We start from the raw sequence: 55,044 nt of genomic DNA on the forward strand, positions 1-55,044 counted from the left end.
TCAACATCAAATCGACCGACATCACCCCCGGCGACGACTTCGGCATGATGCGGGAGGTGATGACCCGTCGTTTCTCGCGCCTGCTGAAGGAAGAAGGCCTGCCGGACCGCTCGGCTCAGGCCAATCCCGAAGCCAGTCCGGAGGATGCCGCCGATCAGGCCTTCCCCGCCTGGCCGGATGTGATCCTGATCGATGGCGGCCAGGGGCAGATGACGGCGGTCAAGGCAATCCTGGACGAACTCGGCATCCGCGACGTGGTGACCGCCATCGGCGTTGCCAAGGGCGTCGACCGCGATGCTGGCCGCGAGCGGTTCTTTGCCGATGGCCGCAGCGATTTCTCGCTGCCGCCGCGCGACCCGGTCCTCTATTTCATCCAGCGTATGCGCGACGAGGCGCACCGCTTCGCCATCGGCTCGCACCGGGCACGCCGCAAGAAGGAGATGGTGAAGAACCCGCTCGACGAGATTTCCGGAATCGGTCCCAGCCGCAAGCGGGCGCTCCTGCAGCATTTCGGCACGGCCAAGGCGGTGTCGCGCGCCGGCATCAATGACCTGATGGCGGTGGAGGGCATTTCGGAAGCCGTCGCCAAACAGATCTACAATCATTTTCACGAAAGCCGGGCGAATTGATCGCCCGGGCTTTACGAATTCCGCCAGAATTGCAGTTGACGCTTGCGCTTCGAAGCATCAACTAAGGGCGCAGCAAGCAGGTAGCAGGTTCCTCATGGCATCGCGCGCATACAACATTCCAAACCTCCTCACCTATGCGCGCATCGTGGCCGTGCCGGTCGTCGTGGCGTGCTTCTTCGTGGAAGGTCGGCTGCAGAGTTCCGACGTGGCGCGATGGACGGCGCTCGGCATCTTCGTCGTCGCATCGATCACCGATTACCTCGACGGCTATCTCGCCCGTATCTGGAACCAGACGTCGAATATCGGCCGGATGCTGGATCCGATCGCCGACAAGCTGCTGGTGGCTTCAGTGCTGCTGCTGATGGCGGCCGACGGCACCATTGCCGGCTGGTCGCTCTGGGCGGCCATCACCATTCTCTGCCGGGAAATCCTCGTCTCCGGCCTGCGCGAATATCTGGCGGCGCTGAAGGTGGCGGTGCCGGTGACGCGGATTGCCAAATGGAAGACGACGATCCAGATGGTCTCCATTGCCTTCCTGCTGGCAGGCCCTGCCGGCGACAAGTTCGGCCTCTACACGACCGCGCTCGGCATCACGCTTCTCTGGCTCGCCGCCATTCTGACGATCTATACCGGCTACGACTACTTCAAGGCCGGGCTCAAGCATGTGGTGGAAGAAGAATGAAGGTGAAGCTCGTCTATTTCGCCTGGGTGCGCGAGCGCATCGACAAGCCGGAAGAGGAGATCGAGCTTCCGGACGCAGTCGTGACGGCCGGCGACCTCCTGCGGCATCTGAAGACGCTCGGCGACGGTTACGAGGCGGCCCTGCAATATCCGGAGGTGATCCGCGTGGCGGTGAACCAGGAACATGTCGACCACGACGAGCCGATTGCCGGCGCCCGCGAAATCGGCATTTTCCCGCCGATGACGGGGGGATAGCCGTGGCAGCCTCCCCCACCATCCGTGTCCAGAACGAGGATTTCCACCTCCAGACGGAGATCGACCGGCTGGTGGCCGGACGGACGGATATCGGGGCGGTCGTCACCTTCAGCGGCCTCTGCCGAGACGACGGCGGCAGCCTGAACGCGCTCGAGCTCGAACATTATCCCGGCATGGCGGAAGCGGAAATGCGGCGCATCGCGGAACTCGCGATTGCTCGCTTCTCCCTGCAAGGCCTGACCGCCATTCACCGGTTCGGCAAGATCGCGCCGGGCGAAAACATCGTGCTCGTCATTGCCGCCTCGCGGCACCGGCAGGCGGCTTTCGACGGCGCAAATTTCGTCATGGATTTTCTGAAAACCGCCGCCCCCTTCTGGAAGAAGGAACATCTGGCAGACGGCTCGACCGGCGGCTGGGTCTCGGCCAAGGATGCCGACGATAAGGCTCGGGACAAGTGGCGTTGACCGCTTGATGGCCTCTCTTTTCACCAGCCGATGTCTTCTTCAACCACCAGGTGAGCATGACCGCGATGGCCTCATCGCGCTCGCGACCGACCTCACGGTAAGAGGTTTCCTTGGCGGCCCCCGCGAGGACACGGCCGCGATGGCCAGCGCCGACGCGCTGGTCGCCGGTAGCCCCCACTCCCTCGCATGGGCGGTTCGGCTTCGGGACCAGAGTGAGGCGGGCTGCATCGGACTTGTCGTCATCGGCCCTCATCATGACGACAGACTTCCCGAACTGTCCTATCAATTTCTGCCGGCCTATTGGGGGCGCGGGCTGGCACTGGAATGCACCGAGGCGGTGCTCCGCCATGCCTTCGACAGCCTGTCACTGCCTCGCCTCGTCAGCGAGACACAGGCGGCAAACCGGGCATCCCGGCGGCTTCTCGAGCGACTCGGCATGCGCAAGGCGCGAACCGTCGAGCGTTTTGGGGCGGCACAGATCATCTATGAAATCGCCAATCCGCTTAGCCCGGTCAGGCCATAAGTCGTTCCCGCCGGCCGATCACCAGCAACGCCACCAGCGCACCGAGCATCACCGCATCGCGCCACCAGGCAACGGGAGCGTAGCCGCTCTACAGTGTCTCGCCGAGGCCGAACAGGGCCGCTCATACCGCGCTTATCGGCAGAATGAGGGTAAACTGTTCAGAGGCTTCATTAGCATGAGGTTGACGATGCCCACCCGACGCCGTGCCAGACGACAATGCGGCGCGGGACAGGTGGCGCGGCGGTTGACCGCGGCGCACCCGCATGTCCCGCCTGTTACCAGTTGAGGCGCTGGATATCGCCGTTGAAGGGGTCGTCGTTCTGATTGGGCTGGAAAGCAAGCTGTCTTGGCAGGAACGGCCGGATGGTGCGGATATCGCCCATGTCATAGACAATATTCGGCATCGCAATGGAGCGTTTGCGCACAATGATGCTGATATTGTAGCCGTACTGCAGGATGCTTGCCTCGGAGCAATCAAAGCCGGCAAGCACCATGTGATAGAGCAGCATGCCGCCGTTCCACAGCGAAACATGGCCGCCGACGATCGGATGCTTCAGTGGGGGAACGGTGATGGCAACCACGCCGCCTTCGCGCGTGACAGCGTGAACCTTCTTCAAAAAGAGGTTCGGATTGGGCTGGTGCTCAAGCACGTGCGAAGCCCAGACGCAGTCGAAGGCCGTGTCGAAGGCCATGGTGTTGAAATCGCCGATGACAGTCTGGATGGCGGGGTTGCGCCACTGGTAATAGGGCGACTTGCCGTAATCGAGCGCCGTGACCGTCTTGCCATATTTCAGCAGGACGCCGGCCTGCTGCCCCTGGCCCGATCCGATATCCAGAACCGTCTTGAAGTCAAAATCCTTGATCAGCTTGTAAAGGGCTCGATTGGCAAAGAAGCCATGAAAGTCGGCCGGCAGAGGCTCGGGCAGCACGTCCTCGGGAAAGACGCCATCGACAAGCGCAAGACGGGCCTTCAGGGTCTGGTTTTCCGCATGCAGCGCCATCAGCGTATTCTGCATCATCTGCTTCAGGGCCGCGAGTTCAGACTGGGCCGGGGCAGCCGGGGCTGGCGCTGCGGCGGCACCGGCATCCGGCATGGCAAAGCCGGAGATATCGAAGCCGCGGAAGCTGTTCTGCATTGGCGAACCCGTCATATGATCTTTCCACATCGCTGATCGCTTCAGGTGTCGATTATGCTGATAGAGGGGTTTTCTTGCGTGGGGCTGGAGACAGGCCTTCATGCATCACGTCGCTGACGGACATGTCACACAAGCACCCGTTCCCGCCGGCTGACCACCAGCAACGCCACCAGCGCGCCGAGCATCACCGCATCGCGCCAGGCAAGCGGGCCGTAGCCGCTCCACAGTGTCTCGCCGAGGCCGAACAGGGCCGCGCCCGCCGCCGCCCGCAGCGGATGGCTGTGGCCACCGGCAGCGGCGATCAGCAGCACCTTCAGGCCGAAGACGAGACCGGCGCCGAAATCCATGGTGCCGTAATGGGCCGTGGCAAGAATGCCGGCAAGGGCGGCAAACAGCGCCGCCAGGCCGTAAGCACCAGCGCAGATGCGTCCGACATGGACACCAAGCAGTTCCGCCGCCAGCGGATCGTCGCAGACGGCGCGCCAGTTGCGCCCGAAGCGGCTGACCGCCAGAAACCATCCGCCACCCACCACCAGCAGCACCAGCACCAGGCTGTTCAGCCCCTGCAACAGCGTCAGGCTGGCAGTGCCGCCCTCGTACCGCCAGACGGGAAGCGGCAGATTGAGAAAGGGCGGCAGCCAGAGTTCGCGCGTGCCGGAAGCAAGCCGCGCCGCCTCCATCAGCACAAGCAGCAGGCCAAGCGAGGCGACCGTCAGAGCATTGGGCGCAACATGCGACAGCGGCGCCACCACGTGCCGGCCAATCGCAACGCCGCCGCCGGCGACCAGCAGCACGGCAAAGGCCGCCCCCAGCAGGAGTGCCGCCGGAAAAGTGAGGAACAACCGGTTCCAGCCGAAATGCGCCGCGAGCAGAAACACATGGCCGGAAAAAGCAAACAGGGCGCCATAGGTGATGTCCGCCCGCCGAGTGACGGCAAAGGCAATGGCATAGCCGAAGGCGAGCGCCGCATAGAGGCTGGCGATCGGCAACGCATTGAGCAGCTGTTGCACGGCATAGAGCATGGCACCTCCCCGTCCGACTGGGCGCAATAATTATAACTGGTAAAGCGAGCTTTACCAGTTATATTGAGACATGAACTTTTCCTGGACCCCTCATCGTTTTGCCGGCGGCGCGCTGGCGCTGGATGTTGCCAACAGCGTGATCCTGCGCTTCGACCCGGCGCGCAGCATCGACCGCTTCGCAGATCCGAGCCAGATCGACGCCTTTGTGCGGGCTGCAGCGCAATTTTCCGCCGAACGCGTCCTGTTCGGCCCGCTGGCGCCGGTCACCCCGCAGGCTTGCGCCGCCTTTCTGCGGTTTCGCGAGGCAATTGACCGGCATTTCCGTGCCGAGGCGGAGGGCAAGGCCGCGCCGCACCATCTGGCCGATCTGCTGGAACAGGCGGCCCTTCTGCTGCGCCTTGTCCCGGATGCCGGCGGGCTGGAGGTGCAGACCGTCCACTCGGCACTGCGGCTGATCGCCTTGCCGGAGCCGGAGCGGCTGAAGATCTGCGGCCATTGCGGCTGGCTGTTTCTCGACCGCAGCAAGAACAAGAGCCGCTTCTGGTGTGACATGGCCGTGTGCGGCAATCGCGCCAAGGCGGCCCGTCATTACCGACGCAAGAAAGGGGAACCGGAATGAAAACGAACATCACCGTCGCGGCGCTGTGCCTGCTCACCCTCACCGCCTGCCAGCGCAAGGCGGAAAAACTGGCAGAGTTTTCCGGCCATATCTTCGTCTTCAACTATCGTCTGTCCAAGGCGAATTACGTGGTGACGCTGAGGCCGACCGCGCCGCTGCCGGAGGGCGGCGTGGCGATTGCCCGGTTTGAAAACCCGCGCGGCGGCGAAGCGCTGGTCACGCAAGCAAAACTTTATCCGAAAATGGAAAAGATCGTGCTGGAAAGCCCCAACCTGCAATGCGTGCGCGAGGGCCGCTCCTATGCGGTGAAGATCGACCTGGCGGATGCCAAGGGCACGGTGCTGCAGCAACTCGACACCAAGGTGCTGGCTACCATCGACCAGAGCATCCTGCCGGCCAATTCGATTGTCGCCGGCCCCGCCTATGACATGAACCCGAAGGTGTTCAAGGCCGGGGGCGTGATCGATCTTTCGCCCGTGCAGGATTGCCCGGCCTGAGCCGCCTTCACGGCGCACGGCACCGGTGCTACCAATGGCGGCAATCGCCAGATGAGGGTGCAGCATGTTCCGTGGTCTTTCCGCCTTTCCGCCCACACCCACCGATGCCGAGGGAACCGTCCAGGCCGAGGCACTGTCGCGCCTGATCGACCGCCTCGCCACCGCGGCCGTCGATTCCATCGGCCTGCTCGGCAGCACCGGCGGTTATGCCTTTCTGTCGCGCGAAGAACGCCGGCGGGCGGTGGAGATTGCGCGGGAAGCCGTGGACGGTCGCACACCGCTGATCGTCGGGGTCGGCGCACTGCGCACGGATGCCGCCGTAGCGCTCGCCCGCGATGCCAAGCAGGCAGGAGCGGACGGCCTGCTTCTGGCGCCGGTCTCCTATACGCCGCTCAACGACGAGGAGGTCTATCGGCATTTTCTCGCGGTGGCGGGAGCGACGGATCTGCCGCTCGTCATCTATAACAATCCGGGCACAACGAAGTTCACCTTCAGCCCCGACCTGATCAGCCGACTGTCGGACCTTCCGACCGTGGCGGCGGTGAAGATGCCACTTCCCGCCGGGGGTGATTTTGCCGGCGAGATCGCCGACCTGCGCCAGCGTACGCCGCCAGGTTTCTCCATCGGTTATAGCGGTGACTGGGGCGCGGCACACGCGCTGCTCGCCGGAGCCGATGCCTTCTACAGCGTGGTGGCCGGGCTTTTGCCCAAACCGGCTCTGGCGCTGACGCGTGCGGCCCGCGCCGGCAATGCCGACGAAGCCGCGCGTCTCGACGCCGCTTTCGAACCGCTCTGGACGCTGTTCAAGCAGTTCGGCAGTTTCCGCGTGATGTATGCAATTGCCGCGGAACTCGACCTCTTCCACGCCGCCCCGCCGCGTCCGGTTCTGCCGATCCCGGACGAGGCGCTGCCGCGGGTGGCCGCGGCGATCGAGGCGCTTGAGGGTTAACGTCCGGTCGCGCGGCGAAGCCCCCTCTGGCTGCCGCCATCTCCCCCACAAGGGGGGGAGACCGGACGTGGCAGCGTTGTGCTTCCATCCATCGGCGGTGTGACACGGCAAGTCCCTCCCCCCCTTGTGGGGAGGGGTCTTATGTCAACAGACGAACACTGCCCCTTGTGGGGGCGATGGCCGGCAGGACAGCGGGGGCTGGCCGGGCTCGTACTGAGCCGTGGCTCATTCCCTCCACCGGCCCGGCGCCGTCAAAACCCTTCCAGCACCAGCTTGCCGCGCGCTTTGCCGCTTTCCAGCACCGCATGCGCGGCCTTGAGGTTTTGCGCGTTGATCGGGCGCATCACCTCGGTCAGGGTGGTGCGGATCTTTCCGGTCTCGACAAGCGCGGCGATCTCGTCGAGGAGCTTGCCCTGCTCGTCGATATCGGCCGTCTGGAACATCGAGCGGGTGAACATGAACTCCCAATGCACGGACACGGACTTGCGCTTGAAGGGATTGATGTCGAGCACCGCCGGGTCATCGATCAGACCGAAACGACCCTGCGGGGCGATCAGATCGGCGATATCGGCCAGATGCAGACTGGTCTCGGTGGTGGAAAAGACGAAAGCGGGCTGGCCGATGCCAAGTTCCGCCACCTGCGGCGCCAGCGGCTTGCTGTGATCGACCACATGATGGGCGCCAAGCGCGCGCACCCAATCCTGCGTCTGCGGCCGCGAGGCGGTGGCAATCACCGTCAGGTCGGTCAGCGCGCGCAGCAACTGGATCGCGATCGAGCCGACACCGCCTGCACCGCCGATGATCAGCACGGCGGGTGCTGCGCCCGCAACGGGCTTTGACACCTGCAGGCGGTCGAAGAGCATTTCCCAGGCGGTGATCGCCGTCAGCGGCAGGGCTGCGGCCTCCGGATGCGTGAGCGCGGCCGGCTTGCGCCCGACGATGCGTTCGTCCACCAGATGATACTCACTGTTGGCGCCCGGCCGGTTCAGGGCGCCGGCATAAAAGACCGTATCGCCGACCGAAAAATTCCGAACGTCGGCGCCGACCGCAACCACCTCGCCGGACACATCCCAGCCCAGCACTTTCCAGTCTCCCGGTTCGGCGGAGGCATTGGCGCGCACCTTGGTATCAACCGGGTTCACGGAAATCGCCTCCACCTTCACCAGAAGATCGCGTCCTGCGGCCACCGGCTTGTCCAGGTCGACATCCACCAGTGCATCGGTCCGGTCCAGAGATCCGGCTGTTTGATAGGCCACGGCTTTCATTGATCAACTCCATGCGGTTTGTTGTACTGAGCCGTATATGTGCCTATTATCGCATTTGTGGAATACGCACAAAAAACGGTCATAGTGTCAAAAAGGATACTGTCATGGGCAAGGCACGCCATTCCCGCTTCGATTGCAGCCCGGGCTGTTCGGTGGAGGCGGCGATCGGTCTGATCGATGGCAAATGGAAGTCGGTGATCCTGTTTCACCTGATGGAGCGCACGATGCGCTTCAACGAGATCCGCCGGCAGATTCCCAACGTCACGCAGCGCATGCTGACGAACCAGTTGCGGGAGCTGGAAGAGGATGGGCTGATCAATCGAGAAGTCTATGCGCAGGTGCCGCCAAAGGTGGAATACAGCCTGTCGGATCTGGGGCGCAGCATGCAACCGGTGCTGATGGCGCTGAAGGCCTGGGGCGACACCCATATCGGCCTCTACGGCAAGCCGGTTATGGTCTCGGAAGAAAGCTCCGAGGCCGCGTGATCTTATGGTTTCACGGCCATCCAGATGACGTGACGCGCGCCGCTGCGCTTGGTGCTGGCGCGGACGGAAAGCGCCTCGGCGCTGAAACCGCACTCCCTGAGCCGCCGGGTAAAACGGTCGTCCGGTCCCGATGACCAGACCCCCAGCACGCCTTTCGGGCGAAGGGCTGCGAAAGCCGCCCGCAGGCCTGCATGATCATACAGGCTGTCATTGCTGGTGCGGGTCAGCCCGTCCGGACCGTTGTCGACATCGAGAAGAATGGCGTCGAAGCGCGTCTTCGATGCTTTGATCAGCGCGCCGACATCGCCGACATGCACTGTCACACGCGGATCATCCAGAGAGCCCTTGAACACGTCGGCCATCGGTCCCCTCGCCCAGGCCACCACTTCGGGCACCAGTTCCGCCACGATGATCTCTGCCTCGACCGGCAGCACCGCAAGCGCCGCGCGCAAGGTAAAGCCCATGCCGAGACCGCCGATCAGCACGACGGGCCTCTGTTGATGGGTCAGGCGTTCCGCCGCGAGCTTTGCGAGCGCCTCTTCCGAGCCGCTCAGCCGGCTGTTCATCAGCTCGTTGGCGCCGAGCATGATGGAAAACTCCTGGCCGCGCTGCTTCAGGCGCAGTTCGGCGCTATCACCGGGCACCTTGGCACTGTCGAGCTGGATCCACGGCAGCATCGAAAACCCTCCGTCACGGAAAAAACGAAAGCCGCCCGCAGGCTGGTCCCGCGGGCGGCTGAAATGATCTGTTCTGCCAGAGGCAGAGGCGGCCCTGAGATCAGCCGACGATTTCGGTTTCAGCGAACCAGTAGGCGATTTCCTGGGCAGCGGTTTCCGGAGCATCCGAACCGTGAACCGAGTTTTCGCCGATGGAGACGGCGAACATCTTGCGGATGGTGCCTTCGTCGGCATTGGCCGGGTTGGTGGCGCCCATGATCTCGCGGTTCTTCAGGATGGCGTTTTCGCCTTCGAGAACCTGAACGACGGTCGGGCCGGAGGTCATGCCTTCAACCAGTTCGCCGAAGAACGGACGGTCCTTGTGCACGGCGTAGAAGCCTTCGGCTTCGCGCTTGCTCATCCAGACGCGCTTGGAGGCGATGATGCGCAGGCCATTGTCTTCGAAGACCTTGGTGATGGCACCGGTCAGGTTGCGCTTCGTTGCATCGGGCTTGATCATGGAGAAGGTGCGTTCGATCGCCATAGCGGAAAGTCCTTGTTCTTCAGGGATAAGTGGGCGGTGTTTAGCCGCCCCGAATCACGAAGACAAGGGGGAAAGGCGAATTTCACGCAGCCTTCATAATCGCAATTCGTCAGCCGAAGGTTCGCCCCTTTGCGCCGTGAAGGTCGAGGCAGCGCTCGAACCAGTCCATCACGGGGTCATCGGCAGGCAGCGGCAGAGGACCCGTGGTCAGTCGCAGCCATTGCAGCGCGCCAAAGACGATGTAATCGGCAAACAGCGGTGAAGCGCCACCCAGGAAGGCCTGATACTTCAGCGTATGGCGGATCGGCTGCAGGCGCTCCGTCAGATTGACGATTTCCGCCTCCCGCATCTCGGCAAAGTCCTCAAGCTTGCGACCGAGGAAAGCCTCTCGCGTCTTGCGGAAATACATCTGGTCGGGTTCGGCCAGCATGTCGTGAATATCCTTGACCGCAAGCCTGCTCAGAACCGGATGCACGAGCGTCTGCGACACACCTTCAACGAACCGGGACAATGCCTTGCCGCCTTCGCCGCCAAACAGGGTCGGGCGATCCGGATAGGCCTCTTCCAGGTAAAGCGCGATGTCGAAACTGTCGCGCACCAGATGGTCGCCATCCTTCAGGATCGGCACCGTCTTGGAGAAGCCGTTTTCCAGCTTCGGGATCTCCGTGAACGCCGTCGGACGCTCTTCGAAATCCAGCCCTTTGTGCGCAAGCGCCATCACCGTTTTCCAGGCATGGGGCGAAAAGGGGCGGCGCTCGTCGCGTCCACACAGCGTGTAGAGAGTGCGTGTCATGGTGTCCGGCTCCGTGGCAGGGGAATACGTGTAAGCCACAATGCCGACAATTCGCACCTGTGATCAAATCAGGAAATTTCATCGATCGCATCACACGCAGTGCAGTGTTTTGCGTCTAGTCTGGCCTCCCGTATGTCAGGAGACCCCGCATGCTTCGCCACTTCCAGATGTTTGCCGATTACAATCGCTGGGCCAACGAGCGCGTTTATGACGCCTGCGCCACGCTGAGCGGCGAAGATTTCCGCGCCAACATGGGCGCCTTCTTCGGCTCGGCGCAAGGCACGCTGAACCATCTGCTGGCCGCCGACCGCATCTGGCTGAAACGCTTCACCGGAGCAGGAGACGCGCCGACCGCACTCGATGCGGTCCTGTTCGAGGATTTTGCCGCACTGCGCGCCGCCCGCGAGGCCGAAGACCGGCGCATCATCGGCTGGGTGGACAGCCTGACCGAAGACGATCTTGCCGCCACGATCTCCTATTCGCCGCTGACGATGCCGACGAAGATCGAGCAGCCGCTGGGACCGATCCTGTCGCACGTCTTCAACCACCAGACCCATCACCGCGGCCAGGTGCACACGATCCTGACCAGTCTCGGCAAGCCGTCGCTGGTGCTCGACCTCATCTATTTCCTGCGCGGCGAAGGGGAACGCTGGCAATAGCGCTCCTCCGGCGGCACGCTCTCTTGCATCGCTGAAAAACTTCAGCCAAAACCCGCCGCATGATCACGATTACCGACCTTTCCGCGCGCATCGCGGGCCGCCTTCTTCTCGACCATGCGAGCGTCAGCCTGCCAACCGGCACGAAGGCTGGCCTGGTGGGGCGCAATGGCGCGGGCAAATCGACGCTGTTTCGCGTCATCACCGGCGACATGGCTTCCGAAAGCGGCTCGGTGTCGTTGCCGAAGAACGCCCGGATCGGTCAAGTGGCGCAGGAAGCGCCCGGCACCGAGGATGCGCTGATCGAGATCGTGCTGGCCGCCGACAAGGAGCGCACGGCGCTTCTTGCCGAGGCCGAGACGGCGAGCGACCCCAACCGTATCGCCGAAATCCAGATGCGGCTTGTCGACATCGACGCCCATTCGGCGGAAGCCCGCGCGGCCAGCATTCTCGCCGGTCTCGGTTTCGATGCCGAGGCGCAGCGCCGCCCCGCCTCGTCGTTTTCCGGCGGCTGGCGCATGCGCGTCGCGCTTGCGGCCGTGCTCTTCTCCGAGCCGGACCTGCTGCTGCTCGACGAGCCGACCAACTATCTCGACCTCGAAGGCACGCTGTGGCTGGAAGACTATATCCGGCGTTATCCGCATACCGTCGTCATCATCAGCCACGACCGTGATCTTCTGAACAATGCCGTCAATGCCATCGTGCATCTCGACCAGAAGAAGCTCACTTTTTATCGCGGCGGTTACGACAGTTTCGAGCGGCAGAAGGCGGAAGCCGACGAATTGCAGATGAAGGCGAAGGCGAAGAACGACGCCGCGCGCAAACACCTGCAGAGCTTCATCGACCGCTTCCGCGCCAAGGCCACCAAGGCCCGCCAGGCGCAGAGCCGCATCAAGGCGCTGGAGCGCATGGGGACGGTTGCCGCCGTGATTGAGGATCACGTGGCGCCGATCACCTTTCCCGAACCGGACAAGCAGCCCTCCTCCCCGATCGTCGCGATCGACAAGGGCGCGGTCGGTTACGAACCGGGCAAACCGATCCTGAAGAACATCTCGCTCCGGATCGACAATGACGACCGCATCGCGCTGCTCGGATCGAACGGCAACGGTAAATCCACCTTCGCCAAGTTCATCTCCGGGCGCCTTGAAGCCCAGAGCGGCAATCTGAAGGTGGCGCCGAATCTCAAGATCGGTTTTTTTGCCCAGCACCAGCTGGATGATCTCATCCCCACGCAATCGGCGGTCGACCATGTGCGCCGCCTGATGCCAGAGCAGCCGGAAGCCAAGGTGCGCGCCCGCGTCGCGCAGATGGGGCTTGCGACGGAAAAGATGGATACGCCCGCCAAGGATCTGTCCGGTGGCGAAAAGGCGCGCCTGCTGATGGGCCTTGCCGCCTTCCACGCGCCGAACCTTTTGATCCTCGACGAGCCGACGAACCACCTCGACATCGACAGCCGCCGTGCCCTCATCGAAGCGCTGAACGACTATAACGGCGCCGTCATCCTGATCAGCCATGACCGCCACCTGATCGAGGCGACCGTCGACCGGTTGTGGCTCGTCAACAACGGCACCGTCGCACCCTTTGACGGGGACCTGGAAGAGTATCGCTCGATCATCGTCGCCTCGTCGAAAAAGAAAGACGACAGGCCGCAGGGCGGAGCGGAGGAACAGGCGTCGAAATCCGACCAGCGCAAGGCCAATGCGGAAAAGCGCGCCTCGCTCGCCCCGCTCAAGAAGAAGATCACCGATCTCGAAACCATGACCGCCAAGCTGGAGAAACTGATCCAGGCTCTCGACGCGGAACTGGCCGATCCCGCGCTTTACGAAAAATCTCCCGCCAAGGCCGCAGAAAAGGCCAAGCAACGCAGCGACGCGGCGCAGAAGCTTTCCGAATGCGAAGAACAGTGGCTGGAACTGTCCACCCAGTATGAAGAGGCGATGGCGGGCTGACCCGCGCTCGTTTCTGCACGCCTCCCAGCCGTAAGATGCCGCGCGGCACCGCCAGTTCTGGCGGCAGCGTCGGTGTGCCCTGTCGAGCACCCCTCAATTCTTGGGGTCAAAACCATAAAACTTCGTTTCTTCTCCGGCAAATCCGCTTTAATTAGCACAATCTTAAGTGAAGCTTGGCCATCATCGCCTGCATTCTCCGTTTCATACACGGCAAGCGGGTCACGACCGGCATCCTGCGGGATGGGACTTGGCAGGCTTGCCCTCAAGCTCGACATGCGCATCCCGCACTGTCTGCGGCGTGGCGTCCTGCGCCGCGAGGGATGACGCATGTCGGCGATCACGGATGCGACCCATGATGGCCGTGTCCTCCGGTTTCCGGCATCTGCCGCCATGACGTCGGCAGGCCTCCGCTCTGGATCGATGCAATGCTTCGCGCACTGTCCCTGAAGACATCCCTGACATCCGCCTTTGCCCTGCTTCTCCTGCTGCTTCTGCTGCAGGGAGGTGTCGCGCTCTTTTCCATGCGCGGCATCTTCACCAATGTCGACGGGCTTGCCAACGATGCCGTGCCGGCCGTCGACATCACAAATCGCCTCAACATCTCGATCGCTAATCTGCGCGGCTTGCAGACGCGCCACATCCTGACCACCGAGCCGAAGGCGCTGGAAGAGGCGGAAACGGTGCTGGCGCGCGAGGTGGATAAGCTCAGGAACCGCATGGCAACCTACGAGCCGATGATCTCGCTTGCCGAGGAGAGGACGGCCTTCGACGGCTTCAAGCAGGCGGCTGCCGAATATCTGCGGCTGCACGAACAACTGCTCGCCCTGTCCCGCGCCGGCCAGAAGCAGCAGGCCTCGGCGCTGCTGACCGGCGAGATGGTGAAGAGCTACGAGCGCATGGACGACCATGCCGATGCCTTCCGCGATGCCAATGTCAAGGCGGCAGAGGAGATGTATGCCCAAAGCGCCAGCCGGTTCACCGCTTCGCTGGTCAAGAACGCCATCCTGCTCGCCATCGGCGCCCTGGCGGGCATCGGCGCGATGATCTTCGTCTCCCGCGACGTGTCGCGCCCCATCGACCGGATGACGGCGATCATGCGCCGGCTGGCAGCCAGCGACTTTTCCGCAGGCATTCCCTATCTCGACCGTCGCAACGAGATCGGCCAGATGGCCAGGGCGGTCGAGGTGTTCAAGGACAATGGCATCCGCATGCAGGCGCTGGGCGCCGAGGAGCAGCATTTCAACGAGAAATGCCATGAGCTGCGCACGGCGGTCGGTCAGGTCGTCTCGGCAGCCGTCGAGGGTGATTTCAGCATTCGCATGAACCGGGATTTCGGCTTTGCCGATCTCAATGCCTTTGCCGCCTCGATGAACGAGCTGGTCGAATCGATCGATGCCGGACTGGCAGAAACGCGCCGCGTCATGGGACGGCTGGCCGAAGGCGATCTGACCGACGGCATGCGCGGCACCTTTACCGGCGCCTTTGCGGAGTTGCAGCGCAATGTGAACGGCACGATGGACACGCTGCGCTCCATCGTGACCGAGGTGCGCCAGTCGATCGACCAGATCAATTCCGGTTCCGGCGAACTGCGCTATGCCTCCGACGATCTGGCCCGGCGGACCGAACAGCAGGCAGCCGCCCTGGAGGAGACCTCTTCGGCACTGGAGGAGATCACCGTTTCCGTGCGCCAGGCGACCGAGCGCGCCGGGGAAGCCACCCGCAAGGTGGATCAGGCCCGACGCAGCACCGAGGCGTCCAGCGTCGTCGTTGGCGATGCGATCGCCGCCATGGAGCGCATCGAACAGGCCTCCGGACAGATCGGCCAGATCATCAACGTCATCGACGAGATCGCCTTCCAGACCAATCTTCTGGCGCTGAATGCCGGCGTCGAAGCCGCCCGTGCCGGCGAGGCCGGCAAGGGCTTTGCGGTTGTCGCCCAGGAGGTGCGGGAACTCGCCCAGCGTTCCGCCGGCGCCGCCAAGGACATCAAGGCGCTGATCACCCGCTCCGGCGAGGAGGTGGCCTCCGGCGTCAGGCTCGTCACCGCCACGGGTGACGCCCTGGCCCAGATCCGCGGCCATGTCGACAGCATCAATGGCGAAGTGCACGAGATCGCCGCCACCTCGAAGCAGCAATCCAGCCGCCTGCAGGAGATCAACGCCACCGTGGGACAGATGGATCAGGTCACGCAGCGCAATGCCGCCATGGTGGAGGAGACCACCGCCAGCACCAACCGGCTGGCAGACGACGCCCATCAGCTCGCGCGCCTGATCGGCCGCTTCACGCTCGCGGACGACATGCGCCCCGCCACCCTGCGCCAGGCCAGCCGCACCGCCGTTCCGACGGTGTCACGCCCGCGGGCAGCGGCGGGTTGAGACCCGACGCAGAGGCCTTGGACGCACACACGGCAGGCGCCGCAACCGGCCGCCCGCCCGATACGCGAAGGGGCCGGCTTCCCGCGCGGGAAAGCCGGCCCCTTGACATGTCATCTCCGCAGGCCCCGCGGATCAGGCCTTGAAGGCGCCGTGCACGGCAGTCTCGGACAGCGGCAGGCGCGGGCTTGCCACTTCGCGGGCCTGCAGCGCTTCCGGCAGCAGCGAGGCATCGCCCTGCTTGCCGATTGCGACGGCCGCGTGCAGCACGTGGTCTTCCGGCAGGTTCACGGCCTTTGCCATGGCCTGCCTGTCGAAGCCCGCCATGGCATGCGAGGCCCAGCCCGCCATGTGCGCCTGCAGCGCCAGATAGCCCCAGGCGGTGCCGGCATCGAAAGTGTGGCTGCCATTGTCGCTCGCCTCGGTCTTGCCGGGCGCGGTGAAGCGGGTGGCAGACGCGATGATGACGAGCGCGGAGGCCTTTTCCGCCCAGCTCTGGTTGAAGGGCATCAGCGCACCGAGGATCGGCTGCCAGCCGGCATCGCCGCGCAGCGCATAGATGAAGCGCCAGGGCTGCGCATTGAAAGCGGACGGCGCCCAGCGGGCGGCTTCCAGAAGACCCAGAAGTTCCTGCTCCGAGATCGTGGCATCGGTGAAGGCACGGGGCGACCAACGGGCGGTGAACACCTCCGCGATGGGATGGTCAGCCTGGCGGGTATTGGCGGTCATGGCATCGAGGCTCCTTGCTTGCGGGACAGCATGAGCTAGCAAGCCCTGCTGCAGCGCACAAGGGGCAGCCTTCGGGCGCAGGCGGCGGGCCTGCGGCCGCCTGCGCCACTCACGCCTTCTTGATCCAGCGCCCCTCTTCCGACTGCTGCCAGTAGGTCAGCCGGTGCCCCTCGCCCTTCAGCCGCTTCCAGTGGGCGCGCGCCCCTTCCAGTTGTACGGCATCGTGACCGTCGAACATGAAGACCACGCGCTCATAGGCCGACAGGTCTCCCGGCTCGGCGCCGTCCACGAGGAAACGCACGCTGGCACCGTTCGGATTATGGTCATGAACCGTCAGCAGCACAGGCTGCTCCGCCGCAAGCGCGCCGGTATCGGGCCCGTGCGGCAGGAAGCTGTCTTCCCGGAAGGTCCACAGATGCTGGTCCAGCCTGTCGCGGCGTGCCTCTTCCACCGTCTGGAGCACGACGCGCCAGCCGCGCTCGACACTCTTCTCGAGAAGCGCCGGCAGCGCATCCTCGAGCTTCGATTCGGTCAGATGGTAGAAGAGCACCTCGGTCATTGTGCCGCTCACGCCTCGTAGCGGTCGCGCACCAGCTGGTCGAGCAGGCGCACGCCGTAGCCCGAGCCCCAGGACTGGTTGATCTCGTTCAGGGGCGAGGCCATGGCCGTACCGGCGACGTCGAGATGCGCCCAGGGCGTTTCGCCGACGAAACGCTTGAGGAACTGCGCCGCCGTGATCGAACCCGCATAGCGGCCGCCGCTGTTCTTCATGTCGGCGAACTTCGAATCGATGATCTTGTCGTAGTCCTTGCCGAGCGGCATGCGCCACAGCTTTTCGCCGCTCTGTTCGCCCGCGGCAAGCAGACCGGCCGCCAGTTCGTCGTCATTGGAGAAGAGACCGGCCTGCAGATTGCCGAGTGCCACCAGGATCGCACCGGTCAGCGTTGCGAGGTTGATCATGAAGCGCGGCTTGAAGCGTTCCTTGGCATACCACAGCGCATCGGCCAGAACGAGGCGGCCTTCCGCGTCGGTATTGATGATCTCGATCGTCTGGCCGGACATGGACGTGACGATATCGCCCGGGCGCTGCGCATTGCCGTCCGGCATGTTTTCCACAAGCCCGATGATGCCGACGGCATTCACTTTCGCCTTGCGGGCGGCCAGCGTGTGCATGAGGCCGGTGACGGCAGCCGCACCGCCCATGTCGCCCTTCATGTCCTCCATGTTGGCGGCCGGCTTGATCGAAATGCCACCGGTATCGAAGACGACGCCCTTGCCGATGAAGGCAAGCGGCGCCTCATCCGCCTTGCCGCCCTTCCACTGCATGATCGCCATGCGCGGCGGCCGGGCAGACCCCTGCGCCACACCGAGCAGCGCCCCCATGCCGAGCGTGCGCATCTCGGTTTCCGTCAGGATTTCCACCTCGACGCCGAGGGCCTCCAGCGCCCTGGCTCGGTCGGCGAATTCGACCGGGCCGAGCACGTTCGGCGGCAGGTTGACCAGCTCTCGCGCGAGGTTGACGCCACCGGCCACGGCTTCTGCAAAGCCGAAACCGGCCGAAGCGGACGCGTGATGCGCGGTCACGATGGTGATCTCGACGGTCTTGGCTGGCTTGTCCTCGTCATCCGCCTTCTTGGTCTTGAAGCTGTCGAAGCTGTAGGCGCGCAGCAGCAGGCCGGTTGCGAAATCCACGGCCCTGGCGGCATCCACCTCGAGGCCCGGCGCATCAAGGAAGACCGTCACCTTCTCGGCGCGCTTGATCATGCTCGAGGCCTTGCCGCCGGCGCGCAGCCAGTCATAGGCGGTGATCTCTGCCGGCTTGCCAAGACCAAGTACCACCAGACGGTCAAACGGCGACTGGTGCGGCGCCAGCACGTCCAGAACGCTCATCGACTTGCCGGAAAAGCCGGCGATCTCCGCGGCGCGCGGCACGACCTGCCCCGGATCGGCCTGATCGGCAGCGGCGATGGCGTGATCGCCGGACACCTTAAGGGCCACGGCAAGGCCGCTGCCGGAAGCGGCGGCTGGTGCGAAACGAATTGTATACTGAACGGACATTTCTTCTCCGGACGCAGAGGATGATGTAAGACTTCGAGGCCAATCTGGGGGGATCAGCCACAAAGGGCAAGGGAGCGGCCACCGGTTTGCCGGCGCAGCGTCTTAATGTTGTCATGCGCCATGCGTAACCGCTACCGTGCCCAGAAGGATCAAGGGGAAGGAATAAACGCTTTGGCAGATGCGTTCCAGTCACCGAACATGTTTTCCGGGGCAAGGCTCCGCCAGGCTTTCCAGCAGCCGCAGGCCTGGTTCATCACGCTCTTTTGCATCTGGTGGCTTCTTCTCGGTCTGTTCTACCTGTTTCCCGGCATCGACATCGCGGTGGCGCGCAGCTTCTTCCACCCGGCAAGCTGCGGTGCGGACACGGTGGCCGGCCGCATTTGCGGCAGCTTTGCCTATTCGAGCGAGGCGGCGCTGATTGCGCTACGCAAGTTCTTCTTCTACCTGCCCGTGGTCGTGGCGATCTTCCTTCTGGTGCTGCTCCTCGACAATTTCCAGCACCATGGCGCCACCTATGACCCGCAGAAGACGAAGCGCTATTCGATCGCGCTCATCTCCTTCCTGCTCGGTCCCTATGTGCTGGTGAACCTGGTCATCAAGACGATTTCCGGCCGCTCGCGCCCCTACAGCACGGACCTGTTCGGCGGCACGGAGATTTTCACCCCGGCCGGGGCGCTGCATGGCAGCTGTCTCAACAACTGCTCGTTCATCTCGGGCGAGGCCTCCAGCGCCGGCTGGCTCGTCTGTCTCGTGGTGCTGTTGCCGCCGCGCCTGCGCCCGATTCTCGGGCCACCCCTGTTTCTCTTCTGTCTGGTGCCGGCAAGCCTCAGGCTGTCCTTCGGGGGCCATTATCTGTCGGACGTCATCCTGGGCTTCCTGTCGTCCTGGGTCGTCTATGCGGGCGTGGCCGCCTATTTCGAAATGACACAGACACAAAAAAAACACCGGTAGCAAACAGTTTTGTGACAGAGCGGCTGTCGCCACGGCGTCGCGAATTGCATAAAACCCGCAAACCAGCCGCCCTCGCGGGCCACCACAGACCGGACCAGAATGAAGCTTCTCGAACTCTACATCTTTCGGCGAGCGTTCCAGATGTTCTTCATCACCCTCATTCCGGTGCTGACGATCATCTGGACCATCCAGGTCCTTGGCCGTATCAACCTCGTCACCGATACCGGACAGTCGATGGGCTCGTTCGCCCTGCTGGCAACCTTCATCCTGCCAACGATCATCCCGGTCGTGCTGCCCTTTGCCATCGTCATCGGCGTCACCCAGACGCTGAACGCGATGAACAACGATTCGGAACTGGCGGTGATCGATGCGGCCGGCGCGCCCCGCTCCATCCTCTACCGGCCGGTGATGGTGCTCGCCATCGGCATGGCGGCCTTCTCCTTCCTCATCACCAATTTCGTCGAGCCCGCCTCGCGCACCAAGGCGCGTGACATGGTGGCGGAAGCCTATGCCGACCTTTTGTCGTCCGTCATCGAGGAGAAGACCTTCCGCAGCATCGAGGACAATCTCTATGTGCAGATCTCGGAGCGCCATTCCGGCCGTATCCTCAAGGGCCTGTTCCTCGTGGATTATCGCGATCCCAACATGGATCTCATCTACTACGCACGCGAGGGTTCCATCGACGAGAACGGCACGACGCTGACCATGCGCGACGGCGAGGTGCACCGCAAGGCCAAGGATGGCCGCATTTCCGTGGTCAAGTTCCTCTCCTATGCCTTCGACCTGTCATCGATGAACGAGACGACCGGTGACAAGACGGTGTTTTCCAGCGACCGCAGCCTCGCCTTCCTGCTGAAGCCGGACCCGACGGACAAGGTGTTCCTGCATGCGCCCGGCGCCTTCCGTTCCGAACTGCACCGACGGCTGTCGGACTGGATGCTGCCGGTGGTCTTCGCGCTGATCTCGCTGGTGGTGGCCGGCAATGCCCGCTCCAGCCGCCGCGCCCGGCTGCACCCGATGGTGCTGGCGCTGATCCTTGCCTTCGCGCTGCGCTGGCTGAGCTTCTACATCGTCAACCTGACGAAGACGAGCGCCGCCGCCGTGCCCTTCGTCTATCTCGTGCCTGGGGCCTTCGGCGTCGTCTGCATCGTGATGCTGATGACCAACCGCCAGCTGCGCATGCCGCCGGTGATCGCCAACCTGACGGGCCACTGGATGAACAGGGCCGAGCGCGGCCTGCGCCAGATGGCATCCGACGCCAAGGAAGGCGGCCAGTCATGATCGCGCGCACCCTCAGCTGGTATTTCTTCAAGCGCTACATCATCACGGCGGTCTGGTTCGTGCTCGGCGTGTGCGGCATCATTTTCCTTGCCGATTTCAGCGAGACGAGCCGGCGCATGTCGGGCTTCGTCGGCTATACGGTACCCGGCGGCCTGCTGATGAGTGCCATGCGCCTGCCCCTGATCTTCCAGCAGACGATCCCGACGCTGACGCTCTTCATCGGCATGACCACGCTGATCACCCTCAACCGCCGCTCCGAACTGGTGGTGACGCGCGCGGCCGGGCTTTCGGTCTGGCAGTTCATCCTGCCCTTCGTGGCAGGCGCCTTCCTGATCGGCGTTGCGACGGTCACCGTCGTCAATCCGCTTGCCGCATGGGGCCAGAACCTGTCCTCCACCATGGAATCGGAATGGCGCAAGGCGAGCAATGCCAGCCGCCCGTCCAACTTCCTGCCGTGGATCCGCCAGATCAGCAAGACGGACGACACGATCATCGGCGCCAAGGGCTTCGAGAACGGCGGAACGCAGCTGATCGACGTCGTGCTTTTCCACTTCGACGCCAAGGGCCGCATCACGCTGCGGCAGGATGCGCGCACCGCCACCTTGGAGGATGGTTACTGGCAGCTTAACAACGTGCTGGAAACGCGAACCGACGCGCCGCCGGTGCGCCTGCCGGAGGTGAAGGTTGCGACCAACCTGCGCAAGGCCTATCTGCAGGAATCGCTTTCCAAGCCGGAAGACGTTGCTTTCTTTGACATTTTACGAAAAATTGAAATTGTTCGATCCTTCGGCATCTCCACCAAGCCGTTCGAGACGCAATTTCATTCGCTCCTGTCCTTGCCGCTGCTTCTGGTGGCAATGACCCTGATCGCTGCAACGGTTTCCCTCCGCTTCAGCCGAATGGCACAATCGCGTTCGGTGATTCTGGGTGGAATCGTCTGTGGCTTCGTGCTTTATGTGGTAACCGTGCTTGTAAAAGCATTCGGGAGCAGCGGCGTTGTGCCGCCTTTCGTGGCCGTCTGGATTCCGGTGGTGGTCGCGATGGCGATTGGTGCAACGATCCTGCTTCATCAGGAGGATGGCTAGTGGCGGTACATGACCGCGGGAATATCAGACGGCTTTTTGCGGCCCTGCTGACCAGCACGGCTGCATGTGTACTGGCCGTAAACCCGTCACCCGTGCAGGCACAGGCGTCGCGCCTGGTGCCGGAAGCGGCCGATGGAGCAAAGATGCTCCTGCGTGCCAATGAACTCGTCTACAATCAGGACAGCCAGCGCGTGACGGCCACGGGCGGCGTGCAGATCTATTACAACCGCCACCGCATGGTTGCCCAGCGCGTGGAATATGACCAGAAGACCGGGCGCGTGATGGCGACCGGCAACATCGAGCTGGTGGAGCCGGACGGCAACCGGATCTATGCCGAATCGCTCGATATCACCGATGACTTCGGCGAGGGTTTCGTGAACTCGCTGCGCGTCGAGACCACCGACAATACGCGCATGGCCGCCGAAAGCGCCGAGCAGCTGCCCGACGAGAAGATGATCCTCAACAACGGGGTCTACACCGCCTGCCTTCCCTGTGCGCAGCGGCCGGACAAGGCCCCGCTCTGGCAGGTGAAGGCGCAGCGCGTCATCCGCGACGGCAAGAGCCACACGATACGCCTGGAACACGCCCGTTTCGAGCTGTTCGGCATGCCGATCGGCTACGTGCCCTTCGTCACCGTTCCGGACGAGACGGTGGAGCGCAAGTCGGGCTTCCTGTTCCCGAGCATGAGCCTGACCGACAAGCTGGGCTTCGGCACCACGGTGCCCTATTACCATGTCTTCTCGCCGAGCATGGATGCGACGCTGAGCCCGACCTACTACACCAAGCAGGGCCTGCTGCTTCAGGGCGAGGTGCGCAACCGCTTCGAAACGGGCGATCACACGCTGCGATTCGCTTATATCGACCAGCAGAAGGCCAGCGCCTTCGATCCCGGAACCAGCGATGCGCGCGCCGGCAACCGCGCGATGATCTACTCAAAGGGCGAGTTCAAGATCAATCCGCGCTGGACTTTTGGCTGGAATGCCATGATCCAGTCGGACAACAATTTCTCGAAGACCTACAAGCTGGAAGGTCTCAACACGTCCAACGTAACCAACGACGTGTATCTGACCGGGATCGGCACGCGGAACTATTTCGACCTGCACAATTATTATTTCGACGTGCAGGACACGGATTATTCCAGCCTGGCCGAGAAGCGTCAGGCAATCGTCTATCCGGTCATCGACTATACCTATTATGCGCCGGAACCGGTTGCCGGCGGCGAACTGTCGTTCAACGCAAACCTGACCAACATTTCGCGCCGCAAGGACGATTTCTACACGGAAGGCTCATCGACACGCTTCCGCGGGCTGGAAGGCAGCTACAGCCGCTTCACCGCCGAGGCGGAATGGAAGCGGACCTTCACGACCGATGAAGGCCTGCTGATCACGCCGATCCTCGCGGCGCGCGGCGACGGCCTGCGCAGCACGGCCTCCAGCGCACCGAGCTATAACGGCGTGACCTATGACGGAGATTTTTCCGGCGACAGCGCCAATGCCCGCTACATGCTGACGGCCGGCTTCGAGGCGCGCTATCCGGTTCTGATCACCACGGGCACGGGCACGCATGTGATCGAGCCGATGGCCCAGGTCTTTGCCCGCCCCAACGAGCAGCTGGCCGGCGAACTGCCGAACGAGGACGCGCAGAGCTTCGTCTTCGACGCAACGACACTGTTCGAGCGCGACAAGTTCTCCGGCTATGACCGGATCGAAGGCGGCACCCGCGCCAATGTCGGCGTGCGTTATTCCGGCACCTTCGACAATGGCATCGGGCTGCGCGGCATCTTCGGCCAGTCCTACCAGCTGGCCGGCCAGAATTCCTTCGCCACGGCGGATCTCGTCAATGTCGGCGCCGATTCAGGCCTCGAAAGCAAGGTGTCGGACTTCGTCACCATGGCGGCGCTCGACCTGCCGAAGGGCTACACGATCCAGGCGCAGGGCCGATTCGACGAGAAGACGCTCGAGCTGCGTCGTGCAGATGCCTCGGTGAGCTACAAGCTGCCGCGGGTCAACGGCACGGTGATCTACACCAATATCCAGCCGCAGCCGGAATACGGACTGCAGGAAACAGCCGAATATCTGAAGGCGGCCAACAGCCTGAAGATCAACGAAAACTGGTCGTTCGCCACCTCCGCCACCTGGGACATCAACAAGCGTGACGTGGTGCGGCGTGGTGTGGGCCTGACCTATGCCGACGAATGCACCGTCTTCACCGTTGCCTATAGCGACCAGCCGGCCAATACCGATCCGAACGACTGGACGGTGACGGCGCGGCTGACCTTCCGCACCCTGGGTGACATCAATGTCGGGTCCTCCGGCGACAGCAGCAGCAACTGAGATCGCAACCCTTGCGCTTGTCATTGTTTCGCCGCATGAATTATGCAATCCAGAACCATCACGGATATCGGCTGAGCCGGCGGCCATATGGCCGCCGCATCGCAAGAAGGGACCAATGATGTTTGCCAGCAATGCCTTGCGCCGGGCAGCACTCGCCGCTACCGCACTCGCTATGGCCTTCGTCGTGGATCCGGCTCCCCGTCTGGCCCTTGCGGCAAGCGAAGTGGCGGTGGTCGTCAACAAGACGCCGATCACCAGCACCGATGTCGCCAAGCGGATGGCCTTCCTGAAGCTGCAGCGGCAGACGGGCAATCTGCGCAAGATGGCCATCGACCAGCTTGTCGATGAAACGCTGAAGCGCGACGAGATCGCCCGCACGCGCATGTCGGTCAGCACCGAGGATGTCGATCGCGCATTCGAGCGCTTCGCCCAGGGCAACAAGCTGTCGGTCGCGCAGATGAGCCATATTCTCGACCAGGCCGGTGTCGGCGTCGAACACTTCAAGGCCTTCATCGCCGTACAGATGAGCTGGCCGCGCCTCGTCAACGCGCGCTACGGCTCCAGCGCCAAGATGTCGCCGGACGAACTCGTCAAGCGCATGCAGGAAAACAAGGAAAAGCCGGTCACCACCGAATATTTCCTGCAGCAGATCATTTTCGTGGTGCCGCAGGCACGCCGCAACGAGCTTCTGGCGAAGCGCAAGGCGGAAGCCGACAAGGCCCGCCCCAATTTCCCCGGCTGCGACAAGGCCAAGGATTTTGCCAAGACCATGCTGGATGTTTCCGTGCGCGACCTGGGCCGCGTGATGAAGCCGGAACTGCCGGAGGACTGGCGTCCGCTGATCGAGAAGCCTGCCGCCAATGGCACCACGGGCACGCGCGTGACCGAGCGCGGCGTCGAGTTCCTGGCCATCTGCAACCAGCGCCAGGTTTCCGACGACACGGCGGCGGAAGTGGTGTTCCGTGCCGAAGACCTCGGCAAGCAGCAGAAGGGTCAGGAAAATCCCAACGACGCGAAATATCTCGCGGAACTGCGCCAGCAGGCGCAGATCGTCTATCCTTGAGCGGCGCAGGCCCGGCGATGCGTCCGCTTGCGCTGACCCAGGGAGATCCGGCAGGCATCGGTCCCGATATCACCATCGCTGCCTGGCAGCAGCGAAAGGTCCATGACCTTCGCCCCTTCCTCTATGTGGGTGACCGTGAGGCGCTTCTGGCACGCGCAAACCTCCTCGGGCTGACGATTCCGGTGGAAGCAGCCGATGCCGCCTCGGCGGCCGGTCTCTTCGACCGTGCCCTTCCCGTTCTTGACGTGCCGGTCGGCCACGCGATCGAAGCCGGCCGCCCGCATGTCGCCGCGGCCAGGAGCACGATCACCGCGATTGAAACCGCCGTCGCGCTCTGCCTCGGCGGCGAGGCCGCGGCGGTCGTCACCAATCCGATCGCGAAATCCGTCCTCTACGAGGCAGGCTTCGGCTTTCCGGGCCATACCGAATTCCTCGCGGATCTCGCCACCAGGGCAACGCAGGAGCCCTGCACGCCGGTGATGATGCTGGCCGGGCCGAAACTGCGTTCGATCCCGGTGACCATCCACATCCCGCTGAAGGACGTTCCCGCGGCGCTGACACGCGAGGCAATCCTTGAGACCTGCCGGATTGCCGACCGGGACCTGCGCACCCGCTTCGGCATTGCGCAGCCGCGTCTGGCCGTTGCCGGCCTCAACCCGCATGCAGGCGAGGACGGTGCCATGGGTATCGAGGACCGCGACATCATCGAGCCGGCGGTTGCGACGCTGCGCAAGGACGGCATCAATGCCTTCGGTCCCCTGCCGGCCGACACCATGTTCCACGACGAGGCCCGAAGCCGCTACGACGTGGCGGTCTGCATGTATCACGATCAGGCGCTGATCCCGGCCAAGGCGCTGGGTTTTGACGATTCGGTCAACGTGACGCTCGGCCTGCCCTTCATCCGCACCTCGCCGGACCATGGCACGGCCTTCGGCCTCGCCGGCAAGGGCATTGCCCGCGAAACAAGCCTGCTGGCGGCCCTGAAGCTTGCCGCAACCCTGGCCGCCAAGACAGAAGAAACCCGCAGCTGATGGCAACCCTGGACGGACTTCCGCCGCTTCGCGATGTGATCGCGCGCCACGGCCTCGATGCGCGCAAGGCGCTCGGCCAGAACTTCCTGCTCGACCTGAATCTGACCCAGAAGATTGCCCGCACCGCCGGGCCGCTGGAGGACTGCACGGTCTTCGAGGTAGGCCCCGGCCCCGGCGGGCTGACGCGCGCCATTCTCTCGCTCGGGGCAAGGAAGGTGATCGCGGTGGAACGCGATGCCCGCTGCCTGCCGGCACTGGCGGAAGTGGCAGAGCATTATCCGGGCCGCCTGGAGGTGATCGAGGGCGATGCGCTGAAGACCGATTTCGAGGCGCTGGCGCCTGAAGGACCGGTCTGCATCATCGCCAACCTGCCCTACAATGTCGGGACGCAGCTGCTGGTGAACTGGCTTTTGCCGCGGCAGTGGCCACCGTTCTGGCAGTCGCTGACGCTGATGTTCCAGAAGGAAGTCGGCCAGCGGATCGTGGCGAAGGAAGACGACAACCATTACGGCCGGCTCGGCGTGCTGTGCGGCTGGCGCACCCGGGCGCGGATGGCCTTCGACGTGCCGCCGCAGGCCTTCACGCCGCCGCCGAAGGTCACCTCCAGTGTCGTGCACCTCGTGCCGCGCGAAACGCCCCTGCCCTGCGATGTGGAGAAACTGGAGCGTGTGACGCAGGCCGCCTTCGGCCAGCGCCGCAAGATGCTGCGCCAGAGCCTGAAGCCGCTCGGTGGCGAAGCCCTGCTGGCGCGTGCCGGCATCGATCCGGCCCGGCGGGCCGAGACACTGTCGGTCGATGAATTCGTGGCAATCGCCAACCTTTTGTGAAGGCCAGCCTTTTGCCAACCGCCGGTTTTGCGAACCGCCGGGCGGCGGTTCATCACGGCCTTGTTCTGTCGGACAGCGGCCTCAGCGGCCGGAAAGATCGGGCTCTTCCTGCAGCAGGCTGCCGACAAAATCGAACAGGCCATAGCGCCGGTCGCGGCGAATGCGCTCGGCATTGACGATGCAGCTGACATGGCCGAAGGCTTCGTCGAGGTCATCGTTGACGATGACATAATCATATTCGCGCCAGTGCTCGATCTCGGCCCGGGAATTCAGCAGGCGCGTGCGGATCACCTCCTCGGTATCCTCGGCGCGGCGATGCAGGCGAGACTGCAGCTCCGTCATGGTGGGCGGCAGCACGAAGATGGAAACGACGTCGGCGCTCATCTTCTCCTGCAGCTGGCGCGCGCCCTGCCAATCGATGTCGAACAGCATGTCGCGGCCTTCCGCCATGGCCTGTTCCACCGGTTCGCGCGGGGTGCCGTAGAAATTGCCGTGCACCTCTGCCCATTCCAGCAGATCGCCCGCATCGCGCATCTTCTCGAACTGCTGCACGCTGATGAAGTGATAGTGCTTGCCGGCAATCTCGCTCGCCCGCTTCGGCCGCGTGGTGACGCTGACGGAGATCTCCAGGCTGCGATCGGTGTCGAGCAGGTTGCGGGCAATGGTCGACTTGCCCGCCCCGGAGGGAGAGGACAGGACCAGCATCAGGCCCCGACGGGCGATCTTGGTGGCGGACGAAGACGGCGCCGGGCTCATGCACTACTCCAGGTTCTGGATCTGCTCGCGAAACTGATCAATCACGACCTTCAGCTCTATACCAGCCGCCGTTACCTGAGCGGAATTGGATTTGGAACAGATCGTGTTGGACTCGCGATTAAATTCCTGTGCAAGAAAGTCAAGCCGGCGGCCGATCGGCCCGCCCTTGGCCAGAAGCTCGTCAGCCGCCGCCACATGCGCCTTCAGTCGGTCGATCTCCTCGCGCAGGTCAGACTTGGTGGCGAGCAGGGCCACTTCCGCATAGAGGCGGTCCCGGTCCAGCGTGCTAGCGCCTTCCATCAGCGTCTGAACCTGTGCTGCAAGCCGACGGGCGATCTCCTCCGGCGAGCGTGAGGGATCCTGCTCCACCAGCGCCGCAAGCCGTTCGATGGTTCGCACCTGCTCCGAAAGCACCGCGGCCAGTGCCTGTCCCTCGCCGGTTCGCATGGCGATCAGATCATCCAGCGCCGCATCGAGGCCAGCCAGGATCGCGGCATCGCGCTCGGCGGCCGCTTCCGGCCCCTCCTCCACCTCGCGCACATCGACGAGACCGCGAATGGCAAGCAGGCTGTCGAGCTTCAGCGGCGCGGGATCGATGTGCGGCCCCAGCTGCTGGCGCAGCGCCAGGATGGCCTGCAGCGCATCATGGTTGACCACCGCCTCCACCTTTGCCTCCGCCACCGACACCGAAAGCGACAGCTGCACATTGCCGCGGGAAAGCCGGGCACCGGCCAGCCGGCGCACCTCGGTCTCCAGGGGCTCGAAGCCGGGCGGCAGGCGCAGCCGCAGATCAAGGCCCTTGCCGTTGACCGAGCGCAGTTCCCAGGCCCAGCGATGGCGCCCGGTCGTGCCTTCCCTCCGGGCAAAGCCGGTCATGGACTGAATCGTCATGCATCGCATCCTTCACGGCCGGCCGCGCCGGGCGCGGCGGCCCGATTAATTGCTGGCGGGCTTTTCGGCTTCCTTGCCGCCGGGCTGGCCGTCCACCACTTCCTCGTCGGCAGTCTCGGCATTGCCGCGGTCCGCCTCGATCTTGCGCCAGCGGCGCACATTGGCGTTATGCTCGTCCAGCGTCGCCGCAAAGACATGACCGCCGGTCCCGTCCGCCACGAAGTAGAGATCCTTCGTGCGCCAGGGATTGGCAACGGCCTCCAGTGCGGCACGGCCCGGATTGGCGATCGGCGTCGGCGGCAGGCCCTTGATCTGGTAGGTGTTGTAGGGTGTCTGCTTGTCGAGATCGGACTTGTAGATCGGCCGGTCGGCCGGCTTTCCGGCGCCGCCGAACAAACCGTAGATGATCGTCGGATCCGACTGCAGGCGCATGCCCTTGTTCAGCCGGTTGATGAAGACGGAAGCCACATGGGCGCGCTCGTCGTCCTTGCCGGTTTCCTTCTCCACGATGGAGGCGAGGATGACGAATTCTTCCTTCGTCTTGATCGGCAGATCCGGATCGCGCTTCTCCCAGATCTGATCGACCAGCCGCTCCTGCGCCGCCCGCATCTGAGCCAGGATTTCGCTGCGCTTGGTGCCGCGGGAGAACTTGTAGGTATCGGGGCGCAGGCTGCCTTCCGGCGGCTGCTCCTGCGGCAGATCGCCTTCCAGAACCGGATCTCCGGCCAGCCGCGCCATCATCTGCTGCACCGTCAGCCCTTCCGGCATCGAGACGGAATAGAGGATCGATTTGCCCGATTCCAGCAACTCGGCCACATCCTTCATCGAGGCACCGGCCTTGATTTCGTATTCGCCGGCCTTCAGCGTCCGGGTCTTGCCGAGATAGGTATCGGTCACATAGCGAAAGATGCGTGCATCGGAAATGATGCCGTTGCGCTCCAGCGTCTGGGCGATCTCGATCAGCCCCGCGCCTTCGCGGATCACGACATGCGTGTTGGTCTCCAGCGGGCCGGGATTCTGGTAGGTGGTGATGACGTAGTAAAAGCCGGCGACCGCGGCGACACAGGCGAACACGATCATCGTCATCACGAAATTCAGGAAGATGACGATCTGGCTGCGAGCCTTCTTCGAGCGGCGCGGCGGTTCGGGCACGCGCTCGGGCTTCAGGGCCTCGTTGGGCGATTTCGGAATGAAGGGGCCGCTGCCGGTTTCGCTGCGGCCTGAAGACGAATCGCTGCTGTGGTTCGTGTCGGTCACCGGCACTCCTTCTGATACTCTTGCATTGCCTGCCTTTTGGGCAAGCAATGCGGCGAAAACAGGGTTCAGAAGACGACAGCCCGGCCTCAAGCCCGGCAGACCCGTCTGTCGATCAGCCTTCGTAACGGCGCAGCACGAGGGAGGCGTTCGTGCCGCCGAAGCCGAAGGAATTGGAAAGCGCCACGTTGATTTCGCGCTTGCGCGCTACATGCGGCACCAGGTCGATCTTGGTTTCGACGTCCGGATTGTCGAGGTTCAGCGTCGGCGGCGCGATGTTATCGCGGATCGCCAGCGTCGAGAAGATGGCTTCGATCGCCCCGGCCGCCCCCAGCAGATGGCCGACGGCCGACTTGGTGGAAGACATGGAGACCTTCGAGGCCGCATCGCCGACAAGACGCTCGACGGCGCCGAGTTCGATGGTGTCGGCCATGGTCGAGGTGCCATGTGCATTGATGTAATCGATGTCGGAGGGCTTCAGGCCGGCCCGCTTCAGCGCCATCGTCATGCAGCGGAAGGCACCGTCGCCATCCTCGCAGGGTGCGGTGATGTGGAAGGCATCGCCCGACAGACCGTAGCCGATCACCTCGGCATAGATCTTGGCGCCACGCGCCCTGGCATGCTCCAGTTCTTCCAGAACCACGATGCCGGCGCCCTCACCCATGACGAAACCGTCGCGGTCGCGGTCATAGGGGCGCGAGGCCTTCTGCGGATCGTCGTTGTGCTGGGTGGACAGCGCCTTGCAGGCGGCAAAGCCGGCAAGCGAAATGCGGCTGATCGGCGATTCCGCACCGCCGGCCACCATCACGTCCGCATCGCCGAAGGCGATCAGGCGGGCAGCGTCGCCGATGGCATGTGCGCCGGTCGAGCAGGCGGTGACAACCGAATGGTTCGGGCCGCGCAGCTTGTGCTTGATCGATACATGGCCGGAGACCAGGTTGATCAGACGGCCCGGAATGAAGAAGGGCGAAATGCGGCGAGGCCCCTTGTCGCGCAGCGTGTAGCCGGCGTCCACGATGCCTTCGATACCGCCGATGCCGGAGCCGATCAGCACGCCGGTGGCGCACTGGTCCTCATCCGTCTTCGGCTGCCATCCGGCATCCGCCAGCGCCATGTCGGCGGCGGCCACGCCATAGATGATGAATGGATCGACCTTGCGCTGTTCCTTCGGCTCCATCCAGTCGTCGGCGATGAAGGCGCCTTCGGTGCCGGGTTCCGTCGGAATGCGGCAGGCGATCTTGGCCGGCAGGTCTTCGACCTCGAATTCGGTCACGCGACGCGCGGCATTGTGACCGGCCAGCAATCGCGACCAGCTGATGTCCGTCCCGCAGCCCAGAGGAGATACCATACCGGTACCAGTGATAACGACACGCCTCATGCCAGCGTCCCACCCCTGCATGTCTTATGCAATATCACAATACTGAAACGGCCCGAACGTGCCGGGCCGTCGAGGAACCTCATCGCAGGATGGGTTCGCATCTATCGATCGAAATCAGGCCTGGGCCTTCTCGATGAACTTGACGGCGTCGCCGACGGTCAGGATCGAGTCAGCGGCATCATCCGGGATCTCGACGCCGAATTCTTCTTCGAAAGCCATGACGAGTTCGACGGTGTCGAGCGAGTCGGCGCCCAGATCGTCGATGAAGCTCGCGCCTTCGACAACTTTGTCGGCATCGACGCCGAGATGATCAATGACAATTTTCTTTACGCGCTCTGCGATATCGCTCATGTCGGTTTCCTCGACCTTTGTCTTTTCGGACTGCCTCACCGGCATCCGTACCCTGTTGGAACCCTGGCCGCCTTTGTTGAGGCCGGCTCCAGGGCAAACTCGCTCACCCGAGAGAGGACTTCAGGCTTCCATGCAACTACAGACAGCCTGTCAGTTTTCGGGGTGACTGTTCACAGTCATGGCCCGCTTAACACGGTTTCACCGTGTCGCAAAGCCAGAAAATGGCCCGCCGCCCGGCCACCAACAGGCAATGCGCCTGCGGCATGCGGGGCGGCGCAAGCCACTCAGATCATTGCCATGCCGCCGTTGACGTGCAGCGTCTGGCCCGTGACATAACCGGCCTCGTTGGAGGCGAGGTAAAGAACGGCTGCGGCGATGTCGGCACCGGCCCCCATCCGCTTCATCGGAATGGCACCGAGGATGCCTTCCTTCTGCTTGTCGTTCAGCTTGCCGGTCATCGCGCTTTCGATGAAGCCGGGCGCCACGCAGTTGACGGTGACGTTGCGGCTGGCGATTTCCTGGGCAAGCGACTTGGAGAAGCCGATCATGCCGGCCTTGGAAGCGCAGTAGTTGGCCTGGCCCGGATTGCCGGTGACGCCGACCACCGAGGTGATGTTGATGATGCGGCCGAAGCGGCGGCGCATCATCGGATGGGTCAGTTCGCGCGTCAGGCGGAAGGTCGCCGTCAGGTTGACCTCGAGAACCGCGTCCCAGTCCTCGTCGCTCATGCGCACGAAGAGGCCGTCCTTGGTGATGCCGGCATTGTTGACGAGGATGTCGACGCCGCCAAGCTCGGCTTCCGCCTTTTCGCCGAGCGCCTTCACCTGGTCGCGGTCGCCGAGATTGGCGGGGAACACATGGGCGCGCTCGCCGAGTTCGGCGGCCAGCGCCTCCAGCTTCTCGGCGCGCGTGCCGTGCAGGCCGACCGTTGCACCCTGGGCATGCAGCATGCGGGCGATTTCCTCGCCGATGCCGCCGGTTGCGCCGGTTACGAGAGCCTTGCGGCCGGTCAAGTCAAACATGTTTCAATCCTTTGCGTTCAGCCGAGCAGGCTCTTGAGGGCGGCCTCGATGTCGGCCGGGCCATTGACGGCGATACCGTTGACAGACTTGTCGATGCGGCGGGCAAGGCCCGTCAGCACCTTGCCGCTGCCGATTTCATAGAGCGTGGTGACGCCGTTGGCGGCGAACCACTCAACGGTCTCGCGCCAGCGCACCTGGCCGGTCACCTGGGTAACCAGCAGGGTGGCGATCTCCTCCGCATCACGGACCGGAGCGGCGCGCACATTGGCAACGACCGGCACGACCGGATCCCGCTTGGCGACCTTGTCCAGCGCGTGGCGCATGGCATCGGCAGCCGGCGCCATCAGGTCCGAATGGAAGGGCGCGGAGACCGGCAGCATGATGGCGCGCTTGGCGCCCTTTTCCGAGGCGAGCGCCGCAGCCTTTTCCACGGCCGCCTTCGAGCCGGAGATGACGAGCTGGCCACCGCCATTGTCATTGGCAATCTGGCAGACACCGGCGGCCTTCGCCTCGGCGCAGACGGCTTCCACATCGGCATGTTCAAGCCCGATGATCGCGGCCATGGCGCCCTCGCCGACCGGCACGGCCGACTGCATGGCGTCGCCGCGGATGCGCAGCAGGCGGGCGGTATCAGCAATCGTGAAGGTGCCGGCGGCGCAGAGCGCCGAATATTCGCCGAGCGAATGGCCGGCGACATGGGAAACCTTGTCGGCAAGTTTCAGGCCAGCAGCCTCCAGAACCCGCATCACGGCCATCGACACCGCCATCAGCGCCGGCTGGGCATTGGCCGTCAGCGTCAACTGGTCCTCGGGTCCGTTCCACATGATGTCGGAGAGTTTCTGGCCGAGCGCCTCGTCGACCTCCTGGAAGACCGCGCGGGCTTCCGGGAAGGCGTCTGCGAGATCCTTGCCCATGCCGACGACCTGGCTGCCCTGGCCGGGAAATGTGAATGCGATGCTCATTGGGTCGAAATCCTTCCCTTTTTTGCCTTTCCATTCACATTCTGTCCGGCCAAGTCAAGGCCGCGCGGCCCGCCCGGACCTGACAAAGGGACTTGCAGGCCCTTCGTGAACAGGCTTTTTGCCGCCGATGGCCCACCCCGGGCGCCCGCGAAAAAGCCGGCGGGTTTTCCTTGCGTTGCAGCAAATCCGGCTTACATTCGCTGCGCCTTCCTGCACCTTCGTGCCAGACACCCTGCCATAAACCCTGAGAAACGGGAACGATCCCATGAAATACAAGACGCTCGGCCGAACCGATATCAGCGTGTCCGAAATCTGCCTCGGCACGATGACCTGGGGCTCGCAGAACACCGAGGCCGAAGCCTTCGAGCAGATGGATTACGCGCTCGATCACGGCGTGAACTTCTTCGATACGGCAGAACTCTATCCCACCACGCCGCTCTCGCCCGAGACCTATGCCGATACCGAGCGGCTGATCGGCAACTGGTTCGAAAAGACGGGCAAGCGCGACAAGGTTGTGCTGGCCACCAAGGTGGCCGGTGCCGGCCGTCCCTATATCCGCGGGGGCGCCCCCATCACCGCCGCCGCCATCCGCGAGGCGGTGGATGCGAGCCTTTCGCGCCTGAAGACCGATTACATCGATCTCTACCAGATCCACTGGCCCAATCGCGGCCATTTCCACTTCCGCGGCGCCTGGGGCTACAACCCGTTCAAGCAGGACAAGGCCCGGACGATTGCGGAAATCACCGAGAAGCTGGAAGCGCTCGGCGACTGCGTGAAAGCCGGCAAGATCCGCGCCATCGGCCTGTCGAACGAGACGACCTGGGGCACGCAGAAATTCCTCACGATCGCCGAACAGCTCGGCCTGCCGCGCGTCGCGACCGTCCAGAACGAGTACAGCCTGCTTTACCGCCACTTCGATCTCGACATGGCGGAACTGTCGCATCACGAGGATGTCGGCCTGCTCGCCTACTCGCCGCTCGCCGGCGGCATCCTGTCGGGCAAGTATCTCGATGGCGTGAAGCCGGCCGGCTCGCGCGGTTCGATCAACGGTGACATTGGCGGGCGACTCGTGCCGCAACAGGAACCGGCGACGCGCGCCTATGTGGAGCTTGCCCGCGCCCACGGGCTCGATCCCTCGCAGATGGCGCTCGCCTTCTGCCTCACCCGCCCGTTCATGGCCGCCGCCATCATCGGCGCCACCTCCATGGGCCAGCTGAAGCTCAACATCGGTTCGGCCGACGTGACGCTGTCGGATGAGGTGATGACGGCGATTGCCGCCATTCACCGGATGTATCCGGCGCCGATCTGAGGCATCACCGTCGTCGCCTGCCGGGCTCGGCCATGCCCGGCAGGCTTCCTTTCACGAAAATGTGAGCCGATTGTCTGCTTTAAACGGCAGACACTGATCGCCACCTGCGGCGCGGTTTTGGCGGCGTGAAGGGGGAAGACTGTGCTGATCGATGGCGCCCTGGTGGCGATCGGACTTGTGGGCCTGTATTTCGGGGCGGAATGGCTGCTGGGAGGCGCTGTCGGACTTGCCAGGCGCCTGCGGATTCCAACGCTCCTCGTCTCGCTCGTCATTGTCGGCTTCGGCACCTCCATGCCGGAACTCCTTGTCTCCGTGCGTGCTGCAGTCTCCGGCTCGTCGGCAATCGCGCTCGGCAATGTCGTCGGCTCCAACACGGCCAATATCCTGCTGATCGTCAGCGCCTGCGCGCTGATCTTCCCGATTTCCACCTGGGACAAGAGCGTTCGCCGCGACACCTTCGTGATGATCGCTGCTGCCGTCCTCCTCCTCGTCCTCGCCCAGTTCGGCAACATCGGCCGGCTTGCAGGGCTGGTGATGGTGCTGCTGCTGTTCGCCTATCTCGTCTTCGCCTATCGACAGGGCCAGACTGTTGCCGCCGAACTCGACGACGAAACGATCGGACGGGGACAGATGGGCGGCGGCCGCATGGCGCTGCTCATCCTCGGCGGACTTGCCACCCTGTTTGTCGGGGCAGAATGCCTCGTGCGCGGCGCCACCAGCCTTGCCCGTGATTTCGGCGTCTCCGAAGCGGTGATCGGCCTCACCGTGGTGGCCGTCGGCACCTCGCTGCCGGAACTGGCAACCGGCATCATGTCGGCGCTGAAGCGGCATTCCGACATCATCATCGGCAATATCGTCGGCTCCAACATCTTCAACATCCTGTTCATCCTCGGCGTGACCGCGATGATCCAGCCGATCGCCGCCGAACCGCGCTTTGCCACCTTCGACATACCGGTGATGCTGGCGGTGACGCTGGGCTTCTCGGCACTCCTGCTGACGCATGTCGGTGTGCGCCGGCTGGTCGCAGCGCTGATGCTGCTCGTCTATGCCGGCTACACCGTGGCACTCGTCCAGCTCTGATCCATCGCCACCGGCAGACCGGGCAGCCCCCGCCCTTCACCGGTTGCTAACCGCGTCGGCAAATGTCGCTCGCCATCCGCATCGCCTGCGCCTTAATCCATTCCATACGGATCTGGGTGCAGGATGTTTCCCGGGCGGAGATGCGTCCGTCCCGGCGTGGCAGGGCCCGCAAGGCAAGGCAGGGGTGGCATGACGGCGATCAGCAGCTTCTTTTCCAGTCCCGCGGCGGCCGGCAGCGTCGAGCTTCTGTTTGCGACACCGCGCACGGAGGGCAGCGGCGCAACGCGCAGCCAGGCGCTGTCAACGACGGCCGGTGCGTCCTATTCCTCCGGTCCCTCTGCCAGCCAGCGCGCCCTTGCCCGCATCGTCGAAATTCTGACGCTCGGCGCGGGCGACAACGGCAGCGACACCACCGCCAGGGCCAGCATGAGCGAACAGCTCGGCTACATCACCTCCGGACGCGGCACGGCAGGCGCAGACAGCCTGACGGCCACGGGCCGGGCAATCTACGATCTCGATGCCGGTGATGGAGCCGACACGCTGATCCTGAAGAGCGCCCGCATCTCCGGCATCAGCGCCGGCAACGGCGATGACAGCGTGAAGGGCGCCGGCGCCTTCATCGGCACCATCGACGGCGGCGACGGCCGGGACGATATCCAGCTGAAGGCCTCGCTCGCGCTCGACATCCGGGGCGGCACCGGCGACGACAGCCTGAAAGTGTCTGCCGATGCCATCCTTGGCCTCGATGGCGGTGAAGGCAATGACAGCCTGACGCTGGAGGGCAACCGCATCTTCGCAACCGGCGGCGCCGGCAACGATACCGTCCGCATCACCACCACAGGCCCGGATGCCCTGGTGGAATATGGCTTCAGCCGCGGCGGCGGCGAGGATACGCTTTCCAGCGACGGGCCGCTGTCTCTGGACCTGGGCGGATTGAGCGAGGCGGATCTTGCCGTAACGATCACTGGCAATACGCTGACGGCGTCCATCTCCGGCTCCGACGACAAGATCTCCGTTACCATCGACGAGACTTCGTCGCCCACCTACAGCTTCACCGTCAGGGACGGCCAGACGATGCTGAAGATCGGCTGAGGCATCGACACACGATACTTCATCCGTTTTGCCGCTGATCCGGCGTCAGACCGCCTGATGCCGGTTCATCTTCCGGCGGGCGCCCTCCTCCAGCCAGAGCCCATGGACCTTCGCCCAGCCGGGGATCTCATCGCCCTCGAAACCAAAGGCATAACCGGTGCCGATCGACGGGAATGCGGCCATGAGATTTCCGTCCGCCGCCTGCGCCTGCCGCATCGGGACGCGAGCATGCCAGAAGACGCCGGGCAGGCTCCAGATCGAATGGGGTGCAAACCCCGTGACGGACCGGTAGTGCATGACCGCTCAATGATGTGTCAGGGACTACGAATCACCCCCACCCACTGGTTTGCGGGACCGGCAGCGCATCACGAGAAAATGCCGGTGCGCCCTTGCATTCGTGCGAATTCTGCGTATAAGCGCGCTGTTCGAAATGCCCGGTCTTCTGGCTGGTGGCTGAACGGAGGGCCGGTTCCGCAAATGGAGCCGCAGGAACCACAAGGGTTCCGGCCTCCCGTGTCTCCGCTCTCGACCGTCTCGATCGTAACGCTTTTCTTGCCGGGGCAAAAACCCCTTCCAAGACCAGTCGTTGAGGCTTAGCCGCCGATTACCGGGCCAAGACAACCGCAAGAAAGGCAAGCTGTAATGGCTCTTTATGAACATGTATTCCTTGCCCGGCAGGATATGTCCGCTCAGCAGGTTGATGCCCTCGTCGAACAGTACAAGGGTGTCATCGAAGCAAATGGCGGCAAGGTCGGGCGCATCGAAAACTGGGGCCTCAAGTCCCTGACGTACCGCATCAAGAAGAACCGCAAGGCTCACTACGCGCTCATGGACATCGACGCACCGGCCGCTGCCGTGCACGAGATGGAGCGCCAGATGCGCATCAACGAAGACGTTCTTCGCTACATGACGATCGCCGTCGAGAAGCACGAAGAAGGCGCGTCTGCCATGATGCAGAAGCGCGACCGCGACGACCGTCCGCGCCGTGACGGCGACGACCGCGGCCCGCGCCGTGACTTCGGCGATCGTGGTCCGCGTCCGGACCGTGGCCCGCGCGAAGACCGCGGCCCGCGTGAAGGCGGCTTCGAGCGTCGTCCGCGCGAAGATCGTGCATAATCCGAGAGCTTCAAGGAGAATTACCCATGGCTGACGCATCTTCTGCTCCGGCACGCCGTCCGTTCCACCGCCGTCGCAAGACCTGCCCCTTCTCGGGCGCAAACGCACCGAAGATCGACTACAAGGACGTTCGTCTCCTGCAGCGCTACATTTCCGAGCGCGGCAAGATCGTTCCGTCCCGCATCACGGCCGTTTCCCAGAAGAAGCAGCGCGAACTGGCCCAGGCCATCAAGCGCGCCCGCTTCCTCGGCCTGCTGCCCTACGTCGTATCCTGATCGACCGCTTGCCGCCGGCGCCCGTGCGCCGGCGGCATTCTCCCTTCCGCGATGGGCGCGGATCGGATCCCTTTCGAAACCCCATGTTGGGGATGAAGCGCCTCTGACCGATGCGTCGGGCTTCTCCCCTAACTGCTGGAACAGGCAGGACAGCGAGACGTGTACGGATTGAACCAGACAGTGCTCACGACCGGCATTCTTGCCGGCATTGCCGCAACGCTGCTCGTGATGGGCGCGAATGCGCAGCCCTCGTTTGCGTCCGTGCTCTATGCGTCTTCCGCCCTTCCCGTGCTGGTCGCCGGCCTTGGCTGGGGCAATCGCACCGCCACGGTTGCCATCGTCACCGCCGCCGTGCTGGGTGCCATCCTGGTCTCGCCGATGTTCGCGCTGGCCATGGCGATCTTCACGCTGATCCCGGCCGGCTGGCTGTCACATCTGGCCAATCTGGCACGCCCGGCCTCCGAACTCGGCGGGCCGGACAACCTGATGGCCTGGTATCCGATCTCCGACATCCTGCTGCACCTGTGCGGTCTGGTCACGCTCGCCGTCGTCATTCTCGGCGCGGTGATCGGCTACGGGCCGGAGCTGACGAATGCCATGGTCGATGCCATGGTGGACACCTTCAACCGGCAGAACCCGGCCATGGTGCCGGATGCAAGTGCCCTTGCCCAGACCAAGTCCATGATCGTGCTGATGCTGCCGATGATCCAGGGCGGGCTGTGGGTGATGCTTCTGTTTGCCGCCTTCTATTTCGCCGTGCGCATCGTCTCGCGCAGCGGCCGGGCGCTGCGTCCGCGCGAGGACATGCCGTCGGCGCTGCGCATGAACCGCAATGCGATCTTCATCTTCCTGTGCGGCATCGTGCTGACCTTCCTCGGCGGCGTTCCGGCCATGATCGGCGCCACGCTCTGCGGCACCTTCGGCGCGGGCTTCCTGATGGCCGGCTTTGCCGCCCTGCATTTCCGCCTGCGCGACAAGGACTGGCGCCTGCCGGGCCTCGTGCTGGTCTACCTCTCCACGGTGATGATCCTGCCGGCGATTGCCGTCCTCATCATCGGGCTCACCGACACACGCCGGACGATCGCCCTGACGCCCGCGCGCGACACCAATTCCACCGACTCCAAGACATGATCTGAAAGGACAGGACCCATGCAAGTCATTCTTCTCGAACGCATCGCCAAGCTCGGCCAGATGGGCGAAACCGTCAAGGTTCGCGACGGCTACGCCCGCAACTTCCTGCTGCCGCAGGGCAAGGCACTGCGCGCCAACGAAGCCAACAAGAAGCGTTTCGAATCCGAGCGTGCAACGCTCGAAGCCCGCAACCTGGAGCGCAAGTCGGAAGCCCAGAAGGTTGCCGAAGCGCTCGAAGGCAAGTCCTTCATCGTGGTTCGCGCTGCCGGCGAAACCGGCCAGCTGTACGGCTCGGTTGCCGCCCGCGACATCATGGAGGTTCTGGCAGCAGAAGGCTTCAACATTGCCCGCAATCAGGTTGATCTGAACAACCCGATCAAGTCGATCGGCCTGCACAAGGTGACGCTGCACCTGCATGCAGAAGTCGAAATCGAAGTGGAAATGAACGTCGCCCGCTCCGCCGAAGAAGCCGAACGCCAGGCCAAGGGTGAGAACCTCAACTCCGTCGATGCCATCTACGGCGTGGACGAAGACGCCCTGCGTCCGGAAGACTTCTTCAACCCGGAAGCCGACGACGAAGGCGACGACGCCTGATTGCATCGGCCCATCGCGGCATGAAAAGAGCCCCGGATCGAAGGATCCGGGGCTTCTTTTTTGGGGCATCCCCCGGCGCCTGTCAGCCGAGGCTGCGCGGCGTATCCGTCTTGTCGACGCGCACCACCACCGAAAGACCGGGCTGCAATTGCCGGGCGGCGTCCTGCCGGTCATCGAAGCGGATGCGCACGCCGACGCGCTGGGCGATCTTGACGAAGTTGCCGGTGGCATTGTCCGAGCGGATGACGGCGAATTCGGACGCAGCCGCCGGTGCGAAGCGCTCGATATAACCCGTGAGGGTCCGGTGTCCGAGCGCGTCGACGGTGATCGTCACCGGCTGGCCCACCTGCATGCCCTGCAGCTGGGTTTCCTTGAAGCTGGCAATCACCCAGACATCGTCCGGCACCACGGCCATCAGCTGGGTGCCGGCCGTCACATACTGGCCGACCCGGGCGCCGACCTCCCCGACATGACCGTCGCGCGGGGCGTGGATCTCTGTGTTTTGGAGATCGATGCGGGCAAGCTCGACGGCGGCCTCGGCGCTGGCGACGGCCGCTTCCAGCGAGCCGCGATTGACGATGATCGTCTGCAACTGCTGGCGCGACACTTCCAGCGCGGCCTCGGCCTGCTGCCGGGCGGCGCGGGCCTTTTCAAGATTGGCCTCGGCCTCCTCCTCTCCGCTTGCGGTGCCGACACCGCTTCTCGACAGGTTCTGCTGGCGCTCCTCGGCAAGGCGGGCCTGGGTCAGAGCGGCCTCGGCGCTGGCCACGGCAGCCTGGCTGGAAAGGATGTTGGCCTTGGCGGACACCTCCTGCTGGTGGGAGTTGGCAAGCGCGGCCTTCTGGCTGTCCAGAGTTGCCTCAGCCTGCTCCAGCTTCTGCCGGTAGATGCGGTCGTCGATCCGCACCACCACGTCGCCGGCCCTCACCTGCTGGTAGTCCCGCACCGGCACGTCGACCACATAACCGCTGACCTGCGGGCTGAGGGTGGTGACATAGCCGCGCACATAGGCATTGTCGGTCATTTCGATGCTGCTGGTGAAGGGCGGCAGGCGCCAGGCATAGAGTACGAGGCTAAGGCCGACGAGACCGGCCAGCAGCAGCAGGAGGGTTGCGGGGGAAAAGATACGCTTCAACATGATGTCAGACCTGGTGGGAGGAGGCTGCCTCTTCGCCGGCAGGCCGGCGTGCGGACCAGGCGCGCAGCCGATCCGAGGCGAGATGGAGGAGAAGGCTGATGAGGGCGAGCGTGGCCGCCACGCCGATCAGCAGGAACGTGTCGTTGTAGGCCAGCATGTAGGCCTCGCGGGAGACCTGCTGGGCAAGCAGCGCCAGGCCTTCCGCATTCAGCAGCACCTTGTCGGTGATCACCCTGGCGTAGCCGCCAGCCAGTTGCGAAACGCGCAGCGCCACATCCGGGTCGGTCAGGCGGATGTTTTCCGTGAGGATGCTGGAATGGAACTTCTCCCGGATCGTCACGAAGGTGCCGAGCAGGCCGGTGGCGATCACCGATCCGCTGATCTGGGTGAACAGGAAGATTGCGATGAAATTGACCAGATAGGGCGGTCCCTTCTGGATGGCGGCGGCAAAGCCGCGCGACATGACCGGCGGCAGGAAGAGCGCCGCCCCGAAGGCAATCATCGACTGGCTGAGATAGAACTGCTCGGGCCGGCTGAGATTGCTTGACTGGCTGTCGAGAAAGGCACCGAGCGCGATGAGGCCGAGGGCGAGGACATGCGCGGTTCCCGGGAGGTTGCGCATCATGAAGACGGCGCAGGCCGCTCCCCCCAGCACGGAAGCCAGCAGGATCAGCGAGAACAGCGTCGTCATCTGGTCGTTCTGGATGCCGAGCTGCTGCAGGAAGCCGACCATGGTGCTGGACTGCTCGGCCGTCAGCGTCCGGAAGACGATCAGAACGCCGGCAAGGTGCAGGTTCTGGCGCGAGAAGATCCAGCGCAGGTCCAGCAGCGGGTTTTGCCGGCGCAGTTCGATCATGCCGAAGATCGTCAGCGCAACGATCGAAAAGGCCAGCAGGAGCCCGAGCCACGGCGCCTCGAACCACCAGTAGAACCGGCCGAGCGTGAAGAACACGGCAAGCGCGCCGAGCCCGCCGGCGAGCAGCAGGTAGGTGAAGATATCCAGCCGCTCGATGGCCTTTACCCGCGGCGGCACAGTCAGCGGCAGCGCATAGATGACCGGCAGCGCGATCAGCGCCAGACCGAGTTCCATCGTGTAGAGCGCCTGGTAGCCGTCGAGACCGAGAAGGTCCGGCGAGATGATGCGCGCCACCGGGGCAGCCAGCAGCGTGCCCGTCAGCGCGATGCACAGACCGACCGTGAGCTTCCGCTGCGGCGGAAAGGCCTCCAGGATGTAGAGGAAGCCGAGCGAGGACAGGGGCGCCGCCGCCATGCCGCTGAGGAAGCGCACGACGAGCGCCGAATGAAAATCCGTGACGAAGAGATTGAGACAGGAGGCGAGCACGAAGACGCCGATGCTGAGCTCGGCAAAGGGACGCAGGCCATATTGCATGCGGATCTTGAACAGGGCGAGCGACAGGCTGGCATAAGGCGCCATATAGGCGGCAGACAGGGCAGCCACCTCCGCCACCGTGGCGGAAAACGTGCCCTGCAGCTGGTAGAGATTGGCCGACACGATGTTCATGCCAAGCCCCTGGGTCATGAACATCAACAGACCGGAGGCGATATAGGCGAGCGTCAGCCACAGCGGGCGCTCTTCAAGCGGCACCGGCCGGGCGGGGAAGATGCCGACGCGCGGCGCCTCGACAGCCGCATCCGCCGCAGCGGCGGAAGCCGGTCCCGCATCCTGCGGCCCTGCCGGTTGACGGCGCTGCTCTTCCTCGGCCGCAAGGCGGCTGGCGGTAATGGCTGTTGTCATGACGTCTGCTCCTCGGCGCTGGAAACGGCGAGGTTGCGGTTGAGTTGCAGGAGAACGCGCAGCGCGACTTCCAGATCCTGCTCCGGAATGCCATCCACCAGCCGGTTGCGCAGGTCGCGGGCCAGCATCTGCACCTGCTGCCCCACCGTCTCGCCTTCCGGCGTCACATGGATTTCCTTGACGCGACGATCCCCGCCGCCGGCCCGGCGTTCGATTAGGTTCTGCTTCTCCATGCCGTCCAGAAGGCGCACCAACGTGGGCGTCTCGATCTCCAGTTCCTGGGCGAGATCCTTCTGGCTGAGGCTGCCGCGGCGGCTGAGCGCGAAAAGCGCCCGCGCCCGCGCCAGCGTCAGCCCGGTTTCACGGGCGCGCAGATCGAACAGGGCGCGCAGCCGCCTGTTGAAGGCGGACATCTCGTCAAAAAGGCGTTCATTCAGGCTGGGGCGGGACATTGATAATATCACCTGATAATTAGTGTGCTAATCATTCAATCGCTATCTAAGCCAGGCGAAGGCCATGCTCAAGAGCATAACTCTCAATTCAGCCATGCAAATTTAGCAAATGACAGGTCAGGTGCCATCGCAGGCGGTCGCTCCCCCCCGCACAGACGGTATAATGAGGCCCGCTCGCACCTGATTCGGCGCACATCACAGTCAACGGTTTTCTGGCAAGCTGCCCGCTTTTCTCGATGAGGTCCGTCAGGGCCTGTGAATCGATGTGGGTTGGCAGCCGCCGTTTGTGATCGGCGCGCCGGTCCGGTAGAGTGTGACACCACCAGACATGAGAATGATTGGATCGATACGATGAACGAAGCCGCGCGCAAACTTGCGCCCGCTCTCTCCAATGAACCGCATTACCGCGAGGCCCCGAACAATATCGAGGCCGAGCAGGCTCTTCTGGGCGCGATCCTCGTCAACAACGATGCCTATTACCGGGTTTCGGACTTCCTGAAGCCGGTGCATTTCCACGAACCGCTGCACAAGAAGATCTTCGAGGTGGCGGGCGACATCATCCGCATGGGCAAGATTGCCCATCCGGTGACGATCAAGACCTTCCTGCCCGCCGATACCAAGGTGGGAGAGCTGACGCTGGCGCAGTATCTCGGACGCCTGGCCGGCGAAGCCGTGACGATCATCAACGCGGAAGACTATGGCCGCGCCATCTACGATCTGGCGCTGCGCCGCGCCCTGATCACCATCGGCGAGGACATGGTCAACATCGCCTATGACGCGCCGCTCGACATGCCGCCGCAGGCGCAGATCGAGGACACCGAGCGCCGGCTGTTCGAACTGGCCGAAACCGGGCGCTACGATGGCGGCTTCCAGTCCTTCTCCGATGCCGTGGCACAGGCGATCGACATGGCGGGCGCCGCCTTCGAACGCGACGGCCACCTCTCCGGCATTTCGACCGGCATCATGTCGCTCGATGCCAAGATGGGCGGGTTGCAGCGCTCCGACTTGATCGTGCTCGCCGGCCGCCCGGGTATGGGTAAGACTTCGCTCGCCACCAACATCGCCTACAACATTGCGGCTGCCTATGAGCCGGAAGTGCTGCCGGACGGCTCCTTCAAGGCCAAGAATGGCGGCGTCGTCGGCTTCTACTCGCTCGAAATGTCGTCCGAACAGCTGGCGACCCGTATCATCTCCGAGCAGACCGAAGTCTCGTCGTCAAAGATCCGCCGCGGCGACATCACCGAGGCCGATTTCGAAAAGCTCGTCGCCTGCAGCCAGATGATGCAGAAGGTGCCGCTGTTCATCGACCAGACCGGTGGTATCTCGATTGCGCAGCTGTCGGCGCGCGCACGGCGCCTGAAGCGCCAGCGGGGGCTCGATGTGCTGGTGGTGGACTATATCCAGCTGATGACCGGCTCCGGAAAATCCGGCGAGAACCGCGTGCAGGAAGTCACCCAGATCACCACGGGCCTGAAGGCGCTGGGCAAGGAACTGAACGTTCCGATCATCGCGCTCTCGCAGCTCTCCCGTCAGGTGGAAAACCGCGAGGACAAGCGTCCGCAGCTTTCCGACCTTCGCGAATCCGGCTCGATCGAACAGGACGCCGACGTGGTGCTCTTCGTGTTCCGCGAGGAATACTATGTGAAGAACATGGAACCCCGCGACCCGAACGATCCGAAATATCCGGAATGGGAAGCGCATATGGACAAGGTGAAGGGCACGGCCGACGTGATCATCGCCAAGCAGCGTCACGGACCGACCGGCACCGTGAAACTCGCCTTCCAGTCGGAATTCACCCGTTTTGCGGATCTGGCCGACCCGAGTTTTACGCAGTACGAGGAGCATTGATCTCCTCCATGCGCCGGAGCCGTTGCCTCACGCAGCGGCTCCAGGCTGGCTTGTCAGCAAGAAAGCCCCCCTGCCATGGATGAATTGCCTGCACGCGCAAGCCTCGACCAACTCCAGACCTATGTGGCGACCCTGGAGATCGAACGAGGCTTTTCCCATCAGTCGTCGCTTGAGAAATGCCTCCTCCTGGGAGAGGAGATCGGAGAACTGTTCAAGGCGGTTCGCAAACAATCCGGCATGCCCATTGAAGCCGGAACCGGGGCCCTGCCGGTTGCCGATGAGCTCGCCGATATCCTCATCTACCTGTGCGCCATCGCCAATCGGCACGGCATTTCGCTTGAAGAGGCTCTCCGCGTCAAAGAGGAGCGCAATCGCGCACGGGTCTGGCAGGCGGCAGGTACCGGGACTTAAGGCTCTCCCGCGGCAAGCGCAAACCCCTCGTCCAGCCAGCCGGTGATGCCACCGGCCATCAGCTTGACCGGAAGCCCGAGTTCCGCAAGACGAAGAGCACCGCGTGCCGCCCCGTTGCAATGGGGGCCGGCGCAGTAGGTCACGAACAGCGTGCCTTCGGGCCAGGCCGACATGCGGTGCGCGGTGATCTTGCCATGCGGCAGGCTGATCGCCCCCGGCACGTGACCGGCGGCATAATTAGCGGGGCTGCGCACATCGAGCAGCACGAAATCCGCGCCCTTGGCGAGCGCATCATGCACATCCCAGCAATCGGTCTCGAAGGTGAAGCTTGCAGCAAAATAGGCGCGGGCATCCGCACTCGGGGCGGCGGCAATGGCGGTCACGGCACTGGTCATCGATCAATCTCCAGGGATCACAGCGGCTTTCGGATAGAGCGAAATTCGGCCAATCTGCCGTGCTTGCCAATTGGCAGCTTTGACAATATGCGTAGATATCATGCCAAACACGCACATCCCTCTCACTGGCCCGCTGGTCGTTGCGCTTGTCTATGACGGGCTTTGCACCTTCGAATTCGGCATTGCCTCGGAAGTCTTCGGGCTGAGCCGACCCGAAATGGGACCGGGCTGGTATCGCTTCGCCAGCGCCGCCATCGAGAGCGGCCCGTTGCGGGCGCAGGGCGGCCTGACGGTGATGGCCGATGGCGGCGTCGATCTGATCGATCAGGCGGACATGATCGTGGTGCCCGGCTGGCGCGGCATCGACGAACCGGTGCCGGAGGCGCTGTGCGATCGCCTGCGTTTCGCCCATTCCCGAGGTGCGAGGCTCGTTTCGCTCTGCTCCGGCGCCGTCGTTCTGGTTGAAACGGGGTTGCTGGATGGGGCTGTGGCCACCACCCACTGGCGTTATGCAGACCGTCTGCGGCAAAGGCGACCACAGGTGCAGGTCGACGAGGCCTCGCTTTATCGCAGCCATGACCGTATCTTGACCGCCGCCGGCAGCGCGGCCGGCATCGATCTCCTGATCGAGATCGTCCGGCAGGATTTCGGCGCCGCGGCCGCCAATTCGGTGGCACGGCGCATCGTCATGCCCGCCCATCGCAACGGTGGGCAGGCGCAGTTCCTCGAACGCCCTGTCGCGCTGCGGCCCGGCAGCGAGATCGCCCCGCTTCTTGACCGGATCAGGACCGATCTGGCCGGCGACTGGACGATTGCCCGCATGGCCAGCACCTGCCGGATGAGCGAACGCACCTTCATCCGCCGTTTTTTCGAAGCGACCGGCCTCTCCCCCGGCGACTGGCTGGCCACGGAACGGATGGAGCGGGCAAAACACCTGCTGTGCGAGCGGAACACGGCGATGGAAGACATTGCACGTGCCGTCGGCTTCGGCTCCGCCCATGCGCTGCGCCATCATTTCCGCAAACGGCTCGGTGTCAGCCCGACGGTCTTTCGCACCCGCTTCATGCCGGTGGAGAGCAGGGACTGAAGACGTCAGAGCCCTGCGGCGCGCAGCACGGCCACCGTCAAAACACCGCCACCCGCGGCCGGCAGAAGCGGCAGGCGCAGCGCTGCAAGCGCCGTGACGAGGCAGGCCATGGTTTCCGCGGGACCGGTCGCGATGGCAGTGGGGGTGACGACCGCCATCAGCACGGCGGGCGGCACCGCCGTCAGCGCCCTTTCGACACGCGGCGTCAGAACAAAGCGACTGACGAGCAGCGCGCCGATCAGGCGGGTGAAGACGGTGGCTGCCATCATGGCAAGGATGGCGGCAAGCGTTGCCGGATCGAGCGTCATGCCGCGACCTCCTGCCGGACCGGCGCGACGAGTGCCGCGGCAAGCCCCGCCAGCGCACCGGCGGCGATGTACCAGGCGCCGGGAACAAGGCTGTGCACCGAGAGTGACGCAACCGCGCTGGCGGCGAGGATAAGGCCGGTTTCCCGTCCCTTCCAGAAGCCCATCAGCAGCACGATGAAGACGGCCGGAAAGGCAAAATCGAGCCCGTAGACCGCAACATCGCCGAGAAGCGCGCCAAACAGCGAACCGCCAAGGCTCGCCAGCACCCAGCCGCAATAAAAAGGCAGCGCCAGACCGAGATAAAAGGCCGGCGTCAGCGGCTTTTGGCGCGCGCGCGCTTCGGCCAGCGCCCAGTTCTCGTCCGCCATCACCAGAAGCGTCGCCAGTTTCTGCCAGGGCCGGAACAGGCCAAGGCTGCGCGCCAGCGAGGCGCCCATCAGGATATGCCGCAGGTTGACGAGCAGGGCGGCAAGGCCAAGCGCGCTCCAGGAGGCGGGATGGGTCCACAGGTCCATGGCGACGAATTGCGAGCCGCCGGCAAAGACCAGCGCGCTCATCAACACGGTTTCGAGCGGCGACAGCCCGTTGCCGGCCGCCACCGTGCCGAAGACAAAGCCGATCGGCAAAGCTGCCAGCACAAGGGGAATAATCGTGCGCGTCCCCTCAAGCAGTTCGCGCCTCACAGTGTCTGATTTCATGAATGCCTCCTGTTGCCGGAGGCTATATCCCTGCCCGTGCCTTCCGGTCTTGAAGGAAAGTGATCAGGCGGCGCGGAAGACGGCAGGCGTCAGCCCCGTGCGCGCCTTGAAATGCCGTGTCAGATGCGCCTGATCGGCAAAACCGCACGCGGCGGCCGTATCGGATGGGGTCGCACCCGCGCGCAGCAGGCGCCGGGCATGGCGGATGCGCAGATCCGTCTGGTAGGCGTGCGGCGTGATGAAATAATGTTTGCGGAAGGCGCGGATCATGTGGGCGCGGCTGAGGCCCGCCACCTTCGCCAGCGCCTGAAGGCCGATCTCCTCATCGAAATGGCTGGCGATATAGTCCTTCACCCGGCGCATGGCGAGCGGCTCCTGGTAATCGGGCGCGCGGATGATCTCGCTGCCGTGGCGGGCAAACATGGTGGCGAGCACGCCGTACATGGCCTCCTCGCCCTCCAGCGCCGTGCCCTCCTCGATCGCACGATGCGCCCGGTTGAAGGCGGCAGCCAGTGGCCGGTCGGTCAGCAACTGCCGGGCAAAACTCGGAGAGCCATGGAAGACGCGCCCCGTCATGTCCTCTATGATATCGGTCAGCACGCCCATGTCGGGATAGATCATCCGGTAACGATACCCCTCCGGCGCGCCGGGCTGGCCGTCATGCACTTCACCCGGATTGATGAGGTAGAGCGCGCCGGGGCCGGTATGCTCGCGCTCGCCGCGGATCATCGCCACCTGGCAGCCGTTCTCGATCGCGCCGATCGAAAACGTGTCGTGCGAATGCGGGGAAAATTCGTGCGTGATGAAGGAGGCCGTCAGGCATTCCATGTCGTGGAAACGCCTGTCGCGCCAGAAACGGGTCTTTTCCGTCATCGAAACAGGCGTCGCCTCGGCGGCCTGCTGCTGCGATACATTGTGCATGCACCAAGCTTAATACGCCCCGGCGCCGTCGTCTTGAACAAAAGTGATCGCCGCCGTTCTGCCTCCTCGCCTGAGGCACCGGGCAAGGGATGCGGCGCGCCTGTGCGAAGAATTCACCGGATCATCATTTTCGCGCCGGATAAAAATCGATAGGGTCCGCCCGGTGGGTTCATCGGCTCCTGGCGCTGATTCCGGCCCCGCCCATCAAGGACGAAGGAATAGTGTGATGACAGACGGACGCGACGACCTGCCGGATACAGATCCCTTCGAAGCGGCCCCGCTCCGTCTCACCGTCAATCTGGAGGCGCTGGCGGAGAACTGGCGCGACTTGGCACGCCGCTCCGGCCGGGCACGCACCGGTGCCGTGGTGAAGGCCGATGCCTATGGGCTCGGCATCGAGGATTGCGGGCTGACGCTCTACGAGGCGGGCGCGCGGGATTTCTTCGTGGCCGCCGCCAGCGAAGGCGAGACGCTGCGCGCCTATGCGCCGGAAGCGCGGATCTTCGTGCTGTCCGGCATCTGGCTGGGCCAGGAAGCGACCTTCTTCGACAGCGATCTGGTTCCCGTTCTGGCCTCCGAGGAACAGCTGGCCTTCTGGATGTCGGTTCTTTCCGAGCGAGGCCCCTACCCTTGCGCGCTGCAGGTCGATACCGGCTTCAACCGGCTGGGGCTCTCCGTCGACGAGGCGCTGGCGCTGGCAGGCGATGTCTCACGCCCGACGAGCTTCGAACCGGTTCTCATCCTTTCCCATCTGCACAGCGGCGACGCACCGGACGCCGACGGCAACCGCCAGCAGCTCGCCCTCTTTCGCCAGGTGAGCGCTGCCTATGACGGGACGGAAGCGAGCCTCTCGGCCTCGGCCGGCATTTTCCTCGGACCGGACTATCACTTCGACCTGACACGGCCGGGCATTGCCCTTTACGGCGGGCAGGCAGCCCTGGGCATGGACAATCCGATGCGTCCGGTGGCTACCGCCGAAGCACGCATCGTGCAGATCCGCGAGGCAAGGGCGGGCGAGACCGTCAGCTATGGCGGAACGCACCGCCTCGCCCGCGACAGCCGGCTGGCCATTGCCGCGGTCGGCTATGCCGATGGCTACCTGCGCAATCTTTCGGGCAGCGGGGTGCCCCTGCGTTCCGCGGTGCCGGCCGGTGCCTTCGGCTTCCTTGCCGGGCAGCGCGTGCCCGTCATCGGCCGCATCACCATGGACCTCACCATTTTCGACGTGACGGACCTGCCGCCTAATGCAATCCATGCCGGGGATTACATCGAACTGTTCGGGCCGAACATGGCACTTGACACGGTGGCCGCGGCTGCCGGCACGATCGGCTACGAACTCCTGACCAGCCTCGGGCTTCGCTACGAGCGACGCTGCCTCGGCGAAGGCGAGATCTGAGCCTTTTCTTCCCCTCTGGTCAGGGCGCACAGGCTGCGTTATAAGAGAACAAAAGGAGATCGAAATGACCGAGATCCACCTGACCGAAGAAGAACAGGCCTTCATCGACGCGAAGCTGCGCAGCGGTGTCTACCGAAGCGCCGAGGACGTGGTGCGGGCGGGGCTACGGTTGCTGGGTCGTGACGATGAGCAGGTTCGGCGAGCTATCGATGCCGCGGATGCCCAGATCGCGGCTGGTGAGATCCTGCCGTTCCAAAGCGCTGATGTCGTCGCCGATTCGATCATCGAACGGGGGATGCGCCGATTAAACCGAAAAAGCTGATCTACACGCGGCTTGCGGATCAGGACCTTGTCGACATCTTTGTCCACATTGGTGAAAGTGACATCATCGCAGCAAGCCGTTTTGTGCGCCAATTGACCAGCAAGATCGAATGGACAGCCGCGAGCGGCTTTCCCGGTGTTCCACGCGATGACCTGCGCAGCGGCTTGAAGGCGCTGCCATTTCACAGACGCTGCATTTACTTCCGCGCGACTGCGACGGAGGTGATCATCCTGCGCGTTTTACACGGCCACCAGAACCTCCCGGCCGACCTCTTTTCCGAAGAACAACAAGAAGACTGATCTTTCGATGGCAAAACCCAAGACCCAATTCGTGTGCCAGAACTGCGGCACGGTGCATACCCGCTGGGCCGGCAAGTGCGATGGCTGCGGCGAGTGGAACACCATTGTTGAAGAAGATCCGATGGGCGGCATCGGCAGCGGACCGGGGAAGACGCCGAAGAAGGGCCGCCCGGTTGCCCTCACCACGCTGTCCGGCGAAACAGAGGAAGCGCCGCGCGTGCAGACCGGCATCAGCGAACTCGACCGGGTGACGGGCGGCGGCTTCGTGCGCGGCTCGGCCGTACTGGTCGGCGGCGATCCGGGCATCGGCAAGTCGACGCTTCTGATGCAGGCGGCGGCAGCCCTTGCACGCCGCGGCCATCGGATCATCTATGTGTCTGGTGAAGAGGCAGTGGCGCAGGTGCGGCTGAGAGCCCAGCGCCTGGGTGCGGCCAATACCGACGTGCTGCTCGCCGCCGAAACCAATGTCGAGGACATCCTGGCGACGCTTGCCGAAGGCAGGCGGCCGGACCTGGTGATCATCGATTCCATCCAGACGCTCTGGAGCGATACCGCCGATTCCGCACCGGGCACGGTGACCCAGGTGCGCACCGGCGTTCAGGCGATGATCCGATTTGCCAAGCAGACGGGTGCCGCCATGGTGCTGGTCGGCCATGTGACCAAGGAGGGCCAGATCGCCGGCCCCCGCGTCGTCGAGCACATGGTCGATGCGGTTCTCTATTTCGAGGGCGATCGCGGCCACCATTACCGCATCCTGCGCACGGTGAAGAACCGTTTCGGGCCGACCGACGAGATCGGCGTGTTCGAAATGTCGGACAAGGGCCTGCGCGAGGTTTCCAACCCCTCCGAACTCTTCCTCGGCGAGCGTAATGCCAAGGCGCCGGGGGCTGCCGTGTTTGCCGGCATGGAAGGCACGCGCCCGGTGCTGGTGGAGGTGCAGGCCCTTGTCGCCCCCACCTCGCTCGGCACGCCGCGCCGGGCCGTCGTCGGCTGGGATTCGGCGCGCCTTTCGATGATTCTCGCGGTGCTGGAAGCCCATTGCGGCGTGCGTCTTGGCCAGCATGACGTTTATTTGAACGTGGCGGGCGGCTACCGCATCTCGGAACCAGCCGCCGACGTGGCGGTGGCCGCAGCGCTTGTCTCCTCGCTTGCCGCCGCCCCCCTGCCCTCCGAGCGGGTCTATTTCGGCGAGGTCAGCCTGTCAGGGGCGGTGCGTCCCGTCTCGCAGACGGCGCAGCGCCTCAAGGAAGCCGAAAAGCTGGGTTTTTCTTCCGCCATGCTGCCCGCCTCCTCGGCCGAGATCCCGAAGGGCGGCCGCAAGGGCTGGAGCGAAATCGAAGGCCTGCCCGATCTGGTGGTGGAAATCGCCGGGTCGATGAGGAAGCTGGGGAAAGCAGAGGAGGAGGATTGATCTTTTCCCCGCCGTCTCCCTGTTGTAAGAGGTGCGCCACAGGCCGCAAGGGTTAAGCAAATCCTGCCGCCACCCGTCTCAGGGGTCATTCTGGCGCAGCCAGATCAGTCTTGGAGTGAGTTCGTTCATGCCCATCACGATTTTCGACGGCATTGTCATTGGCGTCACACTGTTTTCGGCGGTGCTCGCCATGGTGCGCGGCTTCTCCCGCGAGGTGCTGTCGATTGCCAGCTGGGCAGGTTCGATTACCGCAGCCTACTATCTCTACCCGCTGCTTCTGCCCTATGCCAAGAACTATACCACCGATGACCGCATCGCGATTGCAGGTTCCGTGGTGCTGATCTTCTTCATCGCGCTTGTCATCATCACCTTCATCACCACGCGCATTGCCGATTTCATCATCGACAGCCGCATCGGCGCGTTGGACCGGGCGCTTGGCTTCGTCTTCGGCGTGGCGCGCGGCGTGCTGCTTCTGGTCGTGGCGGTGGCGTTCTGGAACTGGCTGGTCGGTGCGCAGGCGCAGCCGGCCTGGGTCACCCAGTCGAAATCCAAGCCCTTCCTGGATACGCTGGTCGCACGCCTGGAAGCCGTGCTGCCGGAAAACATCGAACAGCAGGCGCGCAGCCGCCTTCTCGGCAAGAGCGCTCCGGCGCCGGGCAGCGAGACGGAAGCCGCCCCCTCCGACGAGGCCCCGGCACCGAGTGTGACAAATAATTGACGCTTTGTTGCTCTTCTAAGGGAAGCCAAGCGTCACCACTTGTGCTATAGCGCGCCAGACAAGGCCGGATACGGGAAGCCCCTCTCCGGCCTCTTTCAGTTTTCTGACCAAGCTCCAAGGACCTGCAGACCATGATTCAGCCGGTTTCGCATGATGTTTCCCACGATCTGGACGGCGACACGCTGCATGAGGAATGCGGCGTGTTTGGCATTCTGGGTCATCCCGATGCCGCAACGCTGACGGCGCTCGGGCTGCATGCGCTGCAGCATCGCGGCCAGGAAGCGGCCGGTATCGTCTCCTTCGACGGCAAGCAGTTCCATACCGAAAAGCACATGGGCCTGGTCGGCGATCACTACACCAACCCGGCAACGCTCGCGAAGCTGCCGGGGCCGATGGCGATCGGCCACACCCGCTATTCCACCACCGGCGAAGTGGCGCTGCGCAACGTGCAGCCGCTGTTTGCCGAACTGGAAGTCGGCGGCATCGCCGTTGCCCATAACGGCAACTTCACCAACGGGCTTACGCTGCGCCGCCAGCTGATCGCCGGTGGCGCCATCTGTCAGTCCACCTCCGATACGGAAGTGGTTCTCCACCTGATCGCCCGCTCGCGCTACACCAACACCACCGACCGCTTCATCGATGCTATCCGCCAGATGGAAGGCGGCTATTCCATGCTGGCGCTGACCCGCACCAAGCTGATCGCCGCACGCGACCCCACCGGCATCCGCCCGCTGGTGATGGGGGAACTGGACGGCAAGCCGATCTTCTGCTCGGAAACCTGCGCACTGGACATCATCGGCGCCAAATATGTGCGCGACGTGGAAAACGGCGAGATCATCATCTGCGAGATCCAGCCGGACGGCTCGATCGAGATCGATTCCCGCAAATCGCCGACAGCGCAACCGGAGCGCCTGTGCCTGTTCGAATATGTCTACTTCGCGCGGCCGGATTCGGTTGTGGGTGGCCGCAGCGTCTATGTGGCGCGCAAGAACATGGGCGTGAACCTGGCGCAGGAGGCCCCCGTCGAAGGCGACGTGGTGGTGCCGGTTCCGGATGGCGGCACGCCGGCAGCCCTTGGTTATGCGCAGGAAAGCGGCATTCCCTTCGAATACGGCATCATCCGCAACCATTATGTCGGCCGAACCTTCATCGAGCCGACCCAGCAGATCCGCGCCTTCGGCGTGAAGCTGAAGCACTCGGCCAACCGGGCGATGATCGAGGGCAAGCGCGTCATCCTGGTCGATGATTCGATCGTGCGCGGCACAACCTCGCTGAAGATCGTGCAGATGATCCGCGATGCGGGCGCCAAGGAAGTGCATCTGCGCGTTGCCTCGCCGATGATCTTCTATCCGGATTTCTACGGCATCGATACGCCGGACGCCGAAAAGCTGCTCGCCAACCAGTATGACGGTGTCGAGGCCATGTGCCGCTATATCGGCGCGGATTCGCTCGCCTTCCTGTCGATCAACGGGCTTTACCGGGCCGTTGGCGGCGAGGACCGCAACCCCGCCCGTCCGCAATTCACCGATCACTATTTCACCGGCGATTACCCGACCCGCCTGCTGGACAAGCACGGCGAAGCAATGGGCCGCAAGGTTTCGGTCATGGCCAGCAACGGCTGAGACCCTTTTCTGACAAAGCCCCTCTGCCGGACCGGCGGAGGGGCTTTTTGTATTTTGGACCAACGGTTGCTGCTGCGTCATGCCGGCGCAACCCCTTGCGCCGAGCCACCCCCTGTGACAAGCACGGATGACAGCAGGGAGGGTAACGACCTCTTGCGGCACAGGCGCAGACGCAGATCTGCCAGGCAGAGGTGGAGG

The 55,044-nt window shown here is 63.9% G+C and carries 59 protein-coding genes (1 of these 59 running past the window's edge); 35 read left to right on the top strand and 24 right to left on the bottom strand.

The features are described 5' to 3' along the window. The 5 genes from uvrC to KLP42_RS00880 form a co-directional block, all read left to right on the top strand. A protein-coding gene (gene uvrC, locus KLP42_RS00860) for an excinuclease ABC subunit UvrC (protein WP_215563919.1) crosses the window boundary here: on the top strand, nt 1–629 show its end. Its footprint begins 1,420 nt before the window's first position; the window shows 629 of its 2,049 coding nt (coding positions 1,421–2,049); its start codon lies beyond the left edge, outside the window; it ends in the stop codon at nt 627–629. A 94-nt stretch (nt 630–723) separates the two neighbouring features. Further along, nucleotides 724–1,311, top strand: coding sequence for a CDP-diacylglycerol--glycerol-3-phosphate 3-phosphatidyltransferase (gene pgsA, locus KLP42_RS00865; RefSeq protein ID WP_215563921.1), 588 nt, complete (start codon nt 724–726; stop codon nt 1,309–1,311). Next, nucleotides 1,308–1,565 (top strand): molybdopterin converting factor subunit 1, encoded by a 258-nt coding sequence (gene moaD / locus KLP42_RS00870; RefSeq protein WP_215563923.1) that lies wholly within the window; start codon nt 1,308–1,310, stop codon nt 1,563–1,565. Before pgsA ends, moaD begins: the two co-directional genes overlap by 4 nt. Before the next feature lie 2 nt (nt 1,566–1,567). Next, entirely contained in the window at nt 1,568–2,029 is a 462-nt protein-coding gene (locus KLP42_RS00875) for a molybdenum cofactor biosynthesis protein MoaE (RefSeq protein WP_215563925.1), read from the top strand. Nucleotides 2,030–2,036: 7 nt separating this feature from the next. Next, entirely contained in the window at nt 2,037–2,552 is a 516-nt protein-coding gene (locus KLP42_RS00880) for a GNAT family N-acetyltransferase (RefSeq protein ID WP_215563927.1), read from the top strand. Between the two features lie 275 nt (nt 2,553–2,827). Here the strand turns inward: KLP42_RS00880 and KLP42_RS00885 are convergent, their stop codons facing one another. Together KLP42_RS00885 and KLP42_RS00890 are read right to left on the bottom strand one after the other, a co-directional pair. After that, nucleotides 2,828–3,703 (bottom strand): class I SAM-dependent methyltransferase, encoded by an 876-nt coding sequence (locus KLP42_RS00885; protein WP_215563929.1) that lies wholly within the window; start codon nt 3,701–3,703, stop codon nt 2,828–2,830. A 110-nt stretch (nt 3,704–3,813) separates the two neighbouring features. Continuing rightward, nucleotides 3,814–4,710, bottom strand: coding sequence for a branched-chain amino acid ABC transporter permease (locus tag KLP42_RS00890; protein WP_215563931.1), 897 nt, complete (start codon nt 4,708–4,710; stop codon nt 3,814–3,816). Between the two features lie 70 nt (nt 4,711–4,780). On the opposite strand from KLP42_RS00890, the gene KLP42_RS00895 reads away from it, so the two are divergent. The 3 genes from KLP42_RS00895 (at nt 4,781) to KLP42_RS00905 (ending at nt 6,775) form a co-directional block, all read left to right on the top strand. Continuing rightward, entirely contained in the window at nt 4,781–5,329 is a 549-nt protein-coding gene (locus tag KLP42_RS00895) for a CGNR zinc finger domain-containing protein (protein ID WP_215563933.1), read from the top strand. Further along, entirely contained in the window at nt 5,326–5,826 is a 501-nt protein-coding gene (locus KLP42_RS00900; RefSeq protein WP_215563935.1) for a hypothetical protein, read from the top strand. The genes KLP42_RS00895 and KLP42_RS00900 overlap by 4 nt, the downstream gene beginning before the upstream one ends. A gap of 64 nt (nt 5,827–5,890) precedes the next feature. Then, nucleotides 5,891–6,775, top strand: a complete 885-nt coding sequence (locus tag KLP42_RS00905) for a dihydrodipicolinate synthase family protein (protein WP_215563937.1) — start codon at nt 5,891–5,893, stop codon at nt 6,773–6,775. A gap of 251 nt (nt 6,776–7,026) precedes the next feature. Here the strand turns inward: KLP42_RS00905 and KLP42_RS00910 are convergent, their stop codons facing one another. Then, nucleotides 7,027–8,040: a zinc-binding alcohol dehydrogenase family protein gene (locus tag KLP42_RS00910; protein ID WP_215563939.1), complete on the bottom strand. Its 1,014-nt coding sequence runs from the start codon at nt 8,038–8,040 to the stop codon at nt 7,027–7,029. Nucleotides 8,041–8,144: 104 nt separating this feature from the next. Here KLP42_RS00910 and KLP42_RS00915 point away from each other — a divergent pair, with 104 nt between their 5' ends. After that, nucleotides 8,145–8,525 carry a winged helix-turn-helix transcriptional regulator gene (locus KLP42_RS00915; protein WP_215563941.1) on the top strand — a complete coding sequence of 127 codons (381 nt, stop codon included), beginning with the start codon at nt 8,145–8,147 and terminating at the stop codon, nt 8,523–8,525. 2 nt (nt 8,526–8,527) lie between these two features. On the opposite strand, the gene KLP42_RS00920 is transcribed toward KLP42_RS00915, so the two are convergent. The 3 genes from KLP42_RS00920 to KLP42_RS00930 all read right to left on the bottom strand — a co-directional run bounded on the left by KLP42_RS00920 (nt 8,528) and on the right by KLP42_RS00930 (nt 10,518). After that, entirely contained in the window at nt 8,528–9,202 is a 675-nt protein-coding gene (locus tag KLP42_RS00920; RefSeq protein ID WP_215563943.1) for a spermidine synthase, read from the bottom strand. A 100-nt stretch (nt 9,203–9,302) separates the two neighbouring features. Next, entirely contained in the window at nt 9,303–9,725 is a 423-nt protein-coding gene (ndk, locus tag KLP42_RS00925) for a nucleoside-diphosphate kinase (protein ID WP_215563945.1), read from the bottom strand. Nucleotides 9,726–9,834: 109 nt separating this feature from the next. Then, nucleotides 9,835–10,518, bottom strand: a complete 684-nt coding sequence (locus KLP42_RS00930) for a glutathione S-transferase family protein (RefSeq protein WP_215563947.1) — start codon at nt 10,516–10,518, stop codon at nt 9,835–9,837. Nucleotides 10,519–10,667: 149 nt separating this feature from the next. Here KLP42_RS00930 and KLP42_RS00935 point away from each other — a divergent pair, with 149 nt between their 5' ends. From KLP42_RS00935 to KLP42_RS00945, 3 genes are all read left to right on the top strand, one after another. Further along, nucleotides 10,668–11,177 carry a DinB family protein gene (locus KLP42_RS00935; RefSeq protein ID WP_215563948.1) on the top strand — a complete coding sequence of 170 codons (510 nt, stop codon included), beginning with the start codon at nt 10,668–10,670 and terminating at the stop codon, nt 11,175–11,177. 59 nt (nt 11,178–11,236) lie between these two features. Then, entirely contained in the window at nt 11,237–13,123 is a 1,887-nt protein-coding gene (locus KLP42_RS00940; protein WP_215563950.1) for an ABC-F family ATP-binding cassette domain-containing protein, read from the top strand. Between the two features lie 425 nt (nt 13,124–13,548). Beyond that, a complete protein-coding gene (locus tag KLP42_RS00945) occupies nt 13,549–15,498 on the top strand; it encodes a HAMP domain-containing methyl-accepting chemotaxis protein (protein ID WP_215563952.1) in 1,950 nt (649 codons plus the stop codon). Between the two features lie 132 nt (nt 15,499–15,630). Here KLP42_RS00945 and KLP42_RS00950 read toward each other — a convergent pair whose 3' ends face one another. The 3 genes from KLP42_RS00950 to KLP42_RS00960 all read right to left on the bottom strand — a co-directional run bounded on the left by KLP42_RS00950 (nt 15,631) and on the right by KLP42_RS00960 (nt 18,282). Further along, the gene (locus tag KLP42_RS00950) at nt 15,631–16,224 is read right to left on the bottom strand and encodes a nitroreductase family protein (RefSeq protein WP_215563954.1); all 594 of its coding nucleotides are present in this window, start codon (nt 16,222–16,224) and stop codon (nt 15,631–15,633) included. Between the two features lie 109 nt (nt 16,225–16,333). Continuing rightward, nucleotides 16,334–16,783: a DNA polymerase III subunit chi gene (locus KLP42_RS00955; RefSeq protein WP_215563957.1), complete on the bottom strand. Its 450-nt coding sequence runs from the start codon at nt 16,781–16,783 to the stop codon at nt 16,334–16,336. Nucleotides 16,784–16,791: 8 nt separating this feature from the next. Continuing rightward, nucleotides 16,792–18,282: a leucyl aminopeptidase gene (locus KLP42_RS00960; RefSeq protein WP_215563959.1), complete on the bottom strand. Its 1,491-nt coding sequence runs from the start codon at nt 18,280–18,282 to the stop codon at nt 16,792–16,794. 171 nt (nt 18,283–18,453) lie between these two features. Here KLP42_RS00960 and KLP42_RS00965 point away from each other — a divergent pair, with 171 nt between their 5' ends. The 7 genes from KLP42_RS00965 to rsmA all read left to right on the top strand — a co-directional run bounded on the left by KLP42_RS00965 (nt 18,454) and on the right by rsmA (nt 26,853). Continuing rightward, the gene (locus KLP42_RS00965) at nt 18,454–19,233 is read left to right on the top strand and encodes a phosphatase PAP2 family protein (protein WP_252192684.1); all 780 of its coding nucleotides are present in this window, start codon (nt 18,454–18,456) and stop codon (nt 19,231–19,233) included. Nucleotides 19,234–19,332: 99 nt separating this feature from the next. Beyond that, a complete protein-coding gene (locus KLP42_RS00970; protein ID WP_215563961.1) occupies nt 19,333–20,514 on the top strand; it encodes an LptF/LptG family permease in 1,182 nt (393 codons plus the stop codon). After that, nucleotides 20,511–21,599, top strand: coding sequence for an LPS export ABC transporter permease LptG (gene lptG / locus KLP42_RS00975; protein WP_215563963.1), 1,089 nt, complete (start codon nt 20,511–20,513; stop codon nt 21,597–21,599). The genes KLP42_RS00970 and lptG overlap by 4 nt, the downstream gene beginning before the upstream one ends. Further along, nucleotides 21,599–23,932, top strand: a complete 2,334-nt coding sequence (locus tag KLP42_RS00980; protein ID WP_502941252.1) for an LPS-assembly protein LptD — start codon at nt 21,599–21,601, stop codon at nt 23,930–23,932. The genes lptG and KLP42_RS00980 overlap by 1 nt, the downstream gene beginning before the upstream one ends. A gap of 115 nt (nt 23,933–24,047) precedes the next feature. Further along, nucleotides 24,048–24,995, top strand: coding sequence for a SurA N-terminal domain-containing protein (locus tag KLP42_RS00985; protein ID WP_215563967.1), 948 nt, complete (start codon nt 24,048–24,050; stop codon nt 24,993–24,995). 17 nt (nt 24,996–25,012) lie between these two features. Beyond that, nucleotides 25,013–26,026, top strand: coding sequence for a 4-hydroxythreonine-4-phosphate dehydrogenase PdxA (gene pdxA / locus KLP42_RS00990; RefSeq protein WP_215563969.1), 1,014 nt, complete (start codon nt 25,013–25,015; stop codon nt 26,024–26,026). Continuing rightward, nucleotides 26,026–26,853, top strand: a complete 828-nt coding sequence (rsmA, locus tag KLP42_RS00995; RefSeq protein ID WP_215563971.1) for a 16S rRNA (adenine(1518)-N(6)/adenine(1519)-N(6))-dimethyltransferase RsmA — start codon at nt 26,026–26,028, stop codon at nt 26,851–26,853. The genes pdxA and rsmA overlap by 1 nt, the downstream gene beginning before the upstream one ends. Before the next feature lie 81 nt (nt 26,854–26,934). Here rsmA and gmk read toward each other — a convergent pair whose 3' ends face one another. The 7 genes from gmk to fabD form a co-directional block, all read right to left on the bottom strand. Then, complete coding sequence (gene gmk, locus KLP42_RS01000) at nt 26,935–27,609, bottom strand: guanylate kinase (RefSeq protein ID WP_215563973.1); 675 nt, start codon at nt 27,607–27,609, stop codon at nt 26,935–26,937. 3 nt (nt 27,610–27,612) lie between these two features. After that, nucleotides 27,613–28,500, bottom strand: a complete 888-nt coding sequence (locus KLP42_RS01005; RefSeq protein WP_215563975.1) for a YicC/YloC family endoribonuclease — start codon at nt 28,498–28,500, stop codon at nt 27,613–27,615. 45 nt (nt 28,501–28,545) lie between these two features. Then, nucleotides 28,546–29,757, bottom strand: a complete 1,212-nt coding sequence (mltG, locus tag KLP42_RS01010; RefSeq protein WP_215563977.1) for an endolytic transglycosylase MltG — start codon at nt 29,755–29,757, stop codon at nt 28,546–28,548. 112 nt (nt 29,758–29,869) lie between these two features. Then, nucleotides 29,870–31,132: a beta-ketoacyl-ACP synthase II gene (gene fabF, locus KLP42_RS01015; RefSeq protein ID WP_215563980.1), complete on the bottom strand. Its 1,263-nt coding sequence runs from the start codon at nt 31,130–31,132 to the stop codon at nt 29,870–29,872. A 114-nt stretch (nt 31,133–31,246) separates the two neighbouring features. Then, complete coding sequence (locus KLP42_RS01020) at nt 31,247–31,483, bottom strand: acyl carrier protein (RefSeq protein WP_003502080.1); 237 nt, start codon at nt 31,481–31,483, stop codon at nt 31,247–31,249. Nucleotides 31,484–31,767: 284 nt separating this feature from the next. After that, entirely contained in the window at nt 31,768–32,505 is a 738-nt protein-coding gene (fabG, locus tag KLP42_RS01025; protein ID WP_215563982.1) for a 3-oxoacyl-[acyl-carrier-protein] reductase, read from the bottom strand. Between the two features lie 17 nt (nt 32,506–32,522). Then, the gene (gene fabD / locus KLP42_RS01030) at nt 32,523–33,467 is read right to left on the bottom strand and encodes an ACP S-malonyltransferase (RefSeq protein WP_215563984.1); all 945 of its coding nucleotides are present in this window, start codon (nt 33,465–33,467) and stop codon (nt 32,523–32,525) included. 265 nt (nt 33,468–33,732) lie between these two features. Between fabD and KLP42_RS01035 the strand changes: the two genes are divergently transcribed. From KLP42_RS01035 to KLP42_RS01045, 3 genes are all read left to right on the top strand, one after another. Then, a complete protein-coding gene (locus KLP42_RS01035) occupies nt 33,733–34,776 on the top strand; it encodes an aldo/keto reductase (RefSeq protein ID WP_215563986.1) in 1,044 nt (347 codons plus the stop codon). A 141-nt stretch (nt 34,777–34,917) separates the two neighbouring features. Beyond that, nucleotides 34,918–35,856 (top strand): calcium/sodium antiporter, encoded by a 939-nt coding sequence (locus tag KLP42_RS01040; protein ID WP_353844779.1) that lies wholly within the window; start codon nt 34,918–34,920, stop codon nt 35,854–35,856. A gap of 189 nt (nt 35,857–36,045) precedes the next feature. After that, on the top strand, nt 36,046–36,948 hold the full coding sequence (locus KLP42_RS01045; RefSeq protein ID WP_215563988.1) for an RTX toxin: 903 nt from the start codon (nt 36,046–36,048) through the stop codon (nt 36,946–36,948). A gap of 45 nt (nt 36,949–36,993) precedes the next feature. Here KLP42_RS01045 and KLP42_RS01050 read toward each other — a convergent pair whose 3' ends face one another. Further along, nucleotides 36,994–37,131: a hypothetical protein gene (locus tag KLP42_RS01050; protein ID WP_215563990.1), complete on the bottom strand. Its 138-nt coding sequence runs from the start codon at nt 37,129–37,131 to the stop codon at nt 36,994–36,996. Nucleotides 37,132–37,590: 459 nt separating this feature from the next. Here KLP42_RS01050 and rpsF point away from each other — a divergent pair, with 459 nt between their 5' ends. The 4 genes from rpsF (at nt 37,591) to rplI (ending at nt 40,064) form a co-directional block, all read left to right on the top strand. Next, entirely contained in the window at nt 37,591–38,064 is a 474-nt protein-coding gene (gene rpsF, locus KLP42_RS01055) for a 30S ribosomal protein S6 (protein ID WP_215563992.1), read from the top strand. A gap of 26 nt (nt 38,065–38,090) precedes the next feature. After that, a complete protein-coding gene (rpsR, locus tag KLP42_RS01060) occupies nt 38,091–38,339 on the top strand; it encodes a 30S ribosomal protein S18 (protein ID WP_143125589.1) in 249 nt (82 codons plus the stop codon). A gap of 228 nt (nt 38,340–38,567) precedes the next feature. Beyond that, on the top strand, nt 38,568–39,470 hold the full coding sequence (locus KLP42_RS01065; RefSeq protein WP_215564791.1) for a DUF2232 domain-containing protein: 903 nt from the start codon (nt 38,568–38,570) through the stop codon (nt 39,468–39,470). An 18-nt stretch (nt 39,471–39,488) separates the two neighbouring features. Then, nucleotides 39,489–40,064, top strand: a complete 576-nt coding sequence (rplI, locus tag KLP42_RS01070) for a 50S ribosomal protein L9 (RefSeq protein WP_215563994.1) — start codon at nt 39,489–39,491, stop codon at nt 40,062–40,064. Between the two features lie 82 nt (nt 40,065–40,146). On the opposite strand, the gene KLP42_RS01075 is transcribed toward rplI, so the two are convergent. Genes KLP42_RS01075 through KLP42_RS01085 form a run of 3 tightly spaced genes read right to left on the bottom strand, consistent with a single transcriptional unit; the run spans nt 40,147 to nt 43,410 of the window. Next, nucleotides 40,147–41,202 (bottom strand): HlyD family secretion protein, encoded by a 1,056-nt coding sequence (locus KLP42_RS01075; protein WP_215563996.1) that lies wholly within the window; start codon nt 41,200–41,202, stop codon nt 40,147–40,149. Between the two features lie 4 nt (nt 41,203–41,206). Next, nucleotides 41,207–42,958 carry an efflux MFS transporter permease gene (locus tag KLP42_RS01080; RefSeq protein ID WP_215563998.1) on the bottom strand — a complete coding sequence of 584 codons (1,752 nt, stop codon included), beginning with the start codon at nt 42,956–42,958 and terminating at the stop codon, nt 41,207–41,209. After that, entirely contained in the window at nt 42,955–43,410 is a 456-nt protein-coding gene (locus KLP42_RS01085; RefSeq protein ID WP_215564001.1) for a MarR family winged helix-turn-helix transcriptional regulator, read from the bottom strand. Before KLP42_RS01085 ends, KLP42_RS01080 begins: the two co-directional genes overlap by 4 nt. A gap of 351 nt (nt 43,411–43,761) precedes the next feature. On the opposite strand from KLP42_RS01085, the gene KLP42_RS01090 reads away from it, so the two are divergent. Together KLP42_RS01090 and KLP42_RS01095 are read left to right on the top strand one after the other, a co-directional pair. Then, nucleotides 43,762–45,258 carry a replicative DNA helicase gene (locus tag KLP42_RS01090; protein WP_215564003.1) on the top strand — a complete coding sequence of 499 codons (1,497 nt, stop codon included), beginning with the start codon at nt 43,762–43,764 and terminating at the stop codon, nt 45,256–45,258. A gap of 75 nt (nt 45,259–45,333) precedes the next feature. Beyond that, the gene (locus tag KLP42_RS01095; RefSeq protein WP_215564005.1) at nt 45,334–45,669 is read left to right on the top strand and encodes a MazG nucleotide pyrophosphohydrolase domain-containing protein; all 336 of its coding nucleotides are present in this window, start codon (nt 45,334–45,336) and stop codon (nt 45,667–45,669) included. On the opposite strand, the gene KLP42_RS01100 is transcribed toward KLP42_RS01095, so the two are convergent. Next, a complete protein-coding gene (locus KLP42_RS01100) occupies nt 45,666–46,064 on the bottom strand; it encodes a rhodanese-like domain-containing protein (RefSeq protein ID WP_215564007.1) in 399 nt (132 codons plus the stop codon). The genes KLP42_RS01095 and KLP42_RS01100 overlap by 4 nt on opposite strands. 100 nt (nt 46,065–46,164) lie before the next feature. Between KLP42_RS01100 and ftrA the strand changes: the two genes are divergently transcribed. Further along, complete coding sequence (ftrA, locus tag KLP42_RS01105) at nt 46,165–47,151, top strand: transcriptional regulator FtrA (protein ID WP_215564009.1); 987 nt, start codon at nt 46,165–46,167, stop codon at nt 47,149–47,151. 5 nt (nt 47,152–47,156) lie between these two features. Here the strand turns inward: ftrA and KLP42_RS01110 are convergent, their stop codons facing one another. The 3 genes from KLP42_RS01110 to KLP42_RS01120 form a co-directional block, all read right to left on the bottom strand. Further along, nucleotides 47,157–47,459, bottom strand: a complete 303-nt coding sequence (locus KLP42_RS01110) for an AzlD family protein (protein WP_215564011.1) — start codon at nt 47,457–47,459, stop codon at nt 47,157–47,159. Next, nucleotides 47,456–48,157, bottom strand: coding sequence for an AzlC family ABC transporter permease (locus tag KLP42_RS01115; protein WP_215564013.1), 702 nt, complete (start codon nt 48,155–48,157; stop codon nt 47,456–47,458). The genes KLP42_RS01110 and KLP42_RS01115 overlap by 4 nt, the downstream gene beginning before the upstream one ends. Before the next feature lie 63 nt (nt 48,158–48,220). Then, entirely contained in the window at nt 48,221–49,078 is an 858-nt protein-coding gene (locus tag KLP42_RS01120; RefSeq protein WP_215564015.1) for an AraC family transcriptional regulator, read from the bottom strand. Nucleotides 49,079–49,304: 226 nt separating this feature from the next. Between KLP42_RS01120 and alr the strand changes: the two genes are divergently transcribed. The 6 genes from alr (at nt 49,305) to purF (ending at nt 54,846) form a co-directional block, all read left to right on the top strand. Continuing rightward, on the top strand, nt 49,305–50,474 hold the full coding sequence (gene alr / locus KLP42_RS01125) for an alanine racemase (protein ID WP_215564017.1): 1,170 nt from the start codon (nt 49,305–49,307) through the stop codon (nt 50,472–50,474). A gap of 64 nt (nt 50,475–50,538) precedes the next feature. Next, complete coding sequence (locus tag KLP42_RS01130; protein ID WP_215564019.1) at nt 50,539–50,796, top strand: type II toxin-antitoxin system ParD family antitoxin; 258 nt, start codon at nt 50,539–50,541, stop codon at nt 50,794–50,796. 47 nt (nt 50,797–50,843) lie between these two features. Continuing rightward, on the top strand, nt 50,844–51,095 hold the full coding sequence (locus tag KLP42_RS01135; protein ID WP_353844796.1) for a type II toxin-antitoxin system RelE/ParE family toxin: 252 nt from the start codon (nt 50,844–50,846) through the stop codon (nt 51,093–51,095). 7 nt (nt 51,096–51,102) lie between these two features. After that, nucleotides 51,103–52,506, top strand: a complete 1,404-nt coding sequence (gene radA, locus KLP42_RS01140; protein ID WP_215564021.1) for a DNA repair protein RadA — start codon at nt 51,103–51,105, stop codon at nt 52,504–52,506. A 127-nt stretch (nt 52,507–52,633) separates the two neighbouring features. Then, entirely contained in the window at nt 52,634–53,224 is a 591-nt protein-coding gene (locus tag KLP42_RS01145) for a CvpA family protein (RefSeq protein ID WP_215564023.1), read from the top strand. A gap of 131 nt (nt 53,225–53,355) precedes the next feature. Further along, on the top strand, nt 53,356–54,846 hold the full coding sequence (gene purF, locus KLP42_RS01150) for an amidophosphoribosyltransferase (RefSeq protein ID WP_215564026.1): 1,491 nt from the start codon (nt 53,356–53,358) through the stop codon (nt 54,844–54,846). Nucleotides 54,847–55,044 lie beyond the last annotated feature (198 nt).

It is taken from the genome of Rhizobium sp. CSW-27 (assembly GCF_018760785.1).
Classification (GTDB): domain Bacteria; phylum Pseudomonadota; class Alphaproteobacteria; order Rhizobiales; family Rhizobiaceae; genus Neorhizobium.

Coding starts and splice junctions, on each gene's coding strand:
- pgsA (WP_215563921.1), top strand. CDS start 724: ATGGCATCGCGCGCATACAACATTCCAAACCTCCTCACCTATGCGCGC.
- moaD (WP_215563923.1), top strand. CDS start 1,308: ATGAAGGTGAAGCTCGTCTATTTCGCCTGGGTGCGCGAGCGCATCGAC.
- KLP42_RS00880 (WP_215563927.1), top strand. CDS start 2,037: ATGGCCTCTCTTTTCACCAGCCGATGTCTTCTTCAACCACCAGGTGAG.
- KLP42_RS00885 (WP_215563929.1), bottom strand. CDS start 3,703: ATGACGGGTTCGCCAATGCAGAACAGCTTCCGCGGCTTCGATATCTCC.
- KLP42_RS00890 (WP_215563931.1), bottom strand. CDS start 4,710: ATGCTCTATGCCGTGCAACAGCTGCTCAATGCGTTGCCGATCGCCAGC.
- KLP42_RS00895 (WP_215563933.1), top strand. CDS start 4,781: ATGAACTTTTCCTGGACCCCTCATCGTTTTGCCGGCGGCGCGCTGGCG.
- KLP42_RS00900 (WP_215563935.1), top strand. CDS start 5,326: ATGAAAACGAACATCACCGTCGCGGCGCTGTGCCTGCTCACCCTCACC.
- KLP42_RS00905 (WP_215563937.1), top strand. CDS start 5,891: ATGTTCCGTGGTCTTTCCGCCTTTCCGCCCACACCCACCGATGCCGAG.
- KLP42_RS00910 (WP_215563939.1), bottom strand. CDS start 8,040: ATGAAAGCCGTGGCCTATCAAACAGCCGGATCTCTGGACCGGACCGAT.
- KLP42_RS00915 (WP_215563941.1), top strand. CDS start 8,145: ATGGGCAAGGCACGCCATTCCCGCTTCGATTGCAGCCCGGGCTGTTCG.
- KLP42_RS00920 (WP_215563943.1), bottom strand. CDS start 9,202: ATGCTGCCGTGGATCCAGCTCGACAGTGCCAAGGTGCCCGGTGATAGC.
- ndk (WP_215563945.1), bottom strand. CDS start 9,725: ATGGCGATCGAACGCACCTTCTCCATGATCAAGCCCGATGCAACGAAG.
- KLP42_RS00930 (WP_215563947.1), bottom strand. CDS start 10,518: ATGACACGCACTCTCTACACGCTGTGTGGACGCGACGAGCGCCGCCCC.
- KLP42_RS00935 (WP_215563948.1), top strand. CDS start 10,668: ATGCTTCGCCACTTCCAGATGTTTGCCGATTACAATCGCTGGGCCAAC.
- KLP42_RS00940 (WP_215563950.1), top strand. CDS start 11,237: ATGATCACGATTACCGACCTTTCCGCGCGCATCGCGGGCCGCCTTCTT.
- KLP42_RS00945 (WP_215563952.1), top strand. CDS start 13,549: ATGCTTCGCGCACTGTCCCTGAAGACATCCCTGACATCCGCCTTTGCC.
- KLP42_RS00950 (WP_215563954.1), bottom strand. CDS start 16,224: ATGACCGCCAATACCCGCCAGGCTGACCATCCCATCGCGGAGGTGTTC.
- KLP42_RS00955 (WP_215563957.1), bottom strand. CDS start 16,783: ATGACCGAGGTGCTCTTCTACCATCTGACCGAATCGAAGCTCGAGGAT.
- KLP42_RS00960 (WP_215563959.1), bottom strand. CDS start 18,282: ATGTCCGTTCAGTATACAATTCGTTTCGCACCAGCCGCCGCTTCCGGC.
- KLP42_RS00970 (WP_215563961.1), top strand. CDS start 19,333: ATGAAGCTTCTCGAACTCTACATCTTTCGGCGAGCGTTCCAGATGTTC.
- lptG (WP_215563963.1), top strand. CDS start 20,511: ATGATCGCGCGCACCCTCAGCTGGTATTTCTTCAAGCGCTACATCATC.
- KLP42_RS00985 (WP_215563967.1), top strand. CDS start 24,048: ATGATGTTTGCCAGCAATGCCTTGCGCCGGGCAGCACTCGCCGCTACC.
- pdxA (WP_215563969.1), top strand. CDS start 25,013: ATGCGTCCGCTTGCGCTGACCCAGGGAGATCCGGCAGGCATCGGTCCC.
- rsmA (WP_215563971.1), top strand. CDS start 26,026: ATGGCAACCCTGGACGGACTTCCGCCGCTTCGCGATGTGATCGCGCGC.
- gmk (WP_215563973.1), bottom strand. CDS start 27,609: ATGAGCCCGGCGCCGTCTTCGTCCGCCACCAAGATCGCCCGTCGGGGC.
- KLP42_RS01005 (WP_215563975.1), bottom strand. CDS start 28,500: ATGACGATTCAGTCCATGACCGGCTTTGCCCGGAGGGAAGGCACGACC.
- fabF (WP_215563980.1), bottom strand. CDS start 31,132: ATGAGGCGTGTCGTTATCACTGGTACCGGTATGGTATCTCCTCTGGGC.
- KLP42_RS01020 (WP_003502080.1), bottom strand. CDS start 31,483: ATGAGCGATATCGCAGAGCGCGTAAAGAAAATTGTCATTGATCATCTC.
- fabG (WP_215563982.1), bottom strand. CDS start 32,505: ATGTTTGACTTGACCGGCCGCAAGGCTCTCGTAACCGGCGCAACCGGC.
- fabD (WP_215563984.1), bottom strand. CDS start 33,467: ATGAGCATCGCATTCACATTTCCCGGCCAGGGCAGCCAGGTCGTCGGC.
- KLP42_RS01035 (WP_215563986.1), top strand. CDS start 33,733: ATGAAATACAAGACGCTCGGCCGAACCGATATCAGCGTGTCCGAAATC.
- KLP42_RS01045 (WP_215563988.1), top strand. CDS start 36,046: ATGACGGCGATCAGCAGCTTCTTTTCCAGTCCCGCGGCGGCCGGCAGC.
- KLP42_RS01050 (WP_215563990.1), bottom strand. CDS start 37,131: ATGGCCGCATTCCCGTCGATCGGCACCGGTTATGCCTTTGGTTTCGAG.
- rpsF (WP_215563992.1), top strand. CDS start 37,591: ATGGCTCTTTATGAACATGTATTCCTTGCCCGGCAGGATATGTCCGCT.
- rpsR (WP_143125589.1), top strand. CDS start 38,091: ATGGCTGACGCATCTTCTGCTCCGGCACGCCGTCCGTTCCACCGCCGT.
- KLP42_RS01065 (WP_215564791.1), top strand. CDS start 38,568: ATGGGCGCGAATGCGCAGCCCTCGTTTGCGTCCGTGCTCTATGCGTCT.
- rplI (WP_215563994.1), top strand. CDS start 39,489: ATGCAAGTCATTCTTCTCGAACGCATCGCCAAGCTCGGCCAGATGGGC.
- KLP42_RS01075 (WP_215563996.1), bottom strand. CDS start 41,202: ATGTTGAAGCGTATCTTTTCCCCCGCAACCCTCCTGCTGCTGCTGGCC.
- KLP42_RS01080 (WP_215563998.1), bottom strand. CDS start 42,958: ATGACAACAGCCATTACCGCCAGCCGCCTTGCGGCCGAGGAAGAGCAG.
- KLP42_RS01085 (WP_215564001.1), bottom strand. CDS start 43,410: ATGTCCCGCCCCAGCCTGAATGAACGCCTTTTTGACGAGATGTCCGCC.
- KLP42_RS01090 (WP_215564003.1), top strand. CDS start 43,762: ATGAACGAAGCCGCGCGCAAACTTGCGCCCGCTCTCTCCAATGAACCG.
- KLP42_RS01095 (WP_215564005.1), top strand. CDS start 45,334: ATGGATGAATTGCCTGCACGCGCAAGCCTCGACCAACTCCAGACCTAT.
- KLP42_RS01100 (WP_215564007.1), bottom strand. CDS start 46,064: ATGACCAGTGCCGTGACCGCCATTGCCGCCGCCCCGAGTGCGGATGCC.
- ftrA (WP_215564009.1), top strand. CDS start 46,165: ATGCCAAACACGCACATCCCTCTCACTGGCCCGCTGGTCGTTGCGCTT.
- KLP42_RS01110 (WP_215564011.1), bottom strand. CDS start 47,459: ATGACGCTCGATCCGGCAACGCTTGCCGCCATCCTTGCCATGATGGCA.
- KLP42_RS01115 (WP_215564013.1), bottom strand. CDS start 48,157: ATGAAATCAGACACTGTGAGGCGCGAACTGCTTGAGGGGACGCGCACG.
- KLP42_RS01120 (WP_215564015.1), bottom strand. CDS start 49,078: ATGCACAATGTATCGCAGCAGCAGGCCGCCGAGGCGACGCCTGTTTCG.
- alr (WP_215564017.1), top strand. CDS start 49,305: ATGACAGACGGACGCGACGACCTGCCGGATACAGATCCCTTCGAAGCG.
- KLP42_RS01130 (WP_215564019.1), top strand. CDS start 50,539: ATGACCGAGATCCACCTGACCGAAGAAGAACAGGCCTTCATCGACGCG.
- radA (WP_215564021.1), top strand. CDS start 51,103: ATGGCAAAACCCAAGACCCAATTCGTGTGCCAGAACTGCGGCACGGTG.
- KLP42_RS01145 (WP_215564023.1), top strand. CDS start 52,634: ATGCCCATCACGATTTTCGACGGCATTGTCATTGGCGTCACACTGTTT.
- purF (WP_215564026.1), top strand. CDS start 53,356: ATGATTCAGCCGGTTTCGCATGATGTTTCCCACGATCTGGACGGCGAC.